The sequence below is a fragment of the Lapillicoccus sp. genome (assembly GCF_039935575.1).
In the GTDB taxonomy this organism is placed as follows: Bacteria; Actinomycetota; Actinomycetes; order Actinomycetales; family Dermatophilaceae; genus Lapillicoccus.
Genome location: NZ_JBDTKA010000011.1, coordinates 1 through 53,370 on the forward strand (window position 1 = coordinate 1; position 53,370 = coordinate 53,370).

Genomic DNA, 53,370 nt, shown 5'->3' on the forward strand with positions numbered 1-53,370 from the left:
CAGCCCGCGGATCTCGCCCGGCCCGGCCACCATCGCCAACGTCAGATAGGCGTCCCACACCGCCGGCACCGCGGCCGGCGTCAGCTGGGGGTGTAGGCGGGCCATCTCGTTCAGACAGACCGCCGCGTTCGACACCTGCACCCGCCCGTCGACCAGCGCCGCTCTCAGCGGGTGCGGTTGCGTCGTTCCCGCATCTGTCGCACCCCTGCTGGCCGTCATCGTATCGGTGACCACCCGGAACAGCCGGGCCGCGCCACCATTGGCCGCCAACGTCGGCGCATGCTCGCACACCCACCCCACTCCCGCCGACCCCATCGACACCGCCGACGTGGACGTCTCGCCGCGGTCCACCGCCTCGGCCAGGACCGCGACCCGGGCCGCCTCCACCGCCCGGGACAGGTCGTCGACCTCCCGGAACACCCGACCGAGGTCGGCGCCTTGGGCCTGCCACAACACTGAAGCCAACCCCGTCAACGCCTCCCGCGCCGCAGCAACCGCAGCACGACGGTGGGCCACACGCGGCACGGTCGGGTCTGAAGGCATACCCAAAACCTACAACCGACCACCGACAACCCCCCCCGATCAGCGAACCCGAATCCCGTTGCCACGCCGCCCGGCCCGTCCAAGTTGCCGGCGATCAAACGGTTGTCATGGCGGGGGTCGGTCGGTGGCTCCTACGAGGCCTGCCACAACGCCGACAGTGTGTCAACGCGTCCCGCGCCGTCTCCAGCGTCGTCGACAACATTCGCGATAGACGGGTCTGAAGCCATACGGACGCGCATAACCGACGCCGGTAGAGCCTCGGCAACGATCGGGCGAAAACCGCTGCCGCACATGCTGACCCAATTCTTAACGGCTGGAGCGACCGCTGCCACCCCTTCGTTTGGACCAAGACCACCGACCAAGTCCTTGAGAATGCCAACCGGTAGATCATTTCAATACCGACCCGAGAAAGTGAGTCCCATGACCCAAAATTCGAGACACGGTTCCTACGATGCCGTCCTGTTCGACCTTCTCACCGCCGTGCTCGACTCTTGGAAAGTGTGGAACGCTGTCGCCGGCGACGAAGAGGCCGGCATGATCTGGCGCCACGAATACCTGGAGCTCACCTATGGCCAAGGTGACTACGCTCCCTATGAAGAGATTGTCGCTCAGGCTGCCGAGAACGTGGGTCTGAGCCGAGATTTGGCGAATGATCTCGCCGCCCACTGGACCGACCTTGAGCCATGGCCCGAGGCGCCGGTCGTGCTGGCAAAGATCGCTCGCGATCGTCCTGTTGGCGCGGTCACTAACTGCTCGGAACGCTTGGGGTACACGGCGGCAGCACAGATTCACGTCAACTTTTCGACTGTGGTGACCGCCGAGCGGGCCGGTGTATACAAGCCCCGAGCAGCCGCGTACCAGCTGGCGCTCGACGAACTGGGTCTGCCCGCTCACCGGGTGCTCTTTGTTGCTGGCTCACGGTTCGACCTCATTGGAGCGGGCGGCGTTGGGATGCCGGTCTGGTGGCATAACCGAATCGGCATGTCTCCAGCTGCGAACGCACCGGCCCTAGTCGGCGAGGGAAACTCACTCACGCCACTACTAGCCGTACTCGGTATCGAAGGCGTCTCTGCCCCGAGCGGCGTCAACTCGCTGTCAGCCGGGTCAGCTCCTCACGATGACCATCACGCAACGCCAGAGCGGTAGCAGGAGGATTCGGCATGCGAATATCGTCGCACCGCCAGTAGTCGCCGCTTCCGTTCGGTCAGGCCCCCGAAGACGAGCCTGCCTCGGCAGCGCGGGCCGCATCGGTGGCGTCGATCTTGACGCCTTGCCACAGGCAGACCACCCACAACACCGAAAAGATGATGCCCACAAAGAGCATGGCTGAGAGCACGAACGCACACAGGAAGGTCGCAACCTGGATCAGCCAGCCGAGTGTGACGCCATAGGGCCGGCGCATCATCCCTGCGGCGAGGATGCACAGCACCGCGAGGCCCGTCCCCACCAACAGGTATGTCGACGCAGCCGGTTCCCCCCGGGACGCGGCGATCCCGCGTGCGACAAGGGCACCGAACAACACGATCACCGACTGTCCGCCCAGCACGGTGGCACCCATCCGCCAAGTGAACTTCCCCGTAGTCCCGTAGAACGGGAGAGAGGTACGCGCCATGAGGAAAGGGTATGTCCCGTCTCGCCCTTGGCTCATCGGTGTCGATCACGTCAACAGTCACTCGTCGTATGCATGTCGCCTCACCTCAGGAGCCATCCTTGTACCGCACCACCTCCCTCGACCACTTCGTGACGACCGCTGAGAGAGCAGCTCTGCGCTCCTTCCTCACCGCTCAGCGGACGAGTGTGCAGGCCATCGTCCACGACCTGGACGAGCACCGGCTCGGGACGGTGGTCGCCCCCTCGGGGTGGTCGCCGCTGGGGCTCGTCGAGCATCTCGGGCATGCCGAGCGATTCTGGTTCCAGTATGTCGTCGTCGGGTCTGCCGAACCACTGCCCTGGCCCGACAACACCGACGCGGCCGACCAGCCAACGCAGCCCCTGTCCAGATCGCTCGCCCGCCCACATAGTCAGGAGGGTCCCGACGAGGTCCGTGACCTGCGATCGGTGGTGCTGCACCTCGTCGAAGAGACCGCCCGCACACCTGGACACCTGGACACCTGGACATCGCGCGTGAGCTGATCGACGGCGCCATCGGTCTCGGCCCGCGTTGACCGGCGGTCAGGTGTCGTTGGCGCCCAACAGGAGACGTGCCTCCGCAGCCGTGACGACCGAGCCGGTGACCAGGACGGCGCTCCCCATGCCGCCCTCGTCGGAGAGCCCGGCTGCGAGGTCCAACGCGTCCGGCAGGTGAGCGGCTTCGTGCACGCGCTCCTCACCAAAGATCTCTCGAGCGATCACCGCCAGATCCGACGGTGGGATGGACCGTGGTGAGCTGTTGCGGGTGACGACGACGGAGTCGAGGACCGGTTCGAGGATCTCCAGCATCGCGGCCGGCTCCTTGTCGCCGAAGATCGCGACCACGCCGACCAGGCGGGTGAACGAGAAGGCGTCCTCGACCGCAGCGGCGAGCGCACGCATACCGGCTGGGTTGTGCGCGGCGTCGACGAGCACCGTCGGTGAGCGTCGGACCACCTCGAGCCGTCCCGGCGAGGTGACCTGGGCGAAGCCCTCCCTGACGACCTCGAGGTCGAGGCGCTGCTCACCTCCGCCGACGAACGCTTCCACGGCCGCAAGCGCGGTCGCGGCGTTGCTGGCCTGATGTTCTCCGTGCAGGGGCAGGAACACCCCGGGGTAGTCACCGGCGAGGCCCCGGAACGAGAGCAACTGTCCCCCGACAGCCACCTCCCGAGACGTGACACCGAAGTCGTCCGACTCGAAAACCAATCGTGCGCCCACAGATTCGGCACGTTCGACGAGGATCTCGGCGACGTCACGTTCCTGGACTGACGAGACCGCGATCGCGCCGGGCTTGATGATCCCCGACTTCTCGAGAGCGATCTGCTCGACGGTCGAACCGAGCAGCCGCACATGGTCGACGGCGACGGGAGTGATGACCGCCACCTGACCGTCGGCAACGTTGGTGGCGTCCCACGCACCCCCCAGGCCGACCTCCACGACGGCGACGTCGACGGGAGCGTCGGCGAAGGCCGCATAGGCAAGAACGACCGACATCATGAAGAAGTTGAGCCGGCTGCCGCCCTGCTCCTCGGATCGTCGGTCGACGAGCTGCACCACAGGGAGCACCTCCTCGTAGACCTCGATCAGGCGCTCCGGCGAGATCGGGTCGCCGCCGACGGCAATCCGCTCACGGAACGAGTGGAGGTGCGGTGAGGTGAACCGACCGGTGTTCAGTCCCATGGCGCGTAACAGTGAGTCGATCATCCGAGTCGCCGACGTCTTGCCGTTGGTCCCCGTCAGATGGATGACCGGGTAGGCGCGCTGTGGGTCACCCAGGAGATCCATCACCCACTGCACGCTTTCGAGCGACGGGTCGATCGTCGTCTCGGGCGTGCGCGCGAGGATCTCGCCCTCGACCTCGAGAAGTCGCCCGATGATATCGGGATCCGGTGTGCTCAGTCCGCTCGGCCGGTCGGTCATCGATCCTCTTCCTCGTGCGCCACCAACGTGTGTGCCGTCACCGTTTCACGACCATGATCCGTGCGACGCTGCCGTCCCCGACGGTGGCGACCGAAACCCCGTCACCGAGAGCGAGATCGTCGAGCCGGGGCGAGGATCCGAACTGGGTGGCCAAGGTCTCGCTGACGATATGGTCACGGTGCGCCATCGTCGCGTCGTAGACCTCGTCATCCCCGGTGATGGTCAACGAGATCCGGTCGCTCACGTGCAACCCGGTCTCCCGGCGCCCCTGCTGCACCGCGCGGACGAGGTCGTTCGCCAGGCCCTCGCGAGCCAGCTCCGGCGTGACGTCGGTGTCGAGGACGACGAACCCCCCACCCGGGAGCATGGCGACAGCGCGCGACGCAGTTCCCGAGGCCTGGTCCACCACCGTGTCCACGGAGAACTCGCCGTCCTCCAGTGCCAGCCCACCCGCAGTGACCGTCCCGTCCTGCGCCAAGGACCAGTCGCCGGACTTCGAGCCACGGATGGCCACCTGCACGTCGCGGCCAAGGCGCGGCCCGGCAGCCCGGGCGTTGACGGTGAGCCGTTGCGTCACACCGAAGTCCGCCTCACTAGCCCGAGCAAGGTCGACGACGCGCACATCTTTGACGTTGACCTCGTCCTGGACGACAGCCACAAAGGCCTCGAGCCCGCTCGGGTTGGCGCTCACGACGGTCAACGACGCCAACGGCAGTCGGGCCCGCAGCTTGGCCGCCTTGCGCAATGCCGAGGTCGTCGAGCAGACCTCCCGGGCACGGTCCATCGAGTCGACCAGTGTGGGGTCGGCGGGCAGCTCAGCAGCAGCTGGCCAGTCGGTCAGGTGCACCGAACGCTCCCCCGTGAGGCCACGCCAGATCTCCTCGCTGGTGAGGGGTAGCAGCGGGGCGACCACGCGGCAGACGGTCTCCAGGGTCGTGTAGAGCGTGTCGAACGCCGCTTGCGCAGACGCGTCCTCACCGCCCCAGAAGCGGTCCCGGGAACGGCGGATATACCAGTTCGTCAGCACGTCAAGGAACCCGCGCATGGTGTCGCAGGCGTTCGCGATCTCGTATGCGTCGAGCTGGTCCGTCATGGTCTGGGTGAAGTCGTGCAGCTTCGCGAAAAGATAGCGGTCCAGCACGTCCGTGGACGAGGTGGACCACTGCGCACGGTAACCCTCACCGGAACGAGCAGCGTTGGCATACAACGAGAAGAACGACCAGGCCTGCCACAGCGGGATCATCACCTGACGGACGCCGTCGCGGATCCCCTGCTCGGTGACGATCAGGTTGCCCCCCCGCAAGATCGGCGAGGACATGAGGAACCAGCGCATCGCGTCGGCGCCGTCGCGGTCGAACACCTCGGACACGTCCGGGTAGTTGCGCAGCGACTTGCTCATCTTCTCGCCGTCGGAGCCGAGGACGATCCCGTGAGAGACGCACGAGGAGAACGCCGGTCGGTCGAACAACGCGGTCGCGAGGATGTGCAACGTGTAAAACCAGCCCCGGGTCTGCCCGATGTACTCGACGATGAAGTCGCCCGGGAAATGGTGCTCGAACCAGTCGCGGTTCTCGAACGGGTAGTGCACCTGGGCGAACGACATCGACCCCGAGTCGAACCACACGTCGAGCACGTCCTCGACGCGACGCATGGTCGAGCGGCCCGTCGGGTCGTCGGGGTTCGGCCGCGTGAGGCGGTCGACATGAGGCCGGTGCAGGTCGGTGACCTCGACGCCGAAGTCGCGCTCCAGCTCCGCGAAGGACCCGTAAACATCGATGCGCGGGTATTGGGGGTCGTCCGACTTCCACACCGGAACAGGACTGCCCCAGAACCGGTTTCGCGTGATCGACCAGTCGCGGGCGTTGGCGAGCCACTTGCCGAACTGCCCGTGCTTGATGTGGTCAGGGGTCCACGAGATCTGCTCGTTGAGCTCGAGCATCCGCTCCTTGATCTTGGTGACCTCGACGAACCAGCTCGAGACCGCCATGTAGATCAAGGGTTCGCGGCACCGCCAGCAATGCGGGTAGGAGTGCGCGTAGCTCTCGCGCCGCAGCAGGACGGTCCCCGCCGTCGTGGCACCGGTCTCCCCCTCTCCCCTGGTTCGCGCCTTGAGGTGGTCGATGATCGGCGCGTTGGCGTCGAAGACGAGCATCGCCTCGTACTCGGTGACGGGGTAGGTGAACCGCCCGTCGGCACCGACTGGCATGACCGGCTCGATCCCGGCCGCATCGGTGACGACCTTGTCCTCCTCACCGAACGCACCGGCGGTATGGACCAGCCCGGTGCCGTCCTCGGTGGTGACGAAGTCCGCCGAGAAGACGCGGTGTGCGCGTTCGTGGCCGAGGTAGTAGTCGAACGGGGGGGTGAACCTTCGTCCGAGCAGGTCGGCGCCCTTGAGTCGCTCGACGACCCGGGCGTCGAGCGAGGCCACCTCGACGTCCGGCCCGAAGAGGTCCTTGGCATAAGTCGCCAACCTGGCCGCACCGATGACGTAGCGCTCGACGGTGCCGGTGACGTCCGACTCGACGACCACATAGTCGATGTCCGGTCCGACCATGATCCCGAGGTTCGCCGGGAGCGTCCACGGCGTCGTGGTCCAGACTAGGGCTAGCTCGCCCGTCTCCAACCGCAGCCCCACCGTGACGGCCGGGTCCTGGCGGACCTGGTAGACGTCGTCGTCCATCCGTAGCTCGTGGTTGGACAGAGGGGTCTGGTCGTTCCAGCAGTAGGGCAGCACGCGATAGCCCTCGTAGACCAGACCCTTGTCATAGAGCTGCTTGAACGCCCAGATCACCGACTCCATGTAGCCGGGCTCGAGCGTCTTGTAGTCGTGGTCGAAGTCGACCCACCGCGCCTGCCGGGTGACGTAGGCGCGCCAGTCGCCGGTGTAGCGCAGCACGGACTGGCGGCAGGCGTCGTTGAACTTGTCGATGCCGAGCTCGAGGATCTCCTCCTTGGTCTTGATCCCCAGCTGGCTCATCGCCTCCAGCTCCGCGGGCAGACCGTGGGTGTCCCAGCCGAACCGGCGCTCGACGCGACGACCGCGCATCGTCTGATATCGCGGGACGATGTCCTTGACGTAGCCGGTGAGCAGGTGGCCGTAGTGCGGCAAGCCGTTCGCGAACGGCGGACCGTCGTAGAACACGAACTCGTTGGAGCCGTTCTCCCCGGCTTCCCGGTTCTCCACCGACGCGACAAAGGTCCCGTCCTCGTCCCAGAACTGCAGCACCCGCTCCTCGATCTGCGGGAAGCGCGGGCTGGAGGTGACGTGCGGATAGGCCATGGCGGTCGGGGCTCCTGCGGGTGATGGGCGTGCTGCTCGTCTCACGAGGACGACGTCGCCGGGGACTCCCGGCGGCACCGCGGTGCCACCCCGCTTGCCGCACCTCCACCGGTGACCCGGGACGACGCACGACCGCTCTTGCCGAAGGCGTTGACGGGCCCACCCGTCCGGTTCTACTGAGGCCCGCCGGTATGCGCGTGGGCCGGTTCTTCCGGAGGCTCGCCGCTGATGACGGCTCAAACGCCTGTGCGCGTAAGTCTAGGGCACGCGCATACAGTGGAGGAATGAGCTCGAGCGCCACCCGCACGGGTAACGCCCCGGCCGGGCTGAGCCCGCGAGCCGTGGTCACCGACCGCGACATTGCCGCCGCATACGCCATCGACGCCTCGCTGGGCTCGACGGCACCGGACGCATACAGCGTGGTCCGCGCCCGCGACCGGGCCGACGTCGTGGAGGTGCTCCGGCACGCTCAGGAGCAGCGCATCCCGGTGGTGCCCCAGGGCGCTCGGACCTCGCTCGCCGGCGGGTCGACGGCGAGCGAGGGGTGCATCGTGCTCAACGTCGAGGCGCTCGACGAGATCACCGAGCTGGACGAGCTGGAGCGATTCGCCGTGGTCCAGCCCGGTGTCGTCAACGCCGACCTCAAGAAGGCGGCGGCGGCCGTGGGGTTGGCCTACCCCCCGGACCCGGCGTCTTCGGCGACGAGCACCATCGGTGGCAACATCGCGACCAACGCCGGCGGCCTGTGCTGCGTCAAGTACGGCGTGACCGCTGACTACGTGCGCGGCCTCGAGGTGGTCTTGCCGGGCGGCGAGGTGATCCGGACCGGACGGCGGACCGCCAAGGGTGTTGCCGGGTTCGACCTGACCGGGTTGTTTGTCGGGTCCGAGGGGCTGCTCGGTGTGGTGACGTCGGCGGTCGTACGCCTCGTGTCAGCCCCGGACCCCGCGCTGACGGTGCTGGCGACATTCGACTCCCTGGACGCTGCGACAGCCGGGATCCTCGCCCTCCGACGCGACCGTTTCGGACCCAGCCTGCTCGAGCTGCTCGACGCCGCAAGCATCTCCGCGATCCAGCAGATGGCTGACTACGGTTTCCCCGGTGACTGCGCGGCCGCGCTGATCGTCTCCTCCGACCGCCCCGGACACACCTCCGAGGACGTGCAGCGGTATGCCTCACTGCTCGACGACGCAGGTGCCACGGACGTCGCCGTCGGTGACGACGCACAGGAGTCCGACGCCCTGCTGGCGGGCCGGCGGGCCCTGCACACGGCGTTGGAGGTCAAGGGACCGCACTTCACCGAGGACCTGTGCGTTCCGGTCGCCCGGCTCGCCGACCTGATCCGGGCCGGCGAGGAGATCAGCGCTCGGCGCGGCGTCGACATCACCCTCTCGGGGCACGCCGGTGACGGGAACGTCCACCCGTGCTTCTTCTTCACTCAAGGCGATCCGGACAGCCAGCACCAGGCCCAGGACGCGTTCGGGGACCTCGTCGTCCTGGCTCTGGACATGGGCGGGACCATCACCGGAGAGCACGGCGTCGGAACGCTGAAGAAACACTGGCTGGCCCGCGAGCTCGGTGAGCCCGAGCTCGCCCGGCAACGCGCGCTCAAGGCAGTCTTCGACCCGCTGGGGATCATGAACCCCGGCAAGGTGCTCTGACCGGGCCCCTCCCCACCGGACTCACGTCCTCGACCACCGAGCTCACGTCCTCGACCACCAGACTCGCATCCTTGTGGACCGGGCTCACGTGTTCCTCGGTTATCGGGGCCCTGAGCTGCTGTAACCCACAGACGTCTGAGTTCGGTGCCGAACCCGGGCCGGCGGGCACCGGCATACCGGGCGGCTGGTAGAAACGACGACATGACCGAGACCGAGACGCGCGGAGGCTGGCTCAGCCGCGAGGAGCTGCGTGACGCCCGGGAGCGGCTGCCGATCGTCTACGTCGAGGCCGTGCCTGTACGCGTGGACGACCGTGGCGTGGTCACGCAGATCGGGCTGCTGCTGCGGGCGTCCGCCGAGGGGACGGTCGACCGCGAGCTGGTGTCGGGGCGGGTGCTCTACCACGAGCGGATCCGTGACGCGCTGCTACGGCACATCGAGAGCGACCTCGGCCCGCTGGCGATGCCGCGGATCCCGGTGTCGCCGCAACCTTTCACGATCGCCGAGTACTTCCCCACGCCGGGGGTGACGCCGTTCCACGACCCGCGACAGCACGCGGTTGCCCTGGCGTTCGTCGTGCCGGTGCTCGGGGACTGCTCTCCCCAGCAGGATGCGCTCGACCTCGCCTGGCTCACCCCCGACGAAGCAGCTGCTCTCGCCGCCGTAGGAGACATGAGCGGCGGTCATGGTGTGTTGCTGCGTCAGGCGCTGGCGCACGTCGGCCACCCGGTCTGAGCCGGCAGGGCAGCCGTCGGCGGGTCCGCCCGTCAGGTCCTCGACCAGGCAGGGTCTCCGGCGGAGGGCGCGGCCGGGTCTCCGCCGACGGCTGCCCCGTCCGGCGCCATACCGAAGATCTGCCGTGCCCGGACGATGGCCTGGCGCGCACCCAGCGTCGCCCGGTCGGGGTCTCCGAGCTGAGTTCGCGCCTCGCCCTGCGCGACCATGTCGTCGCGCAGGCTCGACATCAGCGACTCGACCGTCCCGGTGTCGACGTCCGTGAGCTGACCGGCCACGATGCCGACCACGTCTGCCGGCAGCCCCGGGATCGGCAGCTGGACCCGGCGCAGGCCGGCGACCTCCGCATACAGGGACAGCAGCTCTGGATAGGTCAGTCGGTCCGGTCCGGCTATGTCGATGTGACCGGTGACCTCGGGTTGCTCGACCGCCTGGGCGAGGTAGTAGACGGCGTCGGCGATCGCGACAGGTTGAACCGTCGTGTGGCGCATCCAGCTGGGGATCGTCTGCACGAGGGGGAGGTTCTCGCTGATCTGCCGGACGATCTCGAAGCTCGTCGACCCCGACCCGATGATGATCGCGGCGCGCAGGGACAACGCCGACGCGTGCGACCCGGCGAGGATCTCCTCCACCTCCAGGCGGGAGTCCAGATGCTCGGAGAGGTCCCCGCGAGGGATGTCGGGGATGATCCCCGACAGGTAGACGACCCGTTTGACCCCGGCGTGATCGAGAGCGTCGCGCATGTTCTCGGCGGCCTCGCGGTCCGTCGCCTTGAAGTCCGCCTCCTCCAGCCCGTGGACGAGGTAGACGACGGCATCAACGCCGCCGGCGGCGGTGACCACGTCGCGAAGGTCCAGGACGTTCACCCTGCGCCAGGCGACGTCTCGGTCCCACGGGTAGGCCGGTCGAGGATCCCGATGAAACGTCGCCGCGACGTCGTGACCGCGCGAGAGCAGCTCGGGGATCAGGCGGGAACCCACATACCCCGTCGCACCAGTCACCAGAACTCTCACCCGCCGAGCATCCGTGGTCGTCGGCAAAGGTGCAAGTCAGCAGACCACCAAAGCGGAGGTCTGCTGACGTGAGGAAAGCAACGGCGGTCCCGGCATCGGGCGGCGCCCTCAGATCCGGGGACCGCGCCCTCAGCCCTCGCCCCGTACTCTCCTGCGCATGGCGGTAGGCAGGGCTTCGAGCTGGATGGACCCCCTGCCGGTACGCCGCATCGTGCGCCGAGAGGGCGCCTCGCTGCCCGCGGACCGGTGGCCGCTGACCCTTGCCCCGATCGCCCAGCTGCTCGACCGGGGGCTGGACCTCGGCCGGTCGACGGTCCTCGTCGGGGAGAACGGGGCGGGCAAGTCCACCCTCGTCGAGGCGATCGCGATCGCGTACGGGCTGTCACGGGAGGGCGGTTCCACGGGCGCGCGCCACTCCACGTATGCCAGCGAGTCGCCGCTGCACGACGCGATCGCGCTCGTTCGTGGGGCCGGAGCATCCCGCTGGGGGTACTTCCTGCGGGCCGAGACGACCCATGGGCTGTTCACCTATCTGCACGACAACCCCGGTGACCGCCCGGAGCCGGACTTCCACGCGCTGAGCCACGGGGAGTCGTTCCTCGCAATGCTGGGCACCGAACGCTTCGACGGCAAGGGCCTCTTCGTCCTCGACGAGCCCGAGGCCGGCCTGTCGTTCACCGCCCAGCTGGCCCTCGTGGGGTCGCTGCACGCGCTGACCAGCCAACCTGGCAGGCAGGTGCTGCTGGCGACCCACTCGCCCGTGCTGGCGGCCTTGCCGGGGACGACGATCCTGCAGCTGGACGACACCGGGATCCGGGAGACCCGCTGGGAGGACCTCGACGTCGTCGACCACTACCAACGTTTCCTCGACGCCCCGCAGCGTTACCTGCGTCACATCGTCGACGAGGGGTAGAACGGTGGTCATGCCCACTGCTGCAGACGCCGACTCCTGGGTGACTCGCTACGTGACCGCGTGGAACACCAACGACCCCCAAGACATCGGCGCCCTCTTCACCCAGACCGCGACCTACTCACCAGCGCCCTACCAGCCGTCCTGGCAGGGTCGGACTGAGATCGTCGAGCGCTGGCTGGCCATCCGCGACGAGCCGGGTGAGACAGAGTTCGAGTGGACCGTCGTCAGCATCTGCGACGACCTGGCCGTCGTCACGGGGACAACCCGATATCCTCGGGCGAGCTTCAGCAACCTCTGGCTCGTCCGGCTGACCGACGAGGGCGAGTGCCACGAGTTTGGCGAGTGGTGGATGGAGCACCCGTCAGGAGGGTGACCTCGGCTGCGCCGAACCCGTCGTCGGCCTCGCTGTCGCCCGGCGATCCCGCTGGACAACCTGCAGGATGTTGCCGAACGGGTCACGGAAACGGAACATCGGCGGCACACCGCCGGGGATCTCGGTGATGTGCTCGTCGACGTCGATCCCACACTCGCGCAACCGGCCGTGTAGGGCTGTTACGTCGTCGCAGGCCAGGCTGAGGTTGGTGTCTCCGCCGACTGTGCGCCACATACCGCCTCGCGGAAGGGCCAATGCCATTGTTGTGACCGACCCCGGCGGAGCTACCTCGATCCAGCGGAAGCCCGCGCCGGGAGCAAAATCGGCGCGCAGCTCGAGGCCGAGCGTGTCGCGGTAGAAGGTGAGAGCGAGGTCTTGGTCGGCGACCGGGATGACGATGCTGGCCACTGATCGTATCGAGGACATCTCAGCGGGCGAGGCCATCACCGTGCTTCTCTTCCACCGCGCTGGACGGAGTCGATGAGAACGATCCAGTTGCCGGAGTTGTCACGGCACACGGCCTCAGTTCCATACGGGCGTTGTTGCGGCTCCTGGACGAACTCCACCCCTTTGGCAGCCAGTTCACGATAGGTGCGCTTGCAGTCGTCGACAGTGAAACCGAGGCCGCGCCACCCGCCGGCGCGCTGTGCGGCCCGCAGCTGCACCACCAGGTCGTCGGGCAGGGGTGGGCCGAACTCGACGAGACTGAGCAGCAGCTCGGGTTGGCTGGCCAGGCCGATGGCGCACCAGCGGAAGCCGCCGTCCAGCACGACGTCATCGCGCACCTCGAACCCGAGCACATCGAGGTAGAACTCCAGCGCCTGCTGCTGGTCCTGGACGAACACATTCACGATGCCTACGTTGGTGATCACCTCGCAACGATACGTAGGCAACAGCGAGGACTGCTTCTCCTGTGTTGCTCAGCTATCGACCTTCGGACAGCGTTGTAGCCCCCACATGAGGATCACGCACCCGGGCACACGGGGCTGGTCACGAGCGCGCCAACGCCGCTGGAACTCCGACGGAGATACTCCGACGCGTTCGGTGAACGTCGAAGAGAACGAGCCGAGCGAGACAAACCCCACCGTGTGGCAGACCTCGGTGACGGTCAGGTTCGCAAAGCGCAGCAGGTCTTGCGCCCGCTCGATGCGTCGCTGCCCTAGATAGGCACCGGGAGTGGTGCCGAACAACTCGGTGAACCGACGAACGAAGTGGGACTTCGACATGAACGCCGCCGCGGCGATGCGATCCAAGCTCAGCTCATCGTCGGTGAACTCGCGGTCCATGAGGTCCCGTGCCCGACGCAGGCACAGGACGGAGTCCACCTCGTCTCGCACCGGCGAATCATAGGCCGCGAGGTCGAACGCGCCTCGCTACACCCGGGAAGTCAGCTGCCTGGCAGCTCAGCGAGCTTGTCACGACCGGCACCCAGGACGGTGAGCGGGAGCAACGTCTTGCCCGTGGGTCCGATCTCGATCTCGGTGCCCAGCTGAGGGCAGACGCCACAGTCGAAGCACGGCGTCCATCGGCAGTCCTCCACCTCGGTCTCGTCGAGAGCGTCCTGCCAGTCCTCCCAGAGCCACTCCTTGTCGAGGCCGGAGTCCAGGTGGTCCCAGGGCAGCACCTCTGACTGGTCCCGCTCCCGCGTGGTGTACCAGGACACGTCCACGGGCTCGTCGGCGAGCGCCTGCCCCGCCTGTTCCATCCACCGAGTGAAGTCGAAGTGCTCGCTCCACCCGTCGAACCGGCCTCCCGCCCGCCAGACCGCCTCGATGACCTTGCCCACCCGACGGTCGCCCCGCGACAGCAGGCCCTCGATGATCCCTGGCTGGCCGTCGTGGTAACGGAAGCCGATGGCCGACGCATACCGCCGGTCAGTCCGGATCGCCTCGCGCAGCTTGGCGAGTCGCGCGTCGGTCTCCTCGGCGCCGAGCTGGGCGCACCACTGGAACGGCGTGTGCGGCTTGGGCACGAAGCCACCGACGGAAACGGTGCACCGGATGTCCCGCCGGCCGGAGACGCGGCGCCCGGTCTCGATGACCCGCTTCGCGAGGTCCGCGATCTGTAGGACGTCCTCGTCGGTCTCAGTCGGGAGCCCGCACATGAAGTACAGCTTGACCTGACGCCAACCGGCTCCGTATGCCGCGGCGACCGTTGTGATGAGGTCCTCCTCGGTCACCATCTTGTTGATGACCTTGCGGATTCGCTCGGAGCCGCCTTCGGGGGCGAAGGTGAGCCCGGAGCGGCGCCCGTTGCGGGTGAGCTCGTTGGCGAGGTCGATGTTGAAGGCGTCGACGCGGGTCGACGGCAGTGAGAGCCCGGTCTGCGTCCCCTCGTAGCGGTCGGCGAGACCCTTGGTCACCGCAGCGATCTCCGAGTGGTCGGCCGACGAGAGGGAGAGAAGCCCCACCTCCTCGAAACCTGTTGCCGCCAGACCTCTCTCGACCATCTCACCGATTCCGGTGATCGAGCGCTCGCGGACCGGGCGGGTGATCATCCCGGCCTGGCAGAACCGGCAGCCGCGGGTGCAGCCGCGAAAGATCTCCACGGACATCCGCTCGTGGACCGACTCGGCGAGCGGGACGAGCGGCTGCTTCGGGTAGGGCCAGGCGTCCAGGTCCATGACAGTGTGCTTCGACACGCGCCACGGGACGCCTTGCAGACCGGGTTTCGGGGCCACCCGCTTGATCCGGCCGTCGGGCAGGTAGTCCACGTCGTAGAGGGCCGGCACGTAGACGCCCCCGGTCCGCGACAACCGGAGCAGCAGCTCGTGACGGCCGCCCGGCTGTCCTTGCGCCTTCCAGTCCGTGATGATGTCAGTGATGGTCAGGACGGCTTGCTCACCATCACCCACCACGGCCGCGTCGATGAAGTCCGAGATCGGCTCGGGGTTGAACGCGGCGTGCCCACCCGCGAGCACGATCGGATCGTCGTCGGCGCGATCCCTGCTGTGCAACGGGATTCGCGCGAGGTCGAGTGCCGTCAACAGGTTGGTGTAGCCGAGCTCCGTCGAGAACGACACACCCAGGACGTCGAAGTCGCGAACGTTCCGGTGACCGTCGACGGTGAACTGGGGCACTCCCGTCCCCCGCATGAGCGCCTCGAGGTCGGGCCATACCGCATACGTCCGCTCGGCGAGCGTGTCGGGGCGTTCGTTGAGAACCTCGTAGAGGATCATCACGCCCTGGTTGGGCAGGCCGACCTCGTACGCGTCGGGGTACATCAGCACCCACCGCACGGTGCGCTCCAGGCCGTCTGGCGTGAAACCCCCGCAGTCCCAGTCCTTGGTCGTGGAGTTGAGCTCACCCCCGACATACTGGATCGGCTTGCTCACCCGCTCGAGCAGCGGCTCGAGGTCGCCCCAGACGGACGAGCCAGCAGTGGTCGTAGGCGGCATCGGGCCATGGTAGGTGCTCCGCAGCTCGGGCACCGACTGCATAATCGGAGGGGTGGACCGGCACGGCGCTGCCATGACCGTCGACGAGGCAATGAGCGCGACGCCCCGCGGCGGGTACCTCCCGCCCGAACAACAGGGGTATGCCTCACTCGACCGGGCGCTCCCGATCGGCTTCGGCCAGACCAACAGCCAGCCGTCGACGGTTCGGGCGATGCTCACTGCGCTCCAGGTCCGCGTCGGAGACCGCGTGCTCGATGTGGGGAGCGGGTCGGGATGGACCACGGTCCTGCAGGCCCGCCTGGTGGGTCCGAGTGGGCTGGTGGTCGGTGTCGAGCTCGTCCCCGAGCTGACCCTGCGGGGTCGGGCGGCAGTCCAGGCGTCTGGCATGGCGTGGGCCCGTGTCGAGCAGGCCGACCCGGACATCCTGGGCTGGCCGCCGGACGCACCGTTCGACCGGATCCTGGTCTCCGCGCAGGGGGAGACGGTGCCGGTCGCCCTCCTCGACCAGCTCACGGCCGACGGGACGATGGTGCTGCCGGTCGGCGGGCGGCTGCTGAGAGTGCGTCGGGGCGTGCGGCCCGAGGTGCTGGGGTCCTATGTGTTCGTGCCGCTCGTCACCGATACAGGTCCTCGACCTGTTCCTGGTATCGGTCCGTGACGACCTTGCGTCGGACTTTCAGGCTCGGAGTGATCTCGCCGTCCTCAACGCTGAGATCGTGGTCGAGGATCGTGAACTTCTTGATCGTCTCCCACCGGTTGAGCCCGGAGTTCAGCTCGTCGACATAGCCCTGCATCATCGCCCGGACGCCGTCGGAGGTGGCGATGTCGGCATACGCCTGCCCTGTCATGCCGTTCCTCGCTGCCCAGCCGGTGGTTGCCTCCGGGTCGAGCGTCACCAGGGCGCTGGCGAAGTTGCGCCCCTCACCGACGACCACGAACTGGCTGACATAAGGGCAGATCCCCTTGAACGAGGACTCGATGGCCGACGGCGCGATGTACTTGCCACCCGACGTCTTGAACAGGTCCTTCTTGCGATCGGTGACCCGCACGAACCCCCGCTCGTCGATGCTGCCGATGTCGCCGGTATGCAGCCACCCGTCCTCGCTGAGCGCGTCCGCCGAGGCCTCCTGCATCTGGTGGTAGCCCCGCATCACGCCGGGACCGCGTACGAGCAGCTCCCCGTCGTTGGCCACCGTGACCTCGGTGCCGGGCATCGGCCACCCCACGGACCCGAACGAGTAGCAGCCGGGACGTGGCCGGTTGACGCAGGTGGCGGCGCTGGACTCGGTCAGGCCGTAGCCCTCGATGATGAGCAGCCCCACCGACGAGAACCAGCGCGCCACATCGGGGTTGAGCGCCGCCGAGCCCGAGATGAAGAACTTGACCCGCCCGCCGAAACGTTCCCGCACCTTGCTCAGCACCAACCGGTCGGCGACGGCGTGCTGGGCCGCAAGCACCCTGCCGGTCGACTCTCCGCGCTCGCGCCGGGACGCGACCTCCGCTCCCACACCGAGGGCCCAGTCGATGAGCTTCTTCTTGCCGCCCGTCTCGTGGGCGAACATCATCGCGATCCGGGCATACGCCTTCTCGAAGATCCGTGGTGCCGCCCCCATGAAGGTCGGGCGGATCACGGCCAGGTTGTCGACGATCCGGTCGATCCGCCCGTCGATCGCGGTGGCGAAACCGATCTGCAACGGGAGCACGAGGAGCACCTTGCCGAACACGTGTGACAGCGGCAGCCAGAGGAACTGCAGGTCGTCCTCATTTAGCAGCGAGACGGAGTCGACCGAAGCTCCTTCGTAGACCAGCGCGTCGTGCGTCAGCAGGACGCCCTTGGGCCGGCCGGTGGTGCCGGAGGTGTAGATGACCGTCGCCAGGTGCAGCGGAGTGAGCGAGTCGATGCGCTCGTCGAGCACACGCGGCTGTTCCGCGAGCAACGTCCGCCCCAGCTCGGCTAGCCGGTCGACCGAGACCACCCACCCGTCAGGCCCGTCCGACGACTGGCTGGTTCCGTCGAACGTGACCACCCGCAGCACTTCCGGAAGCTCGTCGCGGTGGGCACGCAGCTTTTCGACTTGAGCATCGTTCTCCGCAAAGACGACTCGGCTTCCGGAGTCCGCCACGATGTAGGCGACATCCGCGTCGAGCATCGTCGGATAGATCGTCGTGGTGGCGGCCCCCGCACACACGACGGCGAGGTCCGCGAGCGCCCACTCCAGCCGGGTCGTCGAGGCGATGGCGACCCGGTCCTCCACCCCGACACCGAGCGCGACCAGCCCGGCGGCCCAGGCGTCCACCCGTGTCCGGGTCTCGTCCCAGGTGAGTGAGACGAGCCGCTCGCTCACGCGGTCGCCGCCGTTGGTGCCGTCGGCTGCGCCGGGAACCAGGTGCTGGAACGCCACCCGAGGACCGGATGCCGCGACCCGGGACCGGAACAGGTGCGCGAGACTGGCCACCCGGTCGTCGAGCGTGGCCTGCCTGACCGCTTCGTCACCGACCGACTGTCCAGCCACGTCAGAGCTCCTGCCCGATCTTCGACGCCAGGTCGTCACTCGCGTCTCGCCTTCGATCGCTATCCACGATGATGGAGCCGACACTACGCACCCACCAGGAGTGGACCCGCATACATGGACGTCGTCCAGGCAACAAGCATCAGCAGGTCCTACGGCGAGACGCTCGCCGTCGACGGCCTGGACCTGAACGTTCCCGAGGGACAGATCGTGGCGATCCTCGGCCCCAACGGCGCGGGCAAGACGACCACCATCGAGATGCTGCTCGGCCTGCGCCGGCCCGACTCCGGAAAGGTGCGGCTGTTCGCGCGTCAACCCGACAGCCCGTATGCCCGGGCCCGGGTCGGGTCGATGCTCCAGGACCACGTCGGTCCCGAGAACCTCACGGTCCGCGAGACCGTCGCGCTCGTCCGGCGCTACTATCCCTGGGCGCTCCCCGTGGACGGCATCCTGGACCGGGCCGACCTCGTGGGCAAGCAACGCAGCAAGATCGGCGAGCTGTCCGGCGGGCAACGACAGCGTCTCTCGTTCGCGTTGGCCATCGCCGGTGACCCGGACCTGCTGTTCCTCGACGAACCGACCGCCGCCCTCGACGTCGTGGCCCGCACCGCGTTCTGGCAGCAGGTCAGGGCGTTCGCGACGCTCGGGAAGACCATCCTCTTCTCGTCCCACAACCTCGGGGAGACCGACGACGTGGCGGACCGCATCGTCGTCATCGACCACGGCCGCCTGGTCGCCGACGACACGCCGGCCGGGATCAAGGGGCTGGTCGCCGATCGCACCGTCCACCTGACCACCGACGCGTCCCGGGAGGAGCTGGCCGCCATGGACGGCGTCAAGGCCCTCGATGCCGTTGACGGCACCCAGGGTGAGTCTGGCTCCTGGGTCGTGCAGACCAGGCGGCCCGAGCACCTGCTCGAGACCCTGTTCTCCCGGGGCCGGACGGTCACCGGTCTGCAGGTGGTCGAGACCGACCTCGAGGCGGCGTTTCTCCACCTCACCCGCGCGTCCGGGGAGCGAGCCGCGTGAGCACCGTCGAGGAGGGAGTGAACGACCGACGGCCGGACGCAACGTTGCCCGAACCCGCCCGTCCCCCTGCTCGTGCAGCCGGACAAGGCGAGCCCGTGGACTGGCCGCGCAGACCCAGCCCGGAGGCGTCCCGCACCGGCGGCCTGGTCGGCGTGGTGCTCGCCCAGGTGCTGGCCGAGGTGCGCCAAGGGCGACGGGTTCCGGAGTTCCTCGTCGGTGTGGTCGGCGTCCCTGTGCTGCTCTATTGCATGTTCGGGCTGCCGCAGGCGGGAAAGACGCTTCCCGAGGGCACCGACGTCGCCGCGATGATGTATGCCTCGATCGGCTGTTACGGGGTGGTCAGCCTCGCCATCTTCACCTTCGGCGCAGACGTCGCCAACGAGCGAGGCAAGGGCTGGCTGCGACGGCTGAGGTCGACCCCCATGCCCATGTGGGTCTACTTCGTGGGCAAGTTCGTCATGGCGGCGTTGTTCACGCTGGCCATGCTCGTCCTGATGCTCGCCGTAGCGGTGCTGCTCGCCCACGTCCACTTCGACGCCGGACGCCTGGTGGAGGCGGTCGGCATACTCGTGGTCGGCGCCGTGGCGTTCTCCACGATGGGTTTCGCGCTGGCGTTCTGGACCAGACCGAAGGCGGCGTCCGCAGTGAGCAACCTGGTCTTCCTGCCCCTGTCGTTCCTGTCCGGGTTCTTCTTCCCGGTCGCGAGCCTGCCCGGCATCCTTCAGGACATCGCCCCGTACATGCCGACCTACCACTTCGGCCAGCTGGTCTGGGGAGCCATGGCCCCGGACGGCGACGTGGCCGCGTTCGGGGTGCTGAGCCCCGGGTCAACGATCTCGCACGTGTGGCCGGTGCTGTTGACCAGCGTGGTCTTCGGGGTGATCGCGGCCCTGGGCTACCGGCGCAACGTCGGCGAGGTCAGCAGCTGAACAGGCGGGCGGCTGGCCCGCCGCCGGCGCCCGAGTGAGGTCACCAGCACTCCGGCGAGCAGGAGCAGACCGCCCACGACGGTCCCGAAGGTCGGCCGTTCGTTCCGGAAGACCCATGCGGTCGCGATGCCGCTGACCGGCACGAGCAGGGTGAACGGCACCACGCTGGCGGTGGGGTAACGGGCGAGCAACGAGTTCCAGACCCCGTAGCCGAACAAGGAGCAGAGGCAGGCCGTGTAGAGCGTGGAGCCGATGGTCACCAGGTCGATGTGGCGCAGTCCGGTCGCCACTGCCTGAGGTCCGTCCACCAGCAGGGACAGGGTAAGCATCGGGATGGGCACGAACAACCCGGACCACACGGTCATCCCGAGGCCCGACGCGGTCCCGACCCGCCTGATGACCACGTTGCCGGTCGCCCACGACAGGGCACCGGCCAGGCAGAGCACCAGGGCGAGCCACGGCGTAGCGGCGTTGCGCCCCAAGGCCACGACCGCCAGCCCGACCAGACCGACGACGATGCCGAGCTGCTGGCGCCGGGAGGGCCGTTCCTTGAGGGACACGGCGGCGATGACCACGGTGAAGATCACCTGCACCTGCACCACGAGTGAGGCGAGCCCCGGAGGCATACCGAGGTCGAGAGAGAGGTAGAGCAGGCCGAACTGCCCGATGCTGAGGAAGAGGCCGACCAACGCGATATCCCGCCACGGCACCGCCGGTCGGCGCACCACGAAGATCGCGGGGACGACGACGGCGAGGAAGCGCAGGGCCACGAACAGCAGCGGCGGCATGTCGTGCAGACCCGCGTCGATGATGACGAAGTTCGCCCCCCAGATGATGGCCACGGCCACCGCAGCAAGGGCGTGGCGTGGGGTCATGTGTCCACTTTGGGTCCTCACCACCATTAAGCACCAGCAACTGATGAGTGATCTCACGACGTAGGATCGCTACATGATTGACCTGGTCGCCCTCCAGTCGCTGCGCGCGGTCCGCACCTACGGCTCGGTGGTCGCGGCCGCCGACGCCTTGGGGTTCACGCCGTCCGCGGTATCGCAGCAGATCAAGAAGCTCGAGCGGCACACCGGGGCCGCCGTCCTCGAACGCTACGGCCGGGGTGTTCTGCTGACCGAGCACGGCCGGAGGCTCGAGTCACGCGGTGCGGAGATGCTCGACCGCATGGACGACCTCGAGGCGGACCTCCGCACCGCGGAGACCGTGGTCGGGGGACGCCTTCGGCTGGCGGCTTTTTCCACGGCCGTCCGAGGGATCGTCGCCCCCGCCCTGTCCAGGATGAGGGTCGACGGGCACGACCTGCTCCTGACCCTGGTCGAGCTCGACCCGCCCGACGGCATGGCGGCAGTGGCGTCCGACCGGGCCGACGCTGCCCTCGTGCATCAGTGGGGTGACACGCCGCTCGCCGTACCCGAGCACGTCGACGTGCTGAGGATCGGCGTGGACGTAGCCGACATCCTCGTTCCGGCCGGACACCGGCTGGCCGCACGACCGTGGGTCACGCCGGCGGATCTCGTGGACGAGGTATTCGCGTCGGCGCCAGTGGGCAGCGTCTGCCATGAGTGGCTCACCCGGATGCTCGGCCGCGTCGGAGCCACACCCAGGGTGTCGTTCTGGGCCGGGGAGTGGAGCTCGCACATCGCCCTCGTCGAGCACGGGGCGGCGGTCTCTCTGATCCCCCGTTTGGGTCGAGAAGCGTTGCCCCCCAATGTCTGTGTCCTGCCCGTCCGCGACCCCGTGCCGACCCGCGAGGTCTCCCTCGCGTGGCGCCGGGCCCGTGGTTCGAACCCGACCATCCGCTACCTGCGCGACGTCCTGGTCGGCCTCGCCCAGGAGCGGACTCAGATGTTTGCCGACAAATCGGACATCGGCGGGGTAGAACTCGCAAAGGTATGAGTCCGGTCGAGGATCGCCGCGTTGCTTGCTGGTGACGGGAGACCCCCTGGGTGCCTAGCGATGGCCGACCCCCGACACGTGGGCGTTGTTGACCAACGCCAGAGCCAGCCATCCGGCGAACATCGACGACCCCCCGTAGGACAGGAACGGCAGCGGGAGACCGGTCACCGGCATGATCCCGAGGTTCATCCCGATGTTCTCGAAGGCCTGCACCCCGAACCACATCGCCACCCCGACGCAGACCAGCTGGCCGAACGGGTCGCTGCGAGCGCCGATCACGAGGGTGCGCAGGACGAGGAAGACGATCAGGACGACGATCCCGGCCGCCCCGACGAACCCCAGCTCCTCCCCGGCGACCGAGAACACGAAGTCGGTCTGCTGGAACGGCACATAGCCGCCCTGCGTCTGCGAACCGTGCAGCAGCCCCTGCCCGAACCATCCCCCGGAGCTGATTGCCGCACGTACCTGCCGGGTCTGGTACCCAATGCCCTCGGGGTCCACGGCGGGGTCGAGGAACGCGGTCAGCCGGGCCCGCTGGTAGGCGCTGAGCAGGTTCGTCGTGAACATCGCCAGCACTCCCGCCGCACCGACCACGGCGGTCCCGGCGAGCAGCAATGTGGGCGCCCCGGCTACCGCGACCACTGCGAACGCCATGGCCACGAGGACGACGGCAGAACCGAGATCCGGTTGGAGCATCACGAGCGCCACCGGGACGAGGACCATCCCCCACGCCGCCACCAGGTCACGCGCGCCCGGCGCGCGGTCCCTGTCCCGCCCCTCGGCGAGGACCATCGCCAGACCGACGCTGAGCGCGACCTTAGCCAGCTCCGACGGCTGCATCGAGAAGCCGCCTGGCAGCTGGATCCAGGACCGCGAGCCGTTGATGGTCGACCCCAGCGGAGAGAGGACGGCCAGCAACCCTGCGAGCGACAGGAGGTAGACCCACGGAGCCCAGGCACGCAGGGTCCGGTGGTCGATCCTGGTGACGACGACGAAGCCGGCGACCCCCACAGCGGTGTTCACCACATGTTTGAGCAGGAACCCCGAACCCGCGGTGTGCCGAGTCGCCGACCAGACCAGCGCCGCGCCGATGCCCGACAGTCCGAGCCCGGCGATGACGATGCCCCAGTCCGTCCGCCCCCAACCGGTTCTCCCCCAGCCGGTTCTCTCCCAGCCGGCCAACCAGCCCGCCTCTCGCCGGCTGCCGGACGTCACGTCAGCCCGCGACGACGGTCCGCAGGATCTCGCGGCACTGCGCGACGTCCTGGCTCATCTGTCGCACCAGCGGCTCGATGCCTTCGTAGCGCAAGGTGGGTCGCAGCCGACGGACCAGCTCGTAGCAGACCCGCTCCCCGTAGAGGTCGAGGTCTGTGCGGTCGAGCACGTATGCCTCGACCCGACGTTGTGTCCCGTCGAAGGTGGGGTTCGTGCCGATCGACACCGCCGCGGGAAGGGTGCGGTCGCCGGCGTCCTTCGGCAGCTCGGAACGGGTCAGCCAGCCGGCATACACACCATCGGCCGGCACCAGGCCTTCGATCTGCTCACCGAGGTTCGCGGTGGGGAAGCCGAGCGCACGGCCGCGATGGTCGCCGTGGACCACGATGCCGCAGACCTGGTGCGGGCGCCCGAGAACCGCGGCCACTGCCTCGACGTCACCTTCGGTGAGCTGGTTGCGTGCCATCGTGGACGACCATCGCTGCCCCTCCCCGAGGTCGGCGAGGGTGACGACCTCGAAACCGTCGCTGACGCCCAGCTCCCGGAGCGTGTCGACGTTGCCCGAGTTGCGCCAGCCGAACCTGGTGTCCTCGCCGACGATGACCGTGCTGGCGTGGAGCGCGTCAACGAACACCTGGCTGACGAACTCCTCGGGTGTCAGGTGCGCGAACTGTGTCGTGAACTCGATCACCAGCACCGCGTCCAGACCGGTGGACGCCATCAGCGTCAGCCGCTGGTCGAGAGAGGTGATCGCGAGGGGAGCGCGGTCGGGGAACAGGACCGCCACGGGATGCGGGTCGAAGGTCACCGCGACGCTGGACTCGCCCCGCGCCGTGGCCTCGGCGACGAGCTGGCCCAGGACGGCACGGTGGCCCCGGTGGACGCCGTCGAAGTTCCCGAGCGTGACGACGCAGCGACCGAGGTCGCCGGGGACCTCGCCCAGCCCGTTCCACACTTGCACGGGAGACACTCTACGAAGCCGGAGCGCACGCACGTGCGCAGCCCTGGCCGGGAGCGCGCCTAGTGTGTCAGCGTGCCGGCATATGTCCTCCTGCTCGCTCCGTCGAGCAACCGTGTGTATGCCGGCCTCGCACCAGAGATCACGCGGGCCGAGCTCGAGGTCCTCGCTGCGGCAGACGCGGAGGGTGACGGCCTGGTCGACGTCGGCACGGTCCAGATTGCTGGGGTTCCCTACCTACGCGCCACTTTCGACCGAGCGGCGCCGCCGGAGCTCCTCGGTCGCCTGTCCGCGGCGCACGCCGCGTTCGAGGTGGTCGGGACGCGCGACGGCGACCTGCTCAGACCCGTGCTTATCACCAGACCCGAGCTGCTCGACGACGACCTGCTCACCATCCCCAAGTACCCCGGCAAGACCAACGAACAGCTCACCAGGACCCTGCTGAACCTCACCCTGGCAAGCGCCTCGGTGTCTCGCGAGCGCGACCGTCCGACCTCCGTGCTCGACCCGATGGCCGGCCGCGGCACCACCCTCAGCTGCGCCCTGGCTCTCGGGTGTGACGCGGTCGGGGTCGAGATCGACCGACGCGAGGTGGAGGCATACGCGGCGTTCCTCACGACCTGGCTGCGGCGCAAGAACCTGAAGCACCGGATTGACCTGCATCCATTGCGGCGTAACGGATCCCACGTCGCCGACGTCCTCGAGGCGCAGCTGTCACCGAGTCGGGAGGCGTACGCCGCCGGCGAGCGTCAGCACCTCACCCTGTATGTCGCTGACACCCTCGCGACGGCCGACCTGCTCGAGCGGCGGCGGGTGGACGTCGTCGTGACGGACGCGCCCTACGGGATCCACCACGGCAGCCGGACCAGTGCCGGGCGGGGAGGGCCGAAGGCTGCCGCCGCCCGCGACCGCAGCCCTGCGGAGCTACTCGAGGCGGCCCTGCCGGTATGGGGGTCGGTGCTGCGTGCCGGCGGAGCGGTCGGCATCGCCTGGAACACGCACGGGCTCCCGCGCGCTGACCTCGCGGCGATGTGTGTCGCCGCGGGGCTGGAGGTGCGCGACGGCGGGCCCTGGTTGCGGTTCGCCCACCGGGTGGACGCTGGTATCCGTCGCGACCTGCTCGTCGCCGTCAAGCCGCGCTGACCGCACTCACCCGCAGCGAGCATCCGTGCATTGTGGGACGCGCGCCCGGGAAACCGGGCGCGTAGCTCCCGCAACCCGTCAGCGAGGTGCCAGGACCACGTGGGCACGCGCCTGCAGCCGCGTCTCGTCGAGGATAGCGACCAGGGAGCCGTCCGGAGCGATCGCGGCCACGACCGCCGCCCCGGCAGCCCCCCCATCGCCGCCAGTTCCGACGTCTGGGTCGGCCGAGGCGATGCGCTGACCGTGTCCCAGCGCGACCGCCTCGGCCGGGGTCAGGTCGTGGACGGGGAACTGTGCTCGGGCGGCGGCCGCCATGGGCAGCAGGGGAACGCCCCCTTGCGATGCGAGCGACCCCAGCTCGTCGAGCGTCGACGCACCGGCGAGGTCGAAGCGCCCCACCCGGGTGCGACGCAGGGCCGTGAGGTGCCCACCGACGCCGAGGGCGCCGCCGAGGTCTCGGGCGAGCGCGCGCACATAAGTGCCGGAGGAGACCTCCACCTCGACGTCGAGGTCGACATATGGGCCGTCGTGCCGTACGTCGAGCACCTCGAAGCGGTGGACGGTGACGGGGCGGGCCGCCAGCGTGACGTCCTCGCCGCCGCGGACGCGGGCGTAGGAGCGCTTGCCATCGACCTTGATCGCGCTGACCCTCGAAGGGACCTGCTCGATGGGGCCGGTCAAGCGAGCGACGGCTGCGTCGATCGCCGTGCCCTCAACCCCGCTCGCGGCGGCGGAGTAAAGGACGTCACCCTCGGCGTCGTCCGTGACCGTGGACTGCCCGAGTCGCACGGTCGCGAGGTACGTCTTGTCGCACCCGACGAGAAAAGTCAACAGCTTCGTCGCGCGGTTCACTCCCAGCACCAGCACCCCCGTCGCCATGGGGTCGAGGGTTCCGGCGTGCCCGACCCGACGGGTCCCGCAGAGCCGACGAGCCCGGGCCACGACGTCATGACTGGTCCAGCCCGCCGGCTTGTCGACGACGAGCAGACCGTCGTCGGTCACTCGCTGGCGCCCTGCGTGTTCCGAGCACCCTCGAACACGTCGGGGTGGTCGAGCGCGCCGGTCTCGTCGGTGTTCGCACTGCCCTCGGCGTCCTCGGCGTCCTCGACGTCCTCGATGTCTTCACCCACCTTGCGGTACGGGTCGGCCTCACCGGCATAGCTCTTGCCCTCGCGGGCCCGGGCCAGCTCGGCATCACGGGCGCGCGTCTCGACGAGGACGTCCTCGAGGTGCGCCGCCCCCTCGGGGATCGCGTCGGGGATGAACTCGAGGGACGGGGTGAGCCGGATCCCGAGCGCCTGCCCGACCGCTGTGCGGACCTTGCCGCGGGCCGACTCCAGCGCGGCTGCGGTGGCCGTGCGGGCATCGCCGTCCCCAAAGGTGGTGTAAAAGACCGTCGCGTGCTGGAGGTCGCCGGTGACGCGCACATCGGTGATCGTCACGAAACCGAGCCGCGCGTCCTTGACGCGATGCTCGAGGGTCTCCGCGACGACGACCTTGACGCGGTCGGCGACCTTGCGGGCGCGTGCGGGATCAGCCATAAGAACTCCTTGAGCCGGCGAGGTGAACGAGCAGGCGGACGGGGTAGGCGGTGAGCCCGGAGACCGAGTCTTGGTCGGTGCCTGAGACCCAGGCACCGACCAAGCGTGAGTCACCTACGCTCGCGGAATCTCCCGCATTTCGAACGTCTGGATCGTGTCGCCGACCTGCAGGTCGTTGAACGAGCCCAGGTTGATGCCGCACTCGAAGCCCTCGCGGACCTCGACGACATCGTCCTTGAACCGGCGCAGACCAGCGATCTCGAGGCTTTCCCCGATGACCGTGCCGTCGCGCAGGATCCGGGCCTTGGCGCCGCGGCGGATCTCCCCACCACGCACGATGGAACCCGCGACGTTGCCGAACTTGCTCGACCGGAAGATCTCGCGGATCTCCGCCTCACCGAGGCGCGCCTCCACGAACTCCGGCTTGAGCATGCCCTTGAGCGCCTGCTCGATCTCGTCGATCGCCTGGTAGATCACCGAGTAGTAGCGGATCTCGACGCCCTCGCGGTCGGCGACCGCGGCGTTCTGGCCCTCGGCACGGACGTTGAACCCGATGATGATCGCGTCGGAGGCGACCGCCAGGTTGATGTTGTTCAACGTGATCGCACCCACACCCCGGTCGATGATCCGCAGGTCGACCTCGTCGCCCACATCGATCTGGAGCAAGGCGTCCTCGAGCGCCTCGACCGAACCCGACGCGTCACCCTTGAGGATGAGGTTGAGGGTGTCGACCTTGCCTGCCGCGAGCGCCTCGTTGAGGTCCTCGAGCGAGATGCGCTTGTGGGCCTTCATCAAGGACGCCGCGCGGGACGCGGCCTCCTTGCGCTCGGCGATCTGCCGGGCGGTCCGGTCGTCGGCCGCCACGAGGAACGTGTCACCGGCGCCCGGGACCGAGGTGAGACCGAGCACGAGGACCGGTCGCGACGGACCTGCCTCGGACACCGTCTGGCCGTGCTCGTCGAGCATGGCCCGGACCCGGCCGTAGCCGCTGCCCGCGACGATTGCGTCGCCGACGTGGAGCGTGCCGGTCTGGACCAGCACGGTCGCCACCGGGCCACGGCCCTTGTCGAGGTGCGTCTCGATCGCGACACCACGAGCGTCGCGGTCGGGGTTGGCCCGCAGGTCGAGCGAGGCGTCCGCGGTGAGCAGGACGGCCTGGAGGAGCGAGTCGATGTTCTCACCGGTACGGGCCGACACGTTGACGAACAAGGTGTCGCCGCCGTACTCCTCCGCGACGAGGTTGTACTCGGTGAGCTGTTGACGCACCTTGTCGGGGTTGGCGCCCTCCTTGTCGATCTTGTTGACCGCCACGACGATCGGGACGTCGGCCGCCTGGGCGTGGTTGAGCGCCTCGATGGTCTGCGGCATCACGCCGTCGTCCGCCGCCACCACGAGGATCGCGATGTCCGTGACCTTCGCGCCACGGGCACGCATAGCGGTGAACGCCTCGTGACCCGGGGTGTCGATGAAGGTGATGGGACGCACGACACCCTCGAGCTCGGTGACGACCTGGTATGCGCCGATGTGCTGGGTGATGCCACCGGCCTCACCCTCGGCGACCTTCGCCGACCGGATCGCGTCGAGGAGCTTGGTCTTGCCGTGGTCGACGTGACCCATGACGGTGACCACCGGGGGTCGGGCGACGAGGTCCTCGTCGGCCTCGCCCTGACGCTCGGCGTCGAGGTCGATGTCGAATTGCTCGAGCAGCTCGCGTTCCTCGTCCTCCGGGGAGACGACCTCGACGGCATACCCGAGCTCGGCGCCCAGGAGTCGGAAGGTGTCCTCGTCGAGCGACTGCGTCGCCGTGGCCATCTCACCGAGGTGGAACAGCACGGTCACCAGGGACGCGGGGCTGGCGTTGATCTTGTCGGCGAAGTCGGTCAGCGACGCGCCACGGCGCATCCGGACGACCTGCGAACCGTCGCCACGGGGCACCTGTACGCCACCGAGCGACGGAGCCTGCATCTGCTCGAACTCTTGGCGCTTGGCCCGCTTGGACTTGCGTCCACGGACCGGGCGGCCACCGCCGCGTCCGAACGCGCCGGGCGCGCTGCCACGGCCGCCGGCGCCGCCGGGACGACCGCCACCGGGACGGCCACCGAAGCCGCCGCCGCCGGCGCCGGGGGCACCACCAGGACGTCCGGGAGCACCACCAGGGCCGGGACGGCCACCGGGACCACCCGGCCGGGTGCCGGGACGACCGACCGCAGAGCGGTCCGGCATCATGCCCGGGCTAGGGCGGGCACCACCGGGACGTGGACCAGCCGCGCCCGCAGCACCGGGGCGCGGACCTGCCGCACCCGGGGCACCGGCCCGCGACTGCGGACGCGGCATGCCCTGGCTTGGGGCAAACGGGTTGTTGCCCGGACGCGGAGCGGCCTCGCGGGTCTCGCGAGCGGCCGCGTCACCGCGGGGGCGGCCCATGCCCTGGCTGGGCGCGAACGGGTTGTTGCCCGGCCTAGGGGTGTTCGGCCGCGGGGCGGGACGCGGGCCGGAAGGTGCCGACGACCCGGGACGGGCCTGGTCGCGAGCGGCGACGCTCGCAACCCCCACGGCAGGAGCCGAGGGGGTGCGTGGACCCGGGACGCCCGGGCGTGAAGCGGGGGCGCTCGTCGGTGCGACCGGTGCGGCCGTTGCGGCCGTTGCGGGAGCAACGGTTCGGGCCGGGGCCGCGGGCGCCTGAACCGAAGGGGCAGCGGGCGCCGCCACCCCCGGCGCGGAGGCGACCGGAGCCGTAGGCGCTGGGGACGCGGGGGCTGGGGACGCTGCCGGTGCGCCCGAAAAAGGCGTCGGTGCGGCCGGACGCGACGGAGCGGCCGGAGCGGGCGCGCCATTGGCGCCGTTGGAGGCACCTTTCGAGCCATTGGTGGAACCGTTCCCGCGCAGCTCGGCGGGGAAGGTCTCCTTGATGTTCCGGACAACAGGGGGCTCGATGGTCGACGACGCCGACCGGACGAACTCGCCCTTGTCCTTGAGGTAGGTCAAGAGCGTCTTGCTCTCGACACCGAGCTCCTTGGCGAGCTCATAGACACGGACCTTGGCCACGTTTCTCCTTCTCGGGTGGTCCGACCCGGGAAGGAGATGGTGCGTTCCCTCGGATCAGACCTGGTTGTGGGACATGCTCATTGCTGAGTTCTCATCGGGTGCTCATCAGCGTCTGACCCGCCTTCGGTTGGTCGATCTCTGGTGGTGGTGAGGTACTTCTGGACCGCTGTGGAGTCCGGCCCGACCTGCAGGCGCAGGGCTCGGGTGAACGCCTTGCGGCGGACGGCCTGCTCGAGGCACGTCGTGCTCAGATGCAGCCATGCGCCACGCCCGGGCAGTCGGTGTCGCGGATCGGGGACCAACGAGACGTTGCCGCCCCACTCACCCACCACCGCTACCACTCGCAGGAGGGCCGACCGGCTATCCGTTCGACGACACCCCACGCAGGTTCGCACGGGCTGACGCGGGCGGAGTCCAGTCCGATCGGTCGAGTTCAAGTCTACCCCGCTTCGAGCCGGCCCGTATGCGGGGTGCTCACCGGACGTCGGCCGCTCGGGCGTCCTGCGGCTCGTCCCGGGAACCGGCCGACGCGTCCGGGGCTGAAGTGGCTCCTGGGGCCGCTGTGGCGCGTGCGGTTGCGGTTGCGGTGGTTCCTGCGACGGGTCGGTCGGACTCGCCGAGGGGGGCAGCGTCCGTGCGGATGTCGATCCGCCAGCCGGTGAGCTTCGCCGCCAGCCGCACGTTCTGGGCTTCCTTGCCGATGGCCAGAGAGAGCTGGTAGTCGGGCACCATCACGCGGGCCGATCTCGCCTGCGCGTCGACGACCTCGACGGCGAGCACGCGAGCAGGAGACAGGGCCGACCCGACGAACGTCGCCGCGTCTGGCGACCAGTCGACGATGTCGATCTTCTCGCCGTGCAGCTCCGTCATGACGGCGCGCACGCGGGCTCCCATGGGGCCGATACAGGCGCCCTTGGCGTTGACGCCGGCGACCTTGGCGTGCACGGCGACCTTGGTCCGGTGTCCCGCCTCCCGCGCGAGCGCGGCGATCTCGACGGTGCCGTCAGCGATCTCGGGGACCTCCAGCCGGAAGAGGGTCTTGACCAGGTTCGGGTGCGTGCGCGACAGCCCGATCTGCGGGCCGCGCGGGCCACGCTTGACGCTCACGACGTAGCAGCGCAGCCGGTCGCCGTGGCGGTATCTCTCTCCCGGGACCTGCTCCGCGAGCGGCAGGATCCCTTCGACGGTGCCGAAGTCCACGAGGACGTGGCGCGGGTCGGAGCTCTGCTGGATGACCCCCGAGACGACGTCACCCTCACGGCCACGGAAGTCGCCGAGGATCTGCTCGTCCTCGAGGTCGCGCAACCGCTGCACGATCACCTGACGTGCGGTCGCCGCCGCGACCCGACCGAAACCGTCCGGGGTGTCGTCGAGCTCAGGGCCGGGCTCGGGCCGTTCGCCCAGCGAACCGTCCTCGGTCGGGACCGGGTCGCCGTCCTCGCGGGCCCACACGATGACGTGACCGGTCTTGCGGTCGAGCTGCACACGGGCCAGCCGGAACGACCCGTCGGTGCGGTGGTATGCCACCAGCAGGGCCTGCTCGATCGCGGGGATCAGGACGTCCAGACTGATGTCCCGTTCCCGCTCCAGGGCTCGCAGGGCGGCTAGGTCGATGTCCATCAGTCCTCCTCCTCGTCGCTATCGTCGTCGCTTCGGTTGAACTCGACCTGAACCTGCGCAGAGCGCACCTCGGGCAGCGAGAGGGTGAAGCGTTCGGCCGGGGTCCGCCGGCCGGCCGGCACCTCGATCACCAGGGCGTCCGGCTCGACGGCTACCAGCCGGCCCGTCACAGTGGCGCCGGACACCTGGGTCAGCTCGACCAGACGTCCCACGTTGCGGCGCAGCGCCGCGTGGCCGCTCAGCGGCCGACCTACGCCAGGGGAGCTGACCTCGAGCGTGTACGCCCGCTCTCCCATGGCGTCGCTCTCGTCGAGCACCTGGGTCACTGCGCGGGTCGCGTCCGCCACCTCGTCCAGATCGAGCGGCGCTACCCGGCTCGTGGAGTCGGACGGGTCCAGGCGGCTGAGGTCGCGATCCACCAGCACGCGTAGGACGCGTCGCGTCCCGGCCGTCGTGACCGTGACGTCGACCGTCTGCAGCGAGAGATCGGCGAGTGCGGCGGCGAACGTGTGGGCGAGCTCGTCTCCCTGAGGGTTGCCTCGAGGACTCTCGCGAGGGTCGCCGTGTGAGCTCACGTCCACCTCCCCGTCCACGTGTGAAGTTCTCCGGGTCGTGCGCCGCGCGCCTCGAGTCGAGCCGGTCGCGCGTCCGACCCGTCACGTCACTCTAGCGAAGCGGGGGGCCCCCCGGCGCGTGCCATGATCGGGCGCATGCCGGCGCACGTTTCCGACCTGTGCGGGCCAGTCTCAGGCGTCGCGTTGTCGCGACGCGCCGCCTTGCGTCTGGCGGCGAGCGGCGTGTCCGCCCTCGCGACAGTGGTCCTGGCGGGCTGCGATATCCGGCTCGAGGACGACGCGCCGGACCTGCCGCTTCTCGAGCGCAAGTCCATCCCCGACGAAGCAGCACTCGTCAGCGCGGTCCGGCTGGTCACGGGGCTCGGACAACAGGCGGGACGCATACCCGGTGCTTCTGCGACGGTGGCGCGTCTCGCCGGGAACCACCTGACCCAGGCCACTGTGCTGCGGGCGCGGCTCACCTCCGCGGGCGTGCCTAACCACGTCATTGATGCTCCGGCCACCAGCCCGACCGCGGGCGCGTCTACCTCTGGACCGCCTGCCCCGGCGGTGAGCGCGCCCCCGGCGGTGACCCAGGAGCAGCTGGCTGCGGCCGAAAGCGCTGCTACGACAGCGGTCCTGGGTGACCTCGGCACGGTGTCAACGCCGAACCGCGCCGTCCTCGTCGCGGTCGCGGCCGCCTGCGGAGCAGCCGCGGCCGAGCTCGGAGCACCCGTCTCCTGGGCCGCCTCCGACCCGCTTCCCACGATTGCCGCGGCCCAGCTGCTCGCCGAGACCAGGTCCGTCGGGTGGGCCTTCCAGGTGGTCGCCGCCCAGACCGCCGCAGACACTCGTGCGGCTGCCGTGGCAACGATGACCACCCTCTCGGCGCGCGCCGACGAGCTGGCCACGATGGGCGCCACCACGCCACCACCTCTGGCTTATGTGCTGCCCTTCCCCGTCACGACCCCGGAGGCTGCCGGCCGGCTGGCAACCACGGTCATGACTCGGCTCGTGGCGGCCGGGCTGGGTCCGCTCCCCCTCGTACTGCACGACTCCTCGGCCCTGACGACCCTGGTCCGGTTCCAGGTCGCATCGGTCTCGCTGGCCCGTACGTGGGGAGTCGCGCCCGGACCGTTCCCGGGGATGACCTACCCGTGACCCACCCGACCGACCTGGTCCCGGCATCCTTCGCCGAGCGCGTCGCCGGGTACCCACCGGACACGGGCGAGCCGGGCGCCTCGTATGCCGTCAGTGGCGCGGACTGGCTCCGTCAGCTTCCCCGGCTGCTGGCCGACCTGCTCGCGCAGTGGTCGCTGGTCCCGGACGGTCCGGCCAGGTCCGGGGTCTGCGCGGTGGCGTTGCCGGTGACGTCACCGGCCCGGACGTCGGGCCAGGCGGTGCTCAAGGTCACCTGGCCGCACGTCGAGGCCGTCACCGAGCACCTCGCGCTGCGGCGCTGGGACGGAAACGGGTCGGTACGCCTGCTGCGCGCGGACCCGGCTCGGTTCGCTCTGCTCCTCGAACGGCTGGACAGCGACACCGACCTCGACACCCTGCCCGACGACCAGGCCTGCGAGGTCATCGGTGACCTACTCGCGACGCTGTCCGTCCCGGCGATCGCGCGCGTTCCCACCCTGTCGGCATACGCGGCCCGGCAGCTCGAGAAGCCGCCACCGACGCACGCCCTGCCGCGCCGGTTCGTCGACCAGGCCCGGCGGCTCGCCGGCGAGCTCGGCTCAGAGGTCGACGTCGACGCGCGCCTGCTCCACACTGACCTGCACTACCGGAACGTGCTCCGCCAGAACGCGCTCCGCCAGAACGTATTCCGCCAGATCGTCATCGGGGCCGATCGTCATGCCTGGCTTGCCATCGACCCCAAGCCGATGGCGGGCGACCCGGCTTTCGAGGTGGCGCCAGCCCTGTGGAACCGGGTGGAGGAGCTGGGTACCGGTTCAACGTTCCGGTGGAACGTCCGCCGCCGGCTGGAGATCATCTGCGAGCGAGCCGGCATCGACGAGGACCGCGCCAAAGCGTGGACCATCGTCCGAATGGTCGACAACGCCGAGCAGGAGGCGCCCGGTTCGGCTCGGGCGAGCTTCGCGGTGGCCCTGGTCAAGGCCATGAACGACTGAGCCCTTTGCCGGAAGCGCGGCCGGTCAGAGCTGGGTGAACCTGGTTCTGAAGGATCTTCTCCTTGGTGAGGCGAGCCTCATGCCGCCCGACCCGAGGTTGACGAGGGCGAGCAGGCACTGAGGATCCAGCCAACGACCACCATGTGGTCACCGCAGGCCCGTCGCGCCCGGGGAGGTAGCAGGCTTCGCGTGGGAGGCTGACGGACATGGCCAACCGGTTGTCTGCAGCGACGAGCCCTTATCTCCTCCAGCACCAGGACAACCCGGTCGACTGGCAAGAGTGGGGTGCGGACGCCTTCGCCGAGGCCCGTCGCCGTGACGTGCCGGTGCTGCTGTCGGTCGGCTATTCGGCCTGCCACTGGTGCCACGTGATGGCTCACGAGAGCTTCGAGGACGAGCAGGTGGCGCAGGTCCTCAACGCCGGATACGTCGCGGTCAAGGTCGACCGGGAGGAGCGCCCCGACGTCGATGCGGTCTACATGGCGGCCACCACCGCACTGACCGGTCACGGGGGCTGGCCGATGACGGCAATCCTCACCGCCGACGGCGAGCCGTTCTTCTGCGGCACCTACTTTCCGCGCGAGCAGTTCCTGCAGCTGCTCGATGCGGTCTCCGAGGCATGGGCCGGGCGCCGCGACGACGTGCGGGCGAGCAGCGCGCACATCGCAGCTGCGTTGCGCACCGCCTCCGCGCCGTCGCGTAGGAACATAGACGTGCCGGCTCTGGACGCCGCTGCGGTGGCGCTCGGCCGCGGGTTCGACCGGCTGCGAGGGGGTTTCGGCGGCGCGCCGAAGTTTCCGCCGTCGATGGTGCTCGAGTTCCTGCTGCGCAACCACGCGCGTACCGGCGACCCCTCGGCGCTCGAGATGGTCGCGGGCAGCTGCGAGGCCATGGCCCGCGGTGGCATCTACGACCAGCTGGCCGGCGGGTTCGCCCGGTATGCCGTCGACGCGGACTGGGTGGTCCCCCACTTCGAGAAGATGCTCTACGACAACGCCCAGCTGGCCCGGGTCTACCTGCACTGGTGGAAGGCGTCCGGTTCGACACTGGCCGAGCGCATCGCCCGCGAGACGGCCGACTTCCTGGTCCGCGACCTCGGCACCGACGAGGGTGGGTTCGCCTCGGCTCTGGACGCGGACACCAACGGTGTCGAGGGCCTGACGTATGCCTGGACGCCGGGCGAGCTGCGCGAGGTCCTCGGACCCGAGGACGGGGCGCGCGCCGCCGAGCTGCTCGTCGTGACGGCCGACGGGACGTTCGAGCACGGCACCTCGACGCTGCAGCTGCCGCGCGACGCGCCGGACGCCGAGTGGTGGGGGCGCACCCGGATGCGCCTGACGGTGTCTCGCGACCAGCGGCCTCAGCCACACCGCGACGACAAGGTAGTCACGTCCTGGAACGGTCTGGCCATCGCCGCGCTCGCCGACATCGGGGCAGTCCTGCAGGAACCTTCCTACCTGCTCGCCGCCGCTCGAGCGGCCCGCTTCGTCGTCGACGCCCACGTCGAGGAGGGCCGGCTGCGACGGTCGTCGCGGCAAGGTCGGGTGGGCGCGGCGGCTGGCGTGGCCGACGACTACGGCAACCTCTGTGAGGGCCTGCTCACGTTGCACCAAGCAACCGGTGACCCGCACTGGCTCGAGGTGTCCGGGCAGCTGCTCGACGTGGCGCTCGCTCATTTCGGTGCGGACGACGGCGGGTTCCACGACACCGCCGACGACGCAGAGCAGCTGGTGACCAGACCCAGAGGGATCAGCGACAACGCCGAGCCGTCCGGGCAGTCCGCGCTCGCGGGGGCACTGCTGACCTACGGCGCTCTGACGGGTTCGCCCCGACACCTCGAGGCGGCAGGGGCGGCCGTCGACGCGGCGGGTTCGGTCGCGGCCCGCGACCCACGGTTCGCGGGATGGGCACTCGCGGTGGCCGAGGCGCGCGCCGCCGGACCCCTCCAGGTCGCCGTGGTCGGCGAAGGACCCCTGGCCGACGAGTTGGTGCGAGTGGTGCGGTCCAGCCGCTCCCCGGGGATCGCCCTGGCTGCTGGGGCGCCGGACGCCCCTGGTCTTCCCCTCCTTGCGGGCCGGCCGCTCGTCGACGATGACGCGGCGGCATACGTCTGTCGGGGGTTCGTCTGCGACCGGCCCGTCACGGCGGTCGAGGCGCTCCGCGCAGCGCTCGCGTCGTCCGCATAGGTGTGTGTCGAGCCGGCGGACCGTCTGACGAGGGGGGCTGAGACTGGACGAGCTGCAGAAGGCCGAGGAAGGCGCTGTAGCAAAGGAACGCGCGTCGGCGGGTTTTGCACACTGGTACGAAGCGCCCACATCCTTGGGCGAGCGCTCCCCGGTCACGAGATGAGAGTCCCGCTGCACCCCCTTGGGGCCGGCTGTGCAGCGACGGTGTGGTCGCGGTGAGCTGCGGGGGGTGAGGCTAAACGTCAGGGCCAGATTCCGAGCAGCTGCAACGAGATCCGCACGATGAAAGCCGAGACCACCACCACGAACACCGTCCGCACGAAGCCGCTTCCGAAGTGCACCGCGGTACGCGCTCCGACATAGCCGCCGACGAGGTTCGCCGCTGCCATCACCAGACCAACCAGGACCATCACGTGGCCCCCCGGCACGAAGACGAACAGCGCCCCGAGGTTGGTTGCCGCGTTCGTGATCTTGGCCGTCGCGCTCGCTTCGAGGAACGCATACCCGAGCAGTCCCACCAGGGCGAACACGAGGAACGAGCCGGTGCCGGGGCCGAGCGCACCGTCGTAGACGCCGATGACGAAACCGGTAGCCATCGCGGTGGCCGTGTGCCGGCGTCCCGTCCACCGCAGGGCCGTGACCGCGCCCAGCTGCGGCTTGAGCAGGGTGTAGGCGCCGACACCGACGAGACACACGAGGATGATCGGGCTGAACGCCGACTTGGGGATGTGCAGCCCGATCAACGCCCCTACTACCGCCCCCAGCAGAGCAACCCCCGCCATCGGGAGGGCAGTGCGCAGGTCGGGTCGCACTCGTCGGTAGTAGGTCAACGAGCTCGTCGTGGTCCCGAAGATCGAGCCGAACTTGTTGGTGGCCAGGATCTGGGCGGGGGAGGCGCTGGGAAAACCGAGCAGCAGAGCCGGCAGCTGCACCAGACCGCCACCACCCACCACCGCGTCGACCCATCCGGCGAGCAGAGCCGCCACCCCGATGAACGCGAACGTCGCCAGCGTGGGGTCGCCGGCAGTCACTCCCCGCTGTCCCAGCCGTCGGCGGGTTGAGCACCGCCACCGGACGAACCCGTCACGCCGGACGCCCCGGCCGCACCTCGGCGACGACCTCGGCGACGACCTCGGCGACAGCAACCTCACGCCGCTCACCGCTGCGGCGGTCCTTGACCTCGACGACCCCGTTGGCGAGACCTCGCCCGACGACGACGATGGTCGGGACGCCGATCAGCTCGGAGTCCTTGAACTTCACCCCGGGACTGACCTGCTTCCGGTCGTCATAGAGCACCTCCAGGCCTGCTGCTTCGAGGCCACCGACGATCTCCTGGGCGCGCAGATAGACCTCGTCGTCCTTGCCGGTCGCCACGACGTGCACGTCGGCGGGCGTGATCTCACGCGGCCAGCACAGACCGAGCTCGTCGTGGTTGCCCTCCGCCACGCATGCGACGGCACGGGACACCCCGACGCCGTAGGACCCCATCGTGACCGTGACGAGCTTGCCGTTCTCGTCGAGGACCTTCAGGCCCAGCGACTCGGCGTACTTCGTGCCGAGCTGGAAGATGTGCCCCATCTCGATGCCGCGGGCGGCTTCCAGCTGGTGCCCACAGCTCGGGCACTCGTCACCCGCGCGCACCTCGGCCGCCTCGATCGTGCCGTCGGCCGTGAAGTCGCGACCGGCGACGAGGTCGACGACATGCTGTCCGGGTGAGTCGGCGCCGGTCACCCATCGGGTGCCATCCACGACCCGAGGGTCGAGCAGGTAGCGCACCCCGGCGGGCTTGTCGGCCCCGAGGGCACCGGGCCCGATGTACCCCTTCGCGAGCGCAGGCAGTGAGTCGAAGTCCTCGAAAACCGTCACGACGGAGGGCTCCAGCTGGGCTCCGAGTCTTTTTTCGTCCACGTCGCGGTCACCCGGCACGCCGATGGCCAGCACCTGCGTGGATCCATTGGGGTCGGTGACCGTCACGATCACGTTCTTGAGGGTGTCGGACGCCTGCCATGGCCGGTCGTCGCGGGGGAACCGCTCGTTGAGCAGGTCCACGAGGGTCGCGATCGTCGGCGTACCCGGGGTGTCCTCGATGTGCGCTGCAGGCGCGTCCGACCAGTCAAGCGCGGGCGGCACGGGCACCCTCACGGCCTCGACGTTGGCGGCGTACCCGCAGTTGGGGCAGTGGACGTAGGTGTCCTCGCCGTTTTCGGCGGTGGCGAGGAACTCCTCGCTCCTGCTGCCGCCCATGGCGCCCGCCATGGCGGCGACGATGACGTAGTGGAAGCCGAGCCGGTCGAAGATCTTCGTGTAGGCCTCCCGGTGCAGGTCGTAGCTCTTCTGCAGTCCGGCGTTGTCCACGTCGAAGGAGTACGAGTCCTTCATCACGAACTCGCGTCCGCGTAGCAGACCGGCACGCGGCCTCGCCTCGTCCCGGTACTTCGTCTGGATCTGGTAGAGCGAGACGGGCAGGTCCTTGTAGGAGGAGTAGAGGTCCTTGACCGCGAGCGTGAACAGCTCCTCGTGCGTCGGGCCGAGCAGGTAGTCGGCGTCCTTGCGGTCCTTGAGCCGGAAGATGTTGGGGCCGTATTCGGTCCAGCGCCCGGTGACCTCGAACGGCCCACGCGGCAGCAGCGCCGGAAAGAGCAGCTCCTGCGCGCCGATCGCGTCCATCTCCTGGCGGACGATCTGCTCGACCCGCCGCAAGACCTTCAGGCCCAGCGGGAGCCAGGTGTAGATGCCCGGGCTGACGCGGCGGATATACCCGGCTCGCACCAGCAACCGGTGGCTCGGCACCTCGGCGTCGGCCGGGTCCTCGCGCAGAGTTCGCAGGAACAGGGTCGACATGCGCATGGCCACGGCGGGGCTCCGAACTTTCAGGGGGAGACGTGCCCCGGCAGGATATCCGCGCGCCGGTATGCCTCTCACCCGGTGAGCGCTCTACCAGAAGCGAGTCAGTCTCGTCAGCGGCCGGTCGCGGACAAGGCGACGCGGATCAGCGGCCACTGCAGCGGAAGCCTCACGAGGGTGCCCGCGAAGGTCAGCTGCCGACGACGGTCCTCGGGGCGGCGACGCATCCTCCGGTACGCGGACACACTCATCTGCACGTTCGCAGGGAGGACCCCGACGAGGAGCGTCGCGCTGCCCCACCCTGCGGCGCTGCGGGTTGCCGGCACCAACAGCCCTGTCGCACACACAATCTCGGCGACACCCGAGGCATATACGAGCTCGCGTCGAGCAGGGAGGCTGCGCGGGACGATGGGTTCGAAGACCTGGGGACGCACCAGGTGGACGACACCCGATGTCACGAAGACCGTGGCGAGTCCGACGATCTTTGCGGTCAGGGGTGCGGCGGCCATGACCCTCATCACACCACCTGCCGACCGCCCGCGCGTCAGTGCGTCGCCTGAGCCCGCAAACCCTTCGGCGCGATCAGCCGCCCCGAACCCCGGACCACGAGGCGCGTGGGAACCACCACTGTCATCGGCGTCGCGCGACCCGAGGAGAGTCTGGAGAAGACCTGCTGCGCGGCCCGCTCGCCCAGGCCGACCGGGTCCTGATGGACGACCGTGACCGGCGGGCTCACCACGTCGGAGAGGTCGAAGTCGTCGTAGCCCACAAGCCCCAGGTCGAGGTCGCGGTCCTGCATCGCGCGCAGCGCCGAGAGAGTCACCCGGTTGTTACCGGTGACCAGCGCCGTGACCGGGAGCCGGCCGCGGGTCCAACCCACGAGTCGGTCGGCGAGACTGGAGTCGGTCCAGGGACCCAGCTCGCAGTGGATGGGGCCAGGAAGCCCGAGCGAGGCGACGGCCTCACGGAACGCGGCTGCCCGGCGTTGTGCCGTCCAGATCGAGGCGTCGTCGCCGAGGAAGGCGAGGCGTTCGTGTCGATGCGCGGCGAGATGCTCGACGGCGCTGCGCATCCCACCCTGGTTGTCGCTCAGGACGGCGTCCGCGTCCAGGCCCGACACCGGACGGTCCAGGCACACCACCGGCACCTCGAGGCAGGCGGCCCGCAGCGCGTCGGTCGGCTCCGCGCCGATCGGGACAATGATCAGCCCGGTGACCCGGCGAGCGAGCAGAGCCTCGATGAGCTGGGACTCGTCCTCGGACGAACGCTCCGAGGAGGCGCTCACCAGCAGGTGCTGGCGCAGGCGGACCTCGCGCTCGATCCCCGCGGCCAGCTGCGAGTAGAAGGGGTTGGCCAGGTCCTCGACGATCAGGCCGACCGTCTCGGAGCGTCCGCTGCTGCGGAGCAGGCTCGCGCCCTCATGCCGCTGGAACCCCAGTTCGACGATCATCTGCTGGATGCGCAGGGCCGTCTTGGTGCTCACCCCGGCCTCGCCGTTCACCACCCTCGAGACGGTCTTGATCGAGACCCCGCAGCGGGCTCCAACGTCGGCCATCGTCGGTCGAGCACGGGCGGGCCGCGGGTACGGCGATGTCCCATCGGACGACAACGTTGGCACGGTGGGTCATGATCCGCGAGTCACGTTCGTCGCGTCAAGCGGCACGGCAAACCGGTTCCCACCCGGTCGATCTTCCGCCAACCCCCGCATGTCGGACATTCCGGCGACCCGCTTGACGTGAGGCGTACCCGTGTTGTTCAGTGTCCTGTTGTCAGTCAACGATGTCGGTCTAAACACAGCGATCTCGACGACTCTGTAGCGCACATCCGATTGTTACGGGCTTGTGACTGCACCAGAGTCCCTTTTCGCTGCCGAAAGGACCGATCGGTGCGACACAATCGACCGGGCTCCTGGTCTTGGTCGACCGAGCTGCCCCGGGCCGACCGCACACCGTCCCACTCGGCACACGTAGGTCCCATGTTGGGTCACGAGGAAGTGATGACCGTCCGATGAGCACCCCGATCAGCTCCGACGCCACGCCACAGGACTCGTTCACCAGCGACGCCACGCCACAGGACCCGTTCACCAACAACGAGATGGCCGGTGACATCGGCCCCGGCTCGGTCATCCTCGAGATGCGGGAGATCACCAAGGAGTTCCCAGGCGTCAAGGCTCTCGACGGGGTGTCGATGACCGTCCGTCGCGGTGAGGTCCACGCGATCTGCGGCGAGAACGGCGCCGGCAAGTCCACTTTGATGAAAGTGCTCTCCGGTGTCTACCAGGGATACACGGGCGAGATCCTCTTCGAGGGCCAGGTCGTGGAGTACCGCAACATCCGCGAGAGCGAGCACGCGGGGATCGTCATCATCCACCAGGAGCTGGCGCTCATCCCCGAGCTCTCGATCGCCGAGAACATCTTTCTCGGCAACGAGCAGACCAAGCGCGGCGCAATCGACTGGTTGGAGACGCGGCATAAGGCCAGCGAGCTGTTGGCCCGGGTCGGGCTCGCCGAGAACCCCGACACCAAGATCAAGGACATCGGCGTCGGCAAGCAGCAGCTGGTCGAGATCGCCAAGGCGCTGTCCAAGGAGGTCAAGCTCCTCATCCTGGACGAGCCGACGGCCGCCCTGAACGAGGGCGACTCCCAACACCTGCTCCACCTCATCCTCGGCCTACGGTCACGCGGGGTGACCTGCATCATGATCAGCCACAAGCTCAACGAGATCGAGCAGATCTCCGACGGCATCACGATCATCCGCGACGGCCGGTCCATCGAGACCCTTCGGGTCAAGGAGGACGGGGTCGACGAGAACCGGATCATCAAGGCGATGGTCGGCCGCGACCTCGAGTCCCGGTTCCCCGACTACACGCCGAAGATCGGCGAGAAGTTCTTCGAGGTGCACGGCTGGACGGTGCGACACCCCAACGTCTCCGACCGGCTGGTCTGCAAGAACGAGGAGTTCTTCGTACGCCGCGGTGAGATCGTCGGTTTTGCCGGCCTGATGGGGGCCGGCCGGACCGAGCTCATGCGCAGCATCTTCGGCCGTTCCTACGGCAGCTTCGTCCAGGGCACCATCGTCAAGGACGGCAAGGAGCTGACCCTCCGTAGCGTCTCCGACGCGATCGGCGCCGGGCTCGCGTACGTCACCGAGGACCGTAAGACCCTCGGCCTCAACCTCCTCGACGACCTCAAGGCGACGACGGTGGCGGCGAACCTCAAGCGGATCACGCACAACTTCGTCGTGAGCGAGCCCGAGGAGTACGAGTACGCCGAGCAGTACCGCAAAGAGCTGCGCACCAAAGCGCCTAGCGTCGACGAGGGCATCTCCAAGCTGTCCGGCGGCAACCAGCAGAAGGTCGTCCTGTCCAAGTGGCTGTTCACCGAGCCCGACCTGCTCATCCTCGACGAGCCGACCCGCGGCATCGACGTGGGCGCGAAGTTCGAGATCTACGGCATCATCCAGCGGCTCGCCGCCGAGGGGAAGGGCGTCATCGTCGTCTCCTCGGAGCTGCCTGAGCTGCTCGGGCTCTCTGACCGGATCTACACCATCTGCGAGGGCGCCATCACTGGGGTCCTGAACAAGAGCCGGGCCGACCAGGAGTCCCTGATGCGCCTGATGACCAAGAACTCGCACGGCGGAGTCGGGACGGAGATCTCGCTGGACGCGGTCGAGCACGGCGGCATCGCCAGCTGAGCCGAGCGACACCCCATGACCTGTCACGCCGGCCAGAACAGGCACCCCCGAACCAGCAGGACCACCCAAGACAGGAAGCGCTCACATGAACAAGGTCAAGCAGCTGTTCGGCGGCGACGTCCGCCAGCTGGGGATGATCATCGCCTTGCTCGCGCTGATCATCTTCTTCCAGGTCTGGACCGGCGGCTACGTGGTCTCGCCGGACAACTTCAACAACATCCTGCAAGGCAACGCCTACATCCTGGTGTTGGCCATCGGTATGGTCCTGGTCATCATCGCCGGACACATCGACCTGTCGGTGGGCTCCATAGCCGCGTTCGTCGGTATCTGTGTCGCGATCGCGATGCGGGACTGGGGACTCCCCGCGTGGCTCGGCATCCTGCTCGGCCTCGTCCTGGGCGCGCTCGTCGGGATGTGGCAGGGCTTCTGGGTGGCCCGGGTCGGGATTCCCGCGTTCATCGTGACCCTGGCGGGGATGCTGCTGTTCCGTGGCGCGAACCAGTTCGTCGGCAAGTCCAACTCGGTGCCGGTATCAGACAGCTTCCAGCTGATCGGCTCGGGGACGCTGCCGGAGGTCGGGCCTGTCACCGGCTACAACAACCTCACGATCCTGTTGGGGCTGATCGCCTGCGCCGGCATCATCGCGGGCACCGTCCGCGGGCGCCGCAAGCTGGTCCGGATCGGCGCCACGGTCGAGGAAGCCTGGATCACCTGGCTCAGGCTGGCTCTCATCTGCGTGGTCATCATGGTCGTGATGGGGCTGTTCGCCTCCGGACGCAAGGGCTTCCCGTACTCCGGCCTGATCCTCGTCGCGCTCGTGCTGATCTACGGGTTCATCTCCAAGCGGACGATCACCGGTCGCCACATCTACGCCGTCGGGGGCAACCGGCTGGCAGCCGAGCTGTCCGGCGTCAAGAGCCGGCGCATCAACTTCCTGGTGATGATGAACATGTCCATCCTCGCGGCCCTCGCCGGGATGATGTTCGTGGCCCGGTCAGGCGCTTCGGGTCCCTTCGACGGCACGGGCTGGGAGCTCGACGCGATCGCGGCCGTCTTCATCGGTGGCGCGGCGGTCACCGGCGGCGTCGGCACGGTCGTTGGTTCCATTGTCGGCGGCCTGGTCATGGCAGTGCTCAACAACGGCCTGCAGCTCAAAGGCATCGGGGCCGACGCGACCCAGATCATCAAGGGCCTGGTTTTGCTCGCCGCGGTCGCCTTTGACGTCTACAACAAGATGCAGGGCAAGCCGTCGATCACCGGACTGCTGTTCCGAAATCGCAAGAACCTCGACAACGACGAGTCTGACGTATCACAGCCACCGCCCGGCGCGGCCAAGGAGACGCAGTCCACCTCCGCCACCGTGGGCCAGAGCAGCTGACCCCCCTCGAACACGTGCCGGGCGCCGCCCGGCACGCGCAACCGCGCTCGTCGCAGAGCGCAAGAACACGAAAAGAGTACACATGCGAACCTTCGCCAAGGTGCTGGCCGTCTCCGCGGTGGCCGCACTCACCCTGACCGGCTGCGGCCGCGGGTCGGACTCCGGAACCACCAGCGGCTCGGGTTCTGGCGCCACCAGCGGCGCTGCTGCAGGCTTCCCGGCCAACTCCCTCATCGGGGTCGCCCTGCCCCAGAAGACCTCCGAGAACTGGGTTCTCGCCGAGGGTCTGTTCAACGACGGCCTGAAGAAGGCTGGCTTCACGCCGGACGTCCAGTTCGCCAACGGCGGTGTCTCCGAGCAGCAGAACCAGATCCAGTCCATGGTCACCAAGGGCGCCAAGGTCATTGTGGTCGGCGCCATCGACGGTTCTCAGCTGGGTACCCAGGTGAAGGCGGCCAAGGCCTCGGGGGCGACGGTCATCGCCTACGACCGGCTGCTGCTCAACACCAACGATGTCGACTACTACGTCGCCTTCGACAACTTCAAGGTTGGTCAGCTCCAGGGCCAGGCTCTCCTCGACGGCATGAAGGCCAAGAAGCCCAACGGGCCCTACAACATCGAGCTGTTCGCCGGTTCCCCCGACGACGCCAACGCCAAGGTCTTCTTCGACGGCGCGATGGACATCCTCAAGCCCAAGATCGCCGACGGCACCCTCAAGGTCGTCTCGGGCCAGACCGACTTCAACCAGGCCGTGACCCAGGGGTGGAAGGCCGAGAACGCCCAGAAGCGTATGGATACGCTGATCTCGGCGAACTACACGAGCACCGAGCTCGACGGCGTGTTGTCCCCCAACGACACGTTGGCGCGCGCGATCCTGCAGTCCGTGAACCAGGCGGGCAAGCCGGTCCCGATCGTCACCGGTCAGGACTCCGAGGTCGAGTCGGTGAAGTCGATCATGGCGGGCGTGCAGTACTCCACGATCAACAAGGACACAAACAAGCTGGTCGCCCAGACGATCACCATGCTCCAGGCGCTGCAAAAGGGTGACAAGCCCGAGACCAACGACACCAAGTCCTACAACAACGGTGTCAAGGTCGTCCCGGCCTTTCTGCTCCCCCCGGTCATCGTGACCAAGGCCAACGCCAAGGAGGCGTACGCCAACAACCCGACGCTGCTCGCCATCGTCAACGCCGCCGGCTGACACGCATACTGTCGACCGAACGCACGAAAGGCCCGTCTCCCCTTGGGAGGCGGGCCTTTCCGCGCACTCGCAGGGATCTAGGTCTACAGAAGGACCGTGGTGAACGACCCGACCTCGCGGTAGCCGATCGCCTCGTAGAGGGCCCGAGCTGGTGCGTTGAAGTCGTTGACGTAGAGGGATGCGAGCGGGGCCACCGCGTCGATGACGAGATCGGTCGCGGCAGACATCAACGGCCGGGAGAGTCCCTGTCCGCGCAGCCGCGGGGTCAGCCATACCCCCTGGATCTGAGCGGCACCGATCGCCGCCGAACCCACGTCCGCCTTGAAGAGCACCTCGTCGTCCTCGACCCACACCACGGTGTGCCGGTCGACGATCAGCCCGGCAATCAGGGTCCGGTAGCCCCTCGATGACCCGCGGTACGGCGGGTACCCGATCTCGTCGGTGAACATCGCCGCCGCGGCGGGCAGGACCAGGTCGACCTCCTCGAGCCGGGCGAACCTGACTCGTGGGTCGGCTGACAGGCCCAGCTCGGCGGCGTGTGTCTTGGTCGTCATCAGGGGCTGGTGCTCGCGGACCGCGCGAGCCCGCCCCCAGGCGCCTTGCAAGACGCGCCAGAGCTCGAGCACCTGCGCGGACGGACCGAAGATCGAGGCACATCCCTTGTGCCACCTGCGGATCCGGGTGGCGAACAGGTCCGCGGACTCGTCGTCGCACTCGACGGGGACGACGTTGGCGGAGACCCAGCACAGCGCTGCCAGTCGGCCGTCTCGGCGGAACCCCAGCAACGAGCCGGGGCTCGCCCGCAGCGCCCCCTCCTCGATCCGGGCGGCGACGAACACGTTGGCCGCCGGGTTGCGGGCGCAGAGAGCGAGCGCCTCGTCATGATCGGCCATGGTGAGGGCGCGTACCGGCGAATGGGTGCGCAGCACGGGTACAGCCTGCCGGTCACCTGGCGTCGTTGTCGACAACCACGCCGCTCGGTATGCCTCGGCTCACCGGGGTCACCGGGCTGCCGCGCCGGTCAGCTCACACTGACCTGCGGTGTGCCCTGCGCGTGCTCGACCTCGGGGTCGAGCTCCATTGACTCGGCCAGTCGCATGGCCTCCTCGATGAGGGTCTCGACGATGTCTTTCTCCGGGACGGTCTTGATGACCTCGCCCCGCACAAAGATCTGACCCTTGCCGTTGCCGCTGGCCACCCCGAGGTCGGCCTCGCGAGCCTCACCGGGACCGTTGACGACACACCCCATGACGGCCACCCGCAGGGGGACCTCGAGGCCCTCGAGACCGGCGGTGACCTGCTCGGCGAGCGTGTAGACGTCGACCTGGGCCCGGCCACAGGACGGGCAGGAGACGATCTCGAGCTTGCGCGGGCGAAGGTTCAGAGACTGGAGGATCTGGTTGCCGACCTTGACCTCCTCGACGGGAGGCGCAGAGAGCGAGACGCGGATGGTGTCGCCGATCCCCTTGGCCAGCAACGCTCCGAACGCGACGGCCGACTTGATGGTCCCCTGGAACGCCGGACCCGCCTCGGTCACGCCAAGGTGCAACGGCCAGTCGCCGGCCTCGGCGAGCAGCTCGTACGCGCGGACCATGACGACAGGGTCGTTGTGCTTGACCGAGATCTTGAAGTCGTGGAAGCCGTGCTCCTCGAACAGCCCGGCCTCCCATACTGCGGACTCGACCAGCGCCTCCGGAGTGGCCTTGCCGTACTTCGCGAGGATCCGCGGGTCGAGCGAGCCTGCGTTGACACCGATCCGGATCGAGACGCCGGCGTCCTTGGCCGCCTGGGCGATCTGCTTGACCTGATCGTCGAACTTGCGGATGTTGCCCGGGTTGACCCGCACCGCCGCGCAGCCGGCGTCGATCGCGGCGAAGACGTACTTCGGCTGGAAGTGGATGTCGGCGATGACGGGGATCTGGCTGTGTCGAGCGATCTCCGGCAGCGCGTCGGCGTCGTCCTGGGTCGGACAGGCGACCCGGACGATGTCGCACCCGGTGGCCGTCAGCTCGGCGATCTGCTGGAGGGTCGCGTTGACGTCGGTCGTCTGGGTCGTGCACATCGACTGAACGGAGATGGGCGCGTCACCGCCGACCTCGACCTTGCCGACGCGGATCTTTCGCGACGACCGCCGGGGGGCGATCACGGGAGCCGGTAGGGCAGGCATACCAAGCGAGACGGTCATGGCTCGAGTATCCCGCACCCACCTGCGCTGGGAGGGCCCGGCCTCAGAAGAGGCTGATCGGCTTGACGATGTCGGCGTAGATGAGCAGGGCGGACATCGTGATGAGCAGTAGCGCCATGGTGTAGGCCACCGGCAGCGCCTTGGCAACGTCGACGTGTCCCGGGTCGGCCTTGCCGAGGATCCGCGCCCCGTTGCGCTTGAGGCCCTCCCAGAGCGCGCCGGCGACGTGGCCACCGTCGAGCGGCAGCAGCGGCACGAGGTTGAAGACGAAGAGCGCCATGTTGAGCGAGGCAATGAGCTGCAGCAGGATCATGAACTTGACCATGGTGCCGCCGGCGCCGAGGTCGGCGCTGGCGACCTCGCCACCCACCCGGCCCACACCCACGATCGACACCGGCCCGTTCTTGTCGCGTTCGCCGGAGCCGAACGCCGCCTGCACGACGCCAGCCATCTTGGCCGGGATGTGGACGATCACCCCAGCGGTCTGGGTGAACGCGCCCCAGACCAGTCCGGGCACCGCCGTCACCGGTTGCCTGACCGTCTCCGCGACAACCTGGGACGTCACTCCGAGGAAGCCGGCGTCGATGACCTGGGGTTTTCCGTCGGCGCCGACCAACGGCTTGCCGTCCGTGCCGACCTGGGTCACGGAGTTCGTGACCAGCGTGACGGTGACTGTGCTCGGCTGGCCGTCGCGCAGAAAACCAATCGTCGTCGACTGGCCCCCCCGTGGCCGGACGAGGTCACCGAGTGGTGTCGTCGGGGTGACCTGCTGCCCGTCGACAGAGGTGATGACGTCCTTGGCCCTCAAACCGGCCACATAGGCCGGTGTCTTCGGGTCGGTGTCCTTGCACGCCGTCTGGGTCGCGCCGGTCGAGGCGGGGACGACACATTCGCTGACGGAGGCGACGAGAGCACCGTTCTGTGCGGTGTCGACCCCGTAGAGCGTGACGATCCCACCCAGCAGCAGGGTGGCGATGAGCAGGTTCATCACCGGACCGCCCATCATGACAACAACCTTCTTGGGGACGCTCAGCTGGTAGAAGACGCGGTGCTCGTCGTCCGGAGCGACCTCGTCCAGGGAGTCCTGGCGCGCCTGGTCCATCAGCTGCGAGAACCGGCCGGTGGAGGACGCGCGCAGGTGGGTCGGGTCGTCGCCGGGCTTCGGCGGGAACATTCCGATCATCCGGATGTAGCCGCCGAGCGGGATCGCCTTGAGGCCGTACTCGGTCTCGCCGCGGGTCCGAGACCAGACCGTCGGTCCGAAGCCGACCATGTACTGGGTCACCTTGACGCCGAACTTCTTGGCCGGCACCAGGTGCCCGATCTCGTGCAACGCGATCGACAGTCCGATGCCGAGGGCGATGACGAGCACGCCGACGAGGTACGCGATGGCCGTCACTTCGAAGTCCTTCCGCTGCCTGGGTGGCTGCCCAGACGAAGGACCGAGCGTGCCTGCTCGCGGGCCCATGCATCGGCCCGCAACACCGTCTCAACGTCCAGGTCGGCCGGTTTGATCCCGGACTCGGGAGTGTCTGCGTGGTCGGCCACCACGCGGGCGACCGTGTCGACGATGTCCGTGAACCGGATCCGGCCGTCGAAGAAAGCCTGGACGCACTCCTCGTTGGCCGCGTTGAACACCGCCGGGTAGGTACCTCCGGCCACTCCCACCTGCTTCGCGAGGGCGACGGCCGGGAACGCCTGATCGTCGAGGGGGAAGAACTCCCACGTCGCGGCCGTGCTCCAGTCACAGGGCCGTGCCGCACCGGGGACGCGGTCCGGCCAGGCCAGCCCGAGCGCGATCGGGAGCCGCATGTCGGGCGGTGACGCCTGCGCGATCGTGGAGCCGTCGACGAACTCGACCATGGAGTGCACCATCGACTGGGGATGCACGACCACCTGGATCCGGTCGTAGGGAATGTCGAACAGCAGGTGCGCCTCGATCACCTCGAGACCCTTGTTGACGAGCGTCGCCGAGTTCGTCGTGATGACCGGACCCATCGCCCAGGTGGGATGGGCCAGCGCCTGCTCAGGGGTGACGTCGTGGAGCCGCTCGCGAGGCATACCGCGAAACGGTCCGCCGCTCGCGGTGACGACCAGCCTGGCCACCTCGTCGGGGGTACCGCCGCGCAGGCACTGAGCGAGTGCGCTGTGCTCGCTGTCCACGGGTACGAGCTGGCCGGGTTTGGCCGCCGACTTCACCAGCGACCCACCGATGATCAGCGACTCCTTGTTGGCCAGGGCCAAGGTGGTGCCGGCATCGAGCGCGGCGAGCGTCGGGGCGAGGCCGATCGAGCCGGTGATGCCGTTGAGGACGACGTCGACGGGTCGGCCAGCCAGCTCCGCGGCGGCATCGGGCCCGACCAGGACCTCGGGCCGGTATGCCTGGAGCCCGGCTTCGCGGGCCGCCAAACCGATCGCCTCCAGCAACTCGCCACGCGAACCCGTCGCGACCGCAACGGTTTCGACGAGGAGGGCGACCGCCTGCTGGGCGAGCAGACCAAGGTTGGTCCCGCCCGCGGCCAGTGAGCGGACCGAGAACCGGCCGGGGTTGTCCTGCACGACGTCAATCGCCTGCGTGCCGATCGACCCGGTCGACCCCAGCAAGGTGATGGTGCGATGCCCCGCCGAGGTGGGTGCGGTCGCGATGGGCATGGCTCCATTCTGCCCCTATCGGTCCCTCCGCCGGTGCCCGTGGACGCGAGGCGAATGGAGTCAGAGCGCGATGCCCACGTACTTTGTCTCGAGGTACTCCGCGATCCCCTCGAAACCACCCTCGCGTCCGAAACCGCTCTGCTTGACCCCCCCAAACGGCGCCGCCGGGTTGGAGACGACGCCCTGGTTGACGCCGACCATGCCGTACTCGAGGGCCTCGCTCACCCGCAGTGCCCTAGCCAGGTCGGCCGTGAAGAGGTAGGCGACCAACCCGAACTCTGTGTCGTTCGCCATCCGCACCGCGTCGCTCTCGTCGGTGAAGACGGTGATCGGTGCCACCGGTCCGAAAATCTCCTCCTTCTGCATCCGCGCGTCGGTCGGGACGTCGGTGAGGACGGTGGGTTGGAAGAAGTGCCCGGCCCCCCGCTGCGCCTGCCCACCGGTCAGCACCCGGGCACCTTTGGCCACGGCGTCGTCGAGCAGCTCGGTCACCTTCTCGACCGCTTTGGCGTCGATCAGCGGTCCCACCGTGACGCCCTTCTTGGTGCCCTTGCCGACGACCGTCGCGGCCATCCGCGCCGCGAACGTCCGCGAGAACTCCTCGGCCACCGCCTCGTGCACGTAGAACCGGTTGGCCGCGGTGCAGGCCTCCCCGATGTTTCGCATCTTGGCGAGCATCGCGCCCTCGACGGCTCGGTCCACGTCGGCGTCGGCGAAGACGAGGAACGGAGCGTTGCCGCCGAGCTCCATCGAGACCCGCAGCAGCTGCTCGGCCGACTGCTCCACCAGCGTGCGGCCGACCTGCGTGGAGCCGGTGAAGGTCAGCTTGCGCAGCCGCGGGTCCCGGATGATCGGCTCGCAGACCTCCGCCGTCCGGGAGGTGGTGACGACGTTGAGCACCCCGTCGGGCAGCCCGCACTCGGTCAGCAGCTCGGCGAGCAGCAGCATCGTCAATGGCGTCTGCTGCGCCGGCTTGACCACCATCGTGCAGCCCGCAGCGATCGCGGGACCGATCTTGCGCGTCCCCATCGCGAGCGGGAAGTTCCACGGCGTGATCATCAGCACCGGCCCGACCGGCTGTCGCATCGTCATCAGGCGGGTCTTCCCGTCTGGCGAGACCGACCACTGGCCGTGCACGCGTACCGACTCCTCAGAGAACCACCGGAAGAACTCCGAGCCATAGGCCACCTCACCGCGCGACTCCGCCAACGGCTTGCCCATCTCGAGCGTCATCGCGAGCGCGAACTCCTCGGTCCGCTCGACAATCCGCTCGTATGCAGCGCGCAGGATCTCGCCCCGCTCGCGGGGCGCGGTGCCCGCCCACCCCGCCTGGGCGGCGACGGCTGCATCCAGGGCGTCTCGGCCGTCGGCCACACTCGCATTCGCAACGCTGGTGAGGGTTCGCCCAGTCGCCGGGTCCTCGACGTCGAACGTCTCCAGATCGCTCGCGTCACGCCACCGCCCCCCGATCAGCAGCTGCTTGGGGACGGATGCGATCAGGGTGGACTGGGTCAGCGTCGTTGCGGGACTCATACCTCTTGTCCTACCTGATAGGCGCGGTCAGCGCTCGAGCAGGGGCTGGTCCGGGTCGTATGCCGCACTGCCGGATGCGTCCCGGCGGCGCCTCGCGATCGCGGAAAGGGCTTCGAGCACCACCCGGTTGGCGAGCGCCGCGGTGATGTCCGCGTGGTCGTAGGGCGGGCTGACCTCGACGACGTCCATTCCGACGATCGGGAGCTCGAGGCAGAGTCGGCGCACGCTGTCGAGCAGCTCCCGGGCGGTGAGCCCGCCGGGTTCGGGCGTTCCCGTGCCCGGTGCGTGCCCCGGGTCGCACACGTCGATATCCACCGACAGGAACACACCGTCGCAGTCGTCCGTGGCGATGGCCGATGCCTCGGTGAGGCACTCGGCCAGGCCGCGCCGTCCGATCTCGGTCATCTCGTAGGACCGCATTGCTACCCCGGCCATCCAGTCGAGGGTGTCCGGCGGCGGCCAGTAGCCCCGCAGACCCACCTGCAGGAACCGGTCACCTCGTAGGGCGCCCGACTCGATGAGCCGACGCATCGGCTGCCCGTGTCCCCACAGTGACCCGAACTCGATGTCGCCGGTGTCGGCGTGCGCGTCGAAGTGGATCATCGACACCCGGCCGTGACCCAGCACGTTGGCGACGCCCTTGGCGTCGGGGAAGGCGATCGAGTGGTCGCCGCCGAGGACGACCGGGATCGCGCCGGCGCGGGTGACCCTCTCCACGGCGGCCTCCAAGGCCGGGAGGGCGACCTCGATGTCGCCTGAGTACATCTCGACGTCACCGGCGTCGAGCACGCGCAGGTCCTGGAGGCCGTCGGTGCGCAGGGCCAGCGACGGCCGCGAGCCGTCGTGCGGGAGGTAGTCGGTCATCCGGATCGCCTGCGGGCCGAAGCGGGTGCCCGGCCGGTGGGAGGTGCCCCCGTCGAAGGGGGCACCGACAATGACGACGTCGGCACCCGCATACGTGCCCTCGTCGTCGAGGTCGCAGCGGTCGACCCCGAGGAAGGTGATGTCGGGCCCGTACTGGCTGCCGTAGCGGGTCATCGCGCCACCTCGGGGGTGCGCTCGTCCTGGCCCCACGCAGAGCCGTAGCCCGCGGGGGCCGGGGCGGCCAGCAGATCGAGGAACGGCGCCGCGTCGAAGGCCTCGGGGCCGAGCACGCCGGTGCCCGACCAGACCCCCGTCGCGAGCAGCTCGAGGGCGACGACGGGGTTGATCGCGGTCTGCCACACCACGCACTGGACGCCGTAGTCGCGCATCGTCACCTCGTTGTCGACGACGTGGTAGAGGTAGGTCGCCCGCGGCTGACCGTCGAGACCCGTTCCGGTCACCATCAGCCCGGCGCACGTCTTGCCGGTCATCTGGGGGCCGATCGTCGCCGGGTCGGGCAGCACGGCCGCCACGACGTCTCGCGGCGAGACCGCCACCCCCTTGACCGTCACGGGGTCGGTGCGGTCGAGACCGAGGGCATGGAGGGTCTTGAGGACACCGATGAACTCGTCGCCGAGGCCGTACTTGAAGGTCACCCGCTTCGCCTCGACCCAGCGGGGCATGAGGAGCACCTCCTCGTGCTCGACGTTGACGCACTCGACCGGCCCGATCCCCTCGGGGAAGTCGAACACCTCCGGCTCGCTGAACGGCGCCGTGACG

The 53,370-nt window shown here is 68.8% G+C and carries 46 protein-coding genes and 1 pseudogene; 17 read left to right on the top strand and 30 right to left on the bottom strand.

The genetic code is table 11. The features are described 5' to 3' along the window. Positions 1-543, bottom strand: a pseudogene (locus ABI385_RS01390) (hypothetical protein); the annotation flags it as partial. A 420-nt stretch (positions 544-963) separates the two neighbouring features. Here ABI385_RS01390 and ABI385_RS01395 point away from each other — a divergent pair. Continuing rightward, a complete protein-coding gene (locus ABI385_RS01395; protein WP_348101941.1) occupies positions 964-1,689 on the top strand; it encodes an HAD-IA family hydrolase in 726 nt (241 codons plus the stop codon). Between the two features lie 58 nt (positions 1,690-1,747). On the opposite strand, the gene ABI385_RS01400 is transcribed toward ABI385_RS01395, so the two are convergent. Beyond that, positions 1,748-2,155 carry a DUF4233 domain-containing protein gene (locus ABI385_RS01400; RefSeq protein ID WP_348101942.1) on the bottom strand — a complete coding sequence of 136 codons (408 nt, stop codon included), beginning with the start codon at positions 2,153-2,155 and terminating at the stop codon, positions 1,748-1,750. Between the two features lie 98 nt (positions 2,156-2,253). Here ABI385_RS01400 and ABI385_RS01405 point away from each other — a divergent pair, with 98 nt between their 5' ends. After that, positions 2,254-2,676: a DUF664 domain-containing protein gene (locus ABI385_RS01405; RefSeq protein ID WP_348101943.1), complete on the top strand. Its 423-nt coding sequence runs from the start codon at positions 2,254-2,256 to the stop codon at positions 2,674-2,676. A gap of 39 nt (positions 2,677-2,715) precedes the next feature. Here the strand turns inward: ABI385_RS01405 and ABI385_RS01410 are convergent, their stop codons facing one another. Both ABI385_RS01410 and ileS read right to left on the bottom strand, forming a co-directional pair. Further along, the gene (locus ABI385_RS01410; protein ID WP_348101944.1) at positions 2,716-4,095 is read right to left on the bottom strand and encodes a folylpolyglutamate synthase/dihydrofolate synthase family protein; all 1,380 of its coding nucleotides are present in this window, start codon (positions 4,093-4,095) and stop codon (positions 2,716-2,718) included. A gap of 37 nt (positions 4,096-4,132) precedes the next feature. Further along, positions 4,133-7,378: an isoleucine--tRNA ligase gene (gene ileS / locus ABI385_RS01415; protein WP_348101945.1), complete on the bottom strand. Its 3,246-nt coding sequence runs from the start codon at positions 7,376-7,378 to the stop codon at positions 4,133-4,135. 284 nt (positions 7,379-7,662) lie between these two features. Here ileS and ABI385_RS01420 point away from each other — a divergent pair, with 284 nt between their 5' ends. Both ABI385_RS01420 and ABI385_RS01425 read left to right on the top strand, forming a co-directional pair. Beyond that, a complete protein-coding gene (locus ABI385_RS01420; protein ID WP_348101946.1) occupies positions 7,663-9,039 on the top strand; it encodes an FAD-linked oxidase C-terminal domain-containing protein in 1,377 nt (458 codons plus the stop codon). A gap of 201 nt (positions 9,040-9,240) precedes the next feature. Then, positions 9,241-9,774 carry an NUDIX hydrolase family protein gene (locus tag ABI385_RS01425; RefSeq protein ID WP_348101947.1) on the top strand — a complete coding sequence of 178 codons (534 nt, stop codon included), beginning with the start codon at positions 9,241-9,243 and terminating at the stop codon, positions 9,772-9,774. A 32-nt stretch (positions 9,775-9,806) separates the two neighbouring features. Here the strand turns inward: ABI385_RS01425 and ABI385_RS01430 are convergent, their stop codons facing one another. Continuing rightward, positions 9,807-10,787: an NAD(P)H-binding protein gene (locus ABI385_RS01430; protein WP_348101948.1), complete on the bottom strand. Its 981-nt coding sequence runs from the start codon at positions 10,785-10,787 to the stop codon at positions 9,807-9,809. Between the two features lie 157 nt (positions 10,788-10,944). Between ABI385_RS01430 and ABI385_RS01435 the strand changes: the two genes are divergently transcribed. Beyond that, on the top strand, positions 10,945-11,700 hold the full coding sequence (locus ABI385_RS01435) for an AAA family ATPase (RefSeq protein WP_348101949.1): 756 nt from the start codon (positions 10,945-10,947) through the stop codon (positions 11,698-11,700). Positions 11,701-11,710: 10 nt separating this feature from the next. Next, the gene (locus tag ABI385_RS01440) at positions 11,711-12,073 is read left to right on the top strand and encodes a nuclear transport factor 2 family protein (RefSeq protein WP_348101950.1); all 363 of its coding nucleotides are present in this window, start codon (positions 11,711-11,713) and stop codon (positions 12,071-12,073) included. On the opposite strand, the gene ABI385_RS01445 is transcribed toward ABI385_RS01440, so the two are convergent. Genes ABI385_RS01445 through ABI385_RS01460 form a run of 4 tightly spaced genes read right to left on the bottom strand, consistent with a single transcriptional unit; the run spans position 12,062 to position 15,470 of the window. Then, entirely contained in the window at positions 12,062-12,481 is a 420-nt protein-coding gene (locus tag ABI385_RS01445; RefSeq protein WP_348101951.1) for a VOC family protein, read from the bottom strand. The genes ABI385_RS01440 and ABI385_RS01445 overlap by 12 nt on opposite strands. Before the next feature lie 35 nt (positions 12,482-12,516). Then, positions 12,517-12,945, bottom strand: a complete 429-nt coding sequence (locus tag ABI385_RS01450) for a VOC family protein (RefSeq protein ID WP_348101952.1) — start codon at positions 12,943-12,945, stop codon at positions 12,517-12,519. 48 nt (positions 12,946-12,993) lie between these two features. Then, positions 12,994-13,410 (bottom strand): helix-turn-helix transcriptional regulator, encoded by a 417-nt coding sequence (locus ABI385_RS01455; protein WP_348101953.1) that lies wholly within the window; start codon positions 13,408-13,410, stop codon positions 12,994-12,996. 50 nt (positions 13,411-13,460) lie between these two features. Beyond that, positions 13,461-15,470: a TIGR03960 family B12-binding radical SAM protein gene (locus ABI385_RS01460; RefSeq protein ID WP_348101954.1), complete on the bottom strand. Its 2,010-nt coding sequence runs from the start codon at positions 15,468-15,470 to the stop codon at positions 13,461-13,463. 52 nt (positions 15,471-15,522) lie between these two features. On the opposite strand from ABI385_RS01460, the gene ABI385_RS01465 reads away from it, so the two are divergent. After that, positions 15,523-16,128: a methyltransferase domain-containing protein gene (locus ABI385_RS01465; RefSeq protein ID WP_348101955.1), complete on the top strand. Its 606-nt coding sequence runs from the start codon at positions 15,523-15,525 to the stop codon at positions 16,126-16,128. Here ABI385_RS01465 and ABI385_RS01470 read toward each other — a convergent pair. Next, positions 16,085-17,983 (bottom strand): long-chain fatty acid--CoA ligase, encoded by a 1,899-nt coding sequence (locus tag ABI385_RS01470; protein WP_348101956.1) that lies wholly within the window; start codon positions 17,981-17,983, stop codon positions 16,085-16,087. The two genes, ABI385_RS01465 and ABI385_RS01470, sit on opposite strands and share 44 nt — an antisense overlap. Positions 17,984-18,097: 114 nt before the next feature. On the opposite strand from ABI385_RS01470, the gene ABI385_RS01475 reads away from it, so the two are divergent. Both ABI385_RS01475 and ABI385_RS01480 read left to right on the top strand, forming a co-directional pair. Further along, positions 18,098-19,009, top strand: a complete 912-nt coding sequence (locus tag ABI385_RS01475; RefSeq protein WP_348101957.1) for an ABC transporter ATP-binding protein — start codon at positions 18,098-18,100, stop codon at positions 19,007-19,009. Next, positions 19,006-19,938, top strand: coding sequence for an ABC transporter permease (locus tag ABI385_RS01480; protein ID WP_348101958.1), 933 nt, complete (start codon positions 19,006-19,008; stop codon positions 19,936-19,938). The genes ABI385_RS01475 and ABI385_RS01480 overlap by 4 nt, the downstream gene beginning before the upstream one ends. Here ABI385_RS01480 and ABI385_RS01485 read toward each other — a convergent pair. Further along, the gene (locus ABI385_RS01485; protein WP_348101959.1) at positions 19,905-20,813 is read right to left on the bottom strand and encodes an EamA family transporter; all 909 of its coding nucleotides are present in this window, start codon (positions 20,811-20,813) and stop codon (positions 19,905-19,907) included. The two genes, ABI385_RS01480 and ABI385_RS01485, sit on opposite strands and share 34 nt — an antisense overlap. 73 nt (positions 20,814-20,886) lie before the next feature. Between ABI385_RS01485 and ABI385_RS01490 the strand changes: the two genes are divergently transcribed. Continuing rightward, positions 20,887-21,843: a LysR family transcriptional regulator gene (locus ABI385_RS01490; RefSeq protein ID WP_348101960.1), complete on the top strand. Its 957-nt coding sequence runs from the start codon at positions 20,887-20,889 to the stop codon at positions 21,841-21,843. 54 nt (positions 21,844-21,897) lie between these two features. Here the strand turns inward: ABI385_RS01490 and rodA are convergent, their stop codons facing one another. Then, complete coding sequence (rodA, locus tag ABI385_RS01495; RefSeq protein ID WP_348101961.1) at positions 21,898-23,058, bottom strand: rod shape-determining protein RodA; 1,161 nt, start codon at positions 23,056-23,058, stop codon at positions 21,898-21,900. Between the two features lies 1 nt (position 23,059). Next, a complete protein-coding gene (locus tag ABI385_RS01500) occupies positions 23,060-24,019 on the bottom strand; it encodes a bifunctional riboflavin kinase/FAD synthetase (RefSeq protein ID WP_348101962.1) in 960 nt (319 codons plus the stop codon). Positions 24,020-24,091: 72 nt separating this feature from the next. Between ABI385_RS01500 and ABI385_RS01505 the strand changes: the two genes are divergently transcribed. Further along, positions 24,092-25,159: an SAM-dependent methyltransferase gene (locus ABI385_RS01505; protein ID WP_348101963.1), complete on the top strand. Its 1,068-nt coding sequence runs from the start codon at positions 24,092-24,094 to the stop codon at positions 25,157-25,159. Between the two features lie 78 nt (positions 25,160-25,237). Here ABI385_RS01505 and truB read toward each other — a convergent pair whose 3' ends face one another. The 6 genes from truB to rimP form a co-directional block, all read right to left on the bottom strand. Further along, positions 25,238-26,161 (bottom strand): tRNA pseudouridine(55) synthase TruB, encoded by a 924-nt coding sequence (gene truB, locus ABI385_RS01510; protein WP_348101964.1) that lies wholly within the window; start codon positions 26,159-26,161, stop codon positions 25,238-25,240. Continuing rightward, positions 26,158-26,700 carry a 30S ribosome-binding factor RbfA gene (rbfA, locus tag ABI385_RS01515; RefSeq protein WP_348101965.1) on the bottom strand — a complete coding sequence of 181 codons (543 nt, stop codon included), beginning with the start codon at positions 26,698-26,700 and terminating at the stop codon, positions 26,158-26,160. The genes truB and rbfA overlap by 4 nt, the downstream gene beginning before the upstream one ends. 114 nt (positions 26,701-26,814) lie before the next feature. Further along, entirely contained in the window at positions 26,815-29,745 is a 2,931-nt protein-coding gene (infB, locus tag ABI385_RS01520) for a translation initiation factor IF-2 (RefSeq protein ID WP_348101966.1), read from the bottom strand. Positions 29,746-29,822: 77 nt separating this feature from the next. Continuing rightward, a complete protein-coding gene (locus ABI385_RS01525; protein WP_348101967.1) occupies positions 29,823-30,140 on the bottom strand; it encodes a YlxR family protein in 318 nt (105 codons plus the stop codon). 79 nt (positions 30,141-30,219) lie between these two features. After that, positions 30,220-31,365 carry a transcription termination factor NusA gene (gene nusA / locus ABI385_RS01530; protein ID WP_348101968.1) on the bottom strand — a complete coding sequence of 382 codons (1,146 nt, stop codon included), beginning with the start codon at positions 31,363-31,365 and terminating at the stop codon, positions 30,220-30,222. Further along, positions 31,365-31,940 (bottom strand): ribosome maturation factor RimP, encoded by a 576-nt coding sequence (gene rimP / locus ABI385_RS01535; RefSeq protein ID WP_348101969.1) that lies wholly within the window; start codon positions 31,938-31,940, stop codon positions 31,365-31,367. Before rimP ends, nusA begins: the two co-directional genes overlap by 1 nt. 135 nt (positions 31,941-32,075) lie before the next feature. Here rimP and ABI385_RS01540 point away from each other — a divergent pair, with 135 nt between their 5' ends. The 3 genes from ABI385_RS01540 (at position 32,076) to ABI385_RS01550 (ending at position 36,240) form a co-directional block, all read left to right on the top strand. Beyond that, complete coding sequence (locus ABI385_RS01540) at positions 32,076-33,080, top strand: DUF4439 domain-containing protein (RefSeq protein ID WP_348101970.1); 1,005 nt, start codon at positions 32,076-32,078, stop codon at positions 33,078-33,080. Then, positions 33,077-34,054 carry an aminoglycoside phosphotransferase family protein gene (locus ABI385_RS01545; protein ID WP_348101971.1) on the top strand — a complete coding sequence of 326 codons (978 nt, stop codon included), beginning with the start codon at positions 33,077-33,079 and terminating at the stop codon, positions 34,052-34,054. The genes ABI385_RS01540 and ABI385_RS01545 overlap by 4 nt, the downstream gene beginning before the upstream one ends. A 206-nt stretch (positions 34,055-34,260) precedes the next feature. Continuing rightward, positions 34,261-36,240, top strand: a complete 1,980-nt coding sequence (locus ABI385_RS01550; RefSeq protein WP_348101972.1) for a thioredoxin domain-containing protein — start codon at positions 34,261-34,263, stop codon at positions 36,238-36,240. Positions 36,241-36,482: 242 nt separating this feature from the next. Here ABI385_RS01550 and ABI385_RS01555 read toward each other — a convergent pair whose 3' ends face one another. The 4 genes from ABI385_RS01555 to ABI385_RS01570 form a co-directional block, all read right to left on the bottom strand. After that, complete coding sequence (locus ABI385_RS01555) at positions 36,483-37,271, bottom strand: TSUP family transporter (RefSeq protein WP_348101973.1); 789 nt, start codon at positions 37,269-37,271, stop codon at positions 36,483-36,485. A gap of 52 nt (positions 37,272-37,323) precedes the next feature. Next, a complete protein-coding gene (locus ABI385_RS01560) occupies positions 37,324-39,087 on the bottom strand; it encodes a proline--tRNA ligase (RefSeq protein ID WP_407068211.1) in 1,764 nt (587 codons plus the stop codon). Positions 39,088-39,197: 110 nt separating this feature from the next. Beyond that, positions 39,198-39,602, bottom strand: a complete 405-nt coding sequence (locus tag ABI385_RS01565; RefSeq protein WP_348101975.1) for a MauE/DoxX family redox-associated membrane protein — start codon at positions 39,600-39,602, stop codon at positions 39,198-39,200. Between the two features lie 26 nt (positions 39,603-39,628). Beyond that, on the bottom strand, positions 39,629-40,639 hold the full coding sequence (locus tag ABI385_RS01570) for a LacI family DNA-binding transcriptional regulator (RefSeq protein WP_348101976.1): 1,011 nt from the start codon (positions 40,637-40,639) through the stop codon (positions 39,629-39,631). Between the two features lie 539 nt (positions 40,640-41,178). Here ABI385_RS01570 and mmsA point away from each other — a divergent pair. The 3 genes from mmsA to ABI385_RS01585 all read left to right on the top strand — a co-directional run bounded on the left by mmsA (position 41,179) and on the right by ABI385_RS01585 (position 45,356). Continuing rightward, a complete protein-coding gene (mmsA, locus tag ABI385_RS01575) occupies positions 41,179-42,777 on the top strand; it encodes a multiple monosaccharide ABC transporter ATP-binding protein (protein WP_348101986.1) in 1,599 nt (532 codons plus the stop codon). 85 nt (positions 42,778-42,862) lie between these two features. Next, positions 42,863-44,155, top strand: a complete 1,293-nt coding sequence (mmsB, locus tag ABI385_RS01580; protein ID WP_348101977.1) for a multiple monosaccharide ABC transporter permease — start codon at positions 42,863-42,865, stop codon at positions 44,153-44,155. An 82-nt stretch (positions 44,156-44,237) separates the two neighbouring features. Continuing rightward, positions 44,238-45,356 carry a sugar-binding protein gene (locus ABI385_RS01585; protein ID WP_348101978.1) on the top strand — a complete coding sequence of 373 codons (1,119 nt, stop codon included), beginning with the start codon at positions 44,238-44,240 and terminating at the stop codon, positions 45,354-45,356. An 83-nt stretch (positions 45,357-45,439) separates the two neighbouring features. Here the strand turns inward: ABI385_RS01585 and ABI385_RS01590 are convergent, their stop codons facing one another. From ABI385_RS01590 to ABI385_RS01620, 7 genes are all read right to left on the bottom strand, one after another. Next, positions 45,440-46,285 carry a GNAT family N-acetyltransferase gene (locus ABI385_RS01590; protein WP_348101979.1) on the bottom strand — a complete coding sequence of 282 codons (846 nt, stop codon included), beginning with the start codon at positions 46,283-46,285 and terminating at the stop codon, positions 45,440-45,442. A gap of 92 nt (positions 46,286-46,377) precedes the next feature. Beyond that, complete coding sequence (gene ispG / locus ABI385_RS01595; RefSeq protein ID WP_348101980.1) at positions 46,378-47,541, bottom strand: flavodoxin-dependent (E)-4-hydroxy-3-methylbut-2-enyl-diphosphate synthase; 1,164 nt, start codon at positions 47,539-47,541, stop codon at positions 46,378-46,380. Positions 47,542-47,584: 43 nt separating this feature from the next. Continuing rightward, positions 47,585-48,940: a site-2 protease family protein gene (locus ABI385_RS01600; RefSeq protein WP_348101981.1), complete on the bottom strand. Its 1,356-nt coding sequence runs from the start codon at positions 48,938-48,940 to the stop codon at positions 47,585-47,587. Then, entirely contained in the window at positions 48,937-50,193 is a 1,257-nt protein-coding gene (gene dxr / locus ABI385_RS01605; protein ID WP_348101982.1) for a 1-deoxy-D-xylulose-5-phosphate reductoisomerase, read from the bottom strand. The genes ABI385_RS01600 and dxr overlap by 4 nt, the downstream gene beginning before the upstream one ends. A gap of 60 nt (positions 50,194-50,253) precedes the next feature. Beyond that, on the bottom strand, positions 50,254-51,726 hold the full coding sequence (locus ABI385_RS01610) for an NAD-dependent succinate-semialdehyde dehydrogenase (protein ID WP_348101983.1): 1,473 nt from the start codon (positions 51,724-51,726) through the stop codon (positions 50,254-50,256). A 27-nt stretch (positions 51,727-51,753) separates the two neighbouring features. Further along, on the bottom strand, positions 51,754-52,764 hold the full coding sequence (speB, locus tag ABI385_RS01615; RefSeq protein WP_348101984.1) for an agmatinase: 1,011 nt from the start codon (positions 52,762-52,764) through the stop codon (positions 51,754-51,756). Continuing rightward, positions 52,761-53,370 (bottom strand): saccharopine dehydrogenase C-terminal domain-containing protein (locus ABI385_RS01620; protein ID WP_348101985.1); only part of this gene is annotated, 610 nt, incomplete at its 5' end. The genes speB and ABI385_RS01620, both read right to left, overlap by 4 nt.

What these genes read in the sequence shown, in the direction of transcription:
- ABI385_RS01395 (WP_348101941.1), top strand. Translation starts at nt 964, where the DNA reads ATGACCCAAAATTCGAGACACGGTTCCTACGATGCCGTCCTGTTCGAC.
- ABI385_RS01400 (WP_348101942.1), bottom strand. Translation starts at nt 2,155, where the DNA reads ATGGCGCGTACCTCTCTCCCGTTCTACGGGACTACGGGGAAGTTCACT.
- ABI385_RS01410 (WP_348101944.1), bottom strand. Translation starts at nt 4,095, where the DNA reads ATGACCGACCGGCCGAGCGGACTGAGCACACCGGATCCCGATATCATC.
- ileS (WP_348101945.1), bottom strand. Translation starts at nt 7,378, where the DNA reads ATGGCCTATCCGCACGTCACCTCCAGCCCGCGCTTCCCGCAGATCGAG.
- ABI385_RS01420 (WP_348101946.1), top strand. Translation starts at nt 7,663, where the DNA reads ATGAGCTCGAGCGCCACCCGCACGGGTAACGCCCCGGCCGGGCTGAGC.
- ABI385_RS01425 (WP_348101947.1), top strand. Translation starts at nt 9,241, where the DNA reads ATGACCGAGACCGAGACGCGCGGAGGCTGGCTCAGCCGCGAGGAGCTG.
- ABI385_RS01435 (WP_348101949.1), top strand. Translation starts at nt 10,945, where the DNA reads ATGGCGGTAGGCAGGGCTTCGAGCTGGATGGACCCCCTGCCGGTACGC.
- ABI385_RS01440 (WP_348101950.1), top strand. Translation starts at nt 11,711, where the DNA reads ATGCCCACTGCTGCAGACGCCGACTCCTGGGTGACTCGCTACGTGACC.
- ABI385_RS01460 (WP_348101954.1), bottom strand. Translation starts at nt 15,470, where the DNA reads ATGCCGCCTACGACCACTGCTGGCTCGTCCGTCTGGGGCGACCTCGAG.
- ABI385_RS01475 (WP_348101957.1), top strand. Translation starts at nt 18,098, where the DNA reads ATGGACGTCGTCCAGGCAACAAGCATCAGCAGGTCCTACGGCGAGACG.
- ABI385_RS01485 (WP_348101959.1), bottom strand. Translation starts at nt 20,813, where the DNA reads ATGACCCCACGCCACGCCCTTGCTGCGGTGGCCGTGGCCATCATCTGG.
- ABI385_RS01490 (WP_348101960.1), top strand. Translation starts at nt 20,887, where the DNA reads ATGATTGACCTGGTCGCCCTCCAGTCGCTGCGCGCGGTCCGCACCTAC.
- rbfA (WP_348101965.1), bottom strand. Translation starts at nt 26,700, where the DNA reads ATGGCTGATCCCGCACGCGCCCGCAAGGTCGCCGACCGCGTCAAGGTC.
- nusA (WP_348101968.1), bottom strand. Translation starts at nt 31,365, where the DNA reads ATGGACATCGACCTAGCCGCCCTGCGAGCCCTGGAGCGGGAACGGGAC.
- ABI385_RS01540 (WP_348101970.1), top strand. Translation starts at nt 32,076, where the DNA reads ATGCCGGCGCACGTTTCCGACCTGTGCGGGCCAGTCTCAGGCGTCGCG.
- ABI385_RS01550 (WP_348101972.1), top strand. Translation starts at nt 34,261, where the DNA reads ATGGCCAACCGGTTGTCTGCAGCGACGAGCCCTTATCTCCTCCAGCAC.
- ABI385_RS01560 (WP_407068211.1), bottom strand. Translation starts at nt 39,087, where the DNA reads ATGCGCATGTCGACCCTGTTCCTGCGAACTCTGCGCGAGGACCCGGCC.
- ABI385_RS01565 (WP_348101975.1), bottom strand. Translation starts at nt 39,602, where the DNA reads ATGAGGGTCATGGCCGCCGCACCCCTGACCGCAAAGATCGTCGGACTC.
- ABI385_RS01570 (WP_348101976.1), bottom strand. Translation starts at nt 40,639, where the DNA reads ATGGCCGACGTTGGAGCCCGCTGCGGGGTCTCGATCAAGACCGTCTCG.
- mmsA (WP_348101986.1), top strand. Translation starts at nt 41,179, where the DNA reads ATGGCCGGTGACATCGGCCCCGGCTCGGTCATCCTCGAGATGCGGGAG.
- mmsB (WP_348101977.1), top strand. Translation starts at nt 42,863, where the DNA reads ATGAACAAGGTCAAGCAGCTGTTCGGCGGCGACGTCCGCCAGCTGGGG.
- ABI385_RS01585 (WP_348101978.1), top strand. Translation starts at nt 44,238, where the DNA reads ATGCGAACCTTCGCCAAGGTGCTGGCCGTCTCCGCGGTGGCCGCACTC.
- ispG (WP_348101980.1), bottom strand. Translation starts at nt 47,541, where the DNA reads ATGACCGTCTCGCTTGGTATGCCTGCCCTACCGGCTCCCGTGATCGCC.
- dxr (WP_348101982.1), bottom strand. Translation starts at nt 50,193, where the DNA reads ATGCCCATCGCGACCGCACCCACCTCGGCGGGGCATCGCACCATCACC.
- ABI385_RS01610 (WP_348101983.1), bottom strand. Translation starts at nt 51,726, where the DNA reads ATGAGTCCCGCAACGACGCTGACCCAGTCCACCCTGATCGCATCCGTC.
- speB (WP_348101984.1), bottom strand. Translation starts at nt 52,764, where the DNA reads ATGACCCGCTACGGCAGCCAGTACGGGCCCGACATCACCTTCCTCGGG.